The sequence below is a fragment of the Ruegeria sp. CDSC025 genome (assembly GCF_059610805.1).
In genome coordinates this window covers 1-56529 of sequence record NZ_JBXWOJ010000009.1, presented here as the reverse complement: position 1 = coordinate 56529, position 56529 = coordinate 1, and the positions used below count along the sequence as shown (strand labels likewise).

General features: G+C 54.9%; 57 protein-coding genes, 1 tRNA gene and 1 pseudogene (1 of these 59 only partly in view). 34 read left to right on the top strand and 25 right to left on the bottom strand.

The annotated features are described in order from the left end of the window. Nucleotides 1-261 carry the 3' end of an NAD(P)/FAD-dependent oxidoreductase gene (locus tag AC2FH8_RS13710; RefSeq protein ID WP_281995523.1) on the top strand. 831 nt of this gene lie to the left of the window's left edge, so only the last 261 of its 1092 coding nucleotides appear in the window; the start codon falls outside the window, past its left edge; the stop codon is at nt 259-261. Between the two features lie 79 nt (nt 262-340). Here AC2FH8_RS13710 and AC2FH8_RS13705 read toward each other — a convergent pair whose 3' ends face one another. The 4 genes from AC2FH8_RS13705 to AC2FH8_RS13690 form a co-directional block, all read right to left on the bottom strand. Further along, the gene (locus tag AC2FH8_RS13705) at nt 341-694 is read right to left on the bottom strand and encodes a c-type cytochrome (protein WP_425472001.1); all 354 of its coding nucleotides are present in this window, start codon (nt 692-694) and stop codon (nt 341-343) included. 92 nt (nt 695-786) lie between these two features. Further along, nucleotides 787-1659 carry a CopD family protein gene (locus AC2FH8_RS13700; RefSeq protein WP_496690000.1) on the bottom strand — a complete coding sequence of 291 codons (873 nt, stop codon included), beginning with the start codon at nt 1657-1659 and terminating at the stop codon, nt 787-789. Beyond that, the gene (locus AC2FH8_RS13695) at nt 1656-1997 is read right to left on the bottom strand and encodes a copper resistance CopC family protein (RefSeq protein WP_282027709.1); all 342 of its coding nucleotides are present in this window, start codon (nt 1995-1997) and stop codon (nt 1656-1658) included. The genes AC2FH8_RS13700 and AC2FH8_RS13695 overlap by 4 nt, the downstream gene beginning before the upstream one ends. A gap of 10 nt (nt 1998-2007) precedes the next feature. Next, nucleotides 2008-2439 carry a c-type cytochrome gene (locus AC2FH8_RS13690; RefSeq protein ID WP_142637844.1) on the bottom strand — a complete coding sequence of 144 codons (432 nt, stop codon included), beginning with the start codon at nt 2437-2439 and terminating at the stop codon, nt 2008-2010. Between the two features lie 862 nt (nt 2440-3301). Between AC2FH8_RS13690 and AC2FH8_RS13685 the strand changes: the two genes are divergently transcribed. After that, nucleotides 3302-3697 carry a hypothetical protein gene (locus AC2FH8_RS13685; protein ID WP_142637846.1) on the top strand — a complete coding sequence of 132 codons (396 nt, stop codon included), beginning with the start codon at nt 3302-3304 and terminating at the stop codon, nt 3695-3697. A 103-nt stretch (nt 3698-3800) separates the two neighbouring features. On the opposite strand, the gene AC2FH8_RS13680 is transcribed toward AC2FH8_RS13685, so the two are convergent. Both AC2FH8_RS13680 and AC2FH8_RS13675 read right to left on the bottom strand, forming a co-directional pair. Then, nucleotides 3801-4748: a DMT family transporter gene (locus tag AC2FH8_RS13680; RefSeq protein ID WP_496689999.1), complete on the bottom strand. Its 948-nt coding sequence runs from the start codon at nt 4746-4748 to the stop codon at nt 3801-3803. A gap of 160 nt (nt 4749-4908) precedes the next feature. After that, nucleotides 4909-5165 (bottom strand): annotated as a pseudogene (locus tag AC2FH8_RS13675) (site-specific integrase); the annotation flags it as partial. 143 nt (nt 5166-5308) lie between these two features. On the opposite strand from AC2FH8_RS13675, the gene ehuR reads away from it, so the two are divergent. The 14 genes from ehuR (at nt 5309) to AC2FH8_RS13605 (ending at nt 19333) form a co-directional block, all read left to right on the top strand. Next, complete coding sequence (ehuR, locus tag AC2FH8_RS13670; protein ID WP_496689998.1) at nt 5309-6703, top strand: MocR-like ectoine utilization transcription factor EhuR; 1395 nt, start codon at nt 5309-5311, stop codon at nt 6701-6703. 95 nt (nt 6704-6798) lie between these two features. Then, entirely contained in the window at nt 6799-7818 is a 1020-nt protein-coding gene (gene dctP, locus AC2FH8_RS13665) for a TRAP transporter substrate-binding protein DctP (RefSeq protein ID WP_271950046.1), read from the top strand. A gap of 138 nt (nt 7819-7956) precedes the next feature. After that, nucleotides 7957-8529, top strand: a complete 573-nt coding sequence (locus tag AC2FH8_RS13660) for a TRAP transporter small permease (RefSeq protein ID WP_496689997.1) — start codon at nt 7957-7959, stop codon at nt 8527-8529. A gap of 2 nt (nt 8530-8531) precedes the next feature. Beyond that, nucleotides 8532-9818 carry a TRAP transporter large permease gene (locus tag AC2FH8_RS13655; protein WP_281995528.1) on the top strand — a complete coding sequence of 429 codons (1287 nt, stop codon included), beginning with the start codon at nt 8532-8534 and terminating at the stop codon, nt 9816-9818. A 12-nt stretch (nt 9819-9830) separates the two neighbouring features. Beyond that, nucleotides 9831-10268 carry a universal stress protein gene (locus tag AC2FH8_RS13650; RefSeq protein WP_496689996.1) on the top strand — a complete coding sequence of 146 codons (438 nt, stop codon included), beginning with the start codon at nt 9831-9833 and terminating at the stop codon, nt 10266-10268. An 8-nt stretch (nt 10269-10276) separates the two neighbouring features. Further along, nucleotides 10277-11041 (top strand): ectoine utilization protein EutA, encoded by a 765-nt coding sequence (eutA, locus tag AC2FH8_RS13645; RefSeq protein ID WP_281995530.1) that lies wholly within the window; start codon nt 10277-10279, stop codon nt 11039-11041. 20 nt (nt 11042-11061) lie between these two features. Beyond that, complete coding sequence (gene eutB, locus AC2FH8_RS13640; RefSeq protein ID WP_496689995.1) at nt 11062-12051, top strand: hydroxyectoine utilization dehydratase EutB; 990 nt, start codon at nt 11062-11064, stop codon at nt 12049-12051. 1 nt (nt 12052) lies between these two features. Continuing rightward, a complete protein-coding gene (eutC, locus tag AC2FH8_RS13635) occupies nt 12053-13045 on the top strand; it encodes an ectoine utilization protein EutC (RefSeq protein ID WP_496689994.1) in 993 nt (330 codons plus the stop codon). 15 nt (nt 13046-13060) lie between these two features. Continuing rightward, complete coding sequence (gene doeA / locus AC2FH8_RS13630) at nt 13061-14248, top strand: ectoine hydrolase DoeA (protein WP_496689993.1); 1188 nt, start codon at nt 13061-13063, stop codon at nt 14246-14248. Between the two features lie 3 nt (nt 14249-14251). After that, entirely contained in the window at nt 14252-15244 is a 993-nt protein-coding gene (gene doeB / locus AC2FH8_RS13625; RefSeq protein WP_496689992.1) for a N(2)-acetyl-L-2,4-diaminobutanoate deacetylase DoeB, read from the top strand. Between the two features lie 23 nt (nt 15245-15267). Beyond that, nucleotides 15268-15750: an Lrp/AsnC family transcriptional regulator gene (locus AC2FH8_RS13620; RefSeq protein ID WP_142637871.1), complete on the top strand. Its 483-nt coding sequence runs from the start codon at nt 15268-15270 to the stop codon at nt 15748-15750. A 112-nt stretch (nt 15751-15862) separates the two neighbouring features. Beyond that, nucleotides 15863-17338 carry an NAD-dependent succinate-semialdehyde dehydrogenase gene (locus tag AC2FH8_RS13615; RefSeq protein ID WP_496689991.1) on the top strand — a complete coding sequence of 492 codons (1476 nt, stop codon included), beginning with the start codon at nt 15863-15865 and terminating at the stop codon, nt 17336-17338. An 11-nt stretch (nt 17339-17349) separates the two neighbouring features. Beyond that, a complete protein-coding gene (locus AC2FH8_RS13610; RefSeq protein ID WP_496689990.1) occupies nt 17350-18723 on the top strand; it encodes an aspartate aminotransferase family protein in 1374 nt (457 codons plus the stop codon). 184 nt (nt 18724-18907) lie between these two features. Further along, nucleotides 18908-19333 (top strand): hypothetical protein, encoded by a 426-nt coding sequence (locus AC2FH8_RS13605; protein WP_496689989.1) that lies wholly within the window; start codon nt 18908-18910, stop codon nt 19331-19333. Between the two features lie 120 nt (nt 19334-19453). Here the strand turns inward: AC2FH8_RS13605 and AC2FH8_RS13600 are convergent, their stop codons facing one another. The 7 genes from AC2FH8_RS13600 to AC2FH8_RS13570 all read right to left on the bottom strand — a co-directional run bounded on the left by AC2FH8_RS13600 (nt 19454) and on the right by AC2FH8_RS13570 (nt 26207). After that, nucleotides 19454-19822, bottom strand: coding sequence for a c-type cytochrome (locus AC2FH8_RS13600; protein ID WP_496689988.1), 369 nt, complete (start codon nt 19820-19822; stop codon nt 19454-19456). Nucleotides 19823-19899: 77 nt separating this feature from the next. Further along, the gene (locus tag AC2FH8_RS13595; protein ID WP_496689987.1) at nt 19900-20772 is read right to left on the bottom strand and encodes a CopD family protein; all 873 of its coding nucleotides are present in this window, start codon (nt 20770-20772) and stop codon (nt 19900-19902) included. Next, on the bottom strand, nt 20769-21110 hold the full coding sequence (locus tag AC2FH8_RS13590; RefSeq protein WP_496689986.1) for a copper resistance CopC family protein: 342 nt from the start codon (nt 21108-21110) through the stop codon (nt 20769-20771). Before AC2FH8_RS13590 ends, AC2FH8_RS13595 begins: the two co-directional genes overlap by 4 nt. A gap of 10 nt (nt 21111-21120) precedes the next feature. Then, a complete protein-coding gene (locus AC2FH8_RS13585) occupies nt 21121-21552 on the bottom strand; it encodes a c-type cytochrome (protein WP_496689985.1) in 432 nt (143 codons plus the stop codon). A 2175-nt stretch (nt 21553-23727) separates the two neighbouring features. Beyond that, complete coding sequence (locus tag AC2FH8_RS13580; RefSeq protein WP_496689984.1) at nt 23728-24504, bottom strand: nuclease-related domain-containing protein; 777 nt, start codon at nt 24502-24504, stop codon at nt 23728-23730. A 234-nt stretch (nt 24505-24738) separates the two neighbouring features. Next, complete coding sequence (locus tag AC2FH8_RS13575) at nt 24739-25296, bottom strand: recombinase family protein (RefSeq protein ID WP_170787098.1); 558 nt, start codon at nt 25294-25296, stop codon at nt 24739-24741. 149 nt (nt 25297-25445) lie between these two features. Beyond that, on the bottom strand, nt 25446-26207 hold the full coding sequence (locus AC2FH8_RS13570) for a hypothetical protein (protein WP_496689983.1): 762 nt from the start codon (nt 26205-26207) through the stop codon (nt 25446-25448). 277 nt (nt 26208-26484) lie between these two features. Here AC2FH8_RS13570 and AC2FH8_RS13565 point away from each other — a divergent pair, with 277 nt between their 5' ends. Continuing rightward, nucleotides 26485-27558, top strand: coding sequence for a hypothetical protein (locus AC2FH8_RS13565; protein WP_281973133.1), 1074 nt, complete (start codon nt 26485-26487; stop codon nt 27556-27558). Between the two features lie 75 nt (nt 27559-27633). Here AC2FH8_RS13565 and AC2FH8_RS13560 read toward each other — a convergent pair whose 3' ends face one another. The 3 genes from AC2FH8_RS13560 to AC2FH8_RS13550 form a co-directional block, all read right to left on the bottom strand. Continuing rightward, nucleotides 27634-29160, bottom strand: coding sequence for a site-specific integrase (locus AC2FH8_RS13560; protein ID WP_496689982.1), 1527 nt, complete (start codon nt 29158-29160; stop codon nt 27634-27636). A gap of 282 nt (nt 29161-29442) precedes the next feature. Next, nucleotides 29443-29518, bottom strand: a tRNA-Ala gene (locus AC2FH8_RS13555). Between the two features lie 141 nt (nt 29519-29659). Further along, nucleotides 29660-29986, bottom strand: coding sequence for a TIGR02300 family protein (locus AC2FH8_RS13550; protein WP_271950067.1), 327 nt, complete (start codon nt 29984-29986; stop codon nt 29660-29662). A 100-nt stretch (nt 29987-30086) separates the two neighbouring features. On the opposite strand from AC2FH8_RS13550, the gene AC2FH8_RS13545 reads away from it, so the two are divergent. From AC2FH8_RS13545 to AC2FH8_RS13535, 3 genes are all read left to right on the top strand, one after another. After that, nucleotides 30087-30782, top strand: a complete 696-nt coding sequence (locus AC2FH8_RS13545; RefSeq protein WP_496689981.1) for a M48 family metallopeptidase — start codon at nt 30087-30089, stop codon at nt 30780-30782. 30 nt (nt 30783-30812) lie between these two features. After that, on the top strand, nt 30813-31460 hold the full coding sequence (locus AC2FH8_RS13540; RefSeq protein ID WP_271950069.1) for a GntR family transcriptional regulator: 648 nt from the start codon (nt 30813-30815) through the stop codon (nt 31458-31460). A gap of 111 nt (nt 31461-31571) precedes the next feature. After that, nucleotides 31572-32702, top strand: coding sequence for a lytic murein transglycosylase (locus AC2FH8_RS13535; protein ID WP_496689980.1), 1131 nt, complete (start codon nt 31572-31574; stop codon nt 32700-32702). A 3-nt stretch (nt 32703-32705) separates the two neighbouring features. Here the strand turns inward: AC2FH8_RS13535 and AC2FH8_RS13530 are convergent, their stop codons facing one another. Together AC2FH8_RS13530 and AC2FH8_RS13525 are read right to left on the bottom strand one after the other, a co-directional pair. Beyond that, nucleotides 32706-33668 (bottom strand): acetyl-CoA carboxylase carboxyltransferase subunit alpha, encoded by a 963-nt coding sequence (locus tag AC2FH8_RS13530; RefSeq protein ID WP_142637885.1) that lies wholly within the window; start codon nt 33666-33668, stop codon nt 32706-32708. A gap of 146 nt (nt 33669-33814) precedes the next feature. After that, a complete protein-coding gene (locus AC2FH8_RS13525) occupies nt 33815-34411 on the bottom strand; it encodes a LysE family translocator (RefSeq protein ID WP_281995537.1) in 597 nt (198 codons plus the stop codon). Nucleotides 34412-34484: 73 nt separating this feature from the next. Here AC2FH8_RS13525 and AC2FH8_RS13520 point away from each other — a divergent pair, with 73 nt between their 5' ends. Both AC2FH8_RS13520 and AC2FH8_RS13515 read left to right on the top strand, forming a co-directional pair. Continuing rightward, entirely contained in the window at nt 34485-34937 is a 453-nt protein-coding gene (locus AC2FH8_RS13520; RefSeq protein ID WP_281973130.1) for an Lrp/AsnC family transcriptional regulator, read from the top strand. Nucleotides 34938-35054: 117 nt separating this feature from the next. Continuing rightward, the gene (locus AC2FH8_RS13515; RefSeq protein ID WP_142637891.1) at nt 35055-35633 is read left to right on the top strand and encodes a PA14 domain-containing protein; all 579 of its coding nucleotides are present in this window, start codon (nt 35055-35057) and stop codon (nt 35631-35633) included. A 33-nt stretch (nt 35634-35666) separates the two neighbouring features. Here the strand turns inward: AC2FH8_RS13515 and AC2FH8_RS13510 are convergent, their stop codons facing one another. Further along, nucleotides 35667-36629: an L-malyl-CoA/beta-methylmalyl-CoA lyase gene (locus AC2FH8_RS13510; protein WP_282027703.1), complete on the bottom strand. Its 963-nt coding sequence runs from the start codon at nt 36627-36629 to the stop codon at nt 35667-35669. Between the two features lie 295 nt (nt 36630-36924). On the opposite strand from AC2FH8_RS13510, the gene dgcN reads away from it, so the two are divergent. The 4 genes from dgcN (at nt 36925) to AC2FH8_RS13490 (ending at nt 41082) form a co-directional block, all read left to right on the top strand. Further along, a complete protein-coding gene (dgcN, locus tag AC2FH8_RS13505) occupies nt 36925-37926 on the top strand; it encodes an N-acetyltransferase DgcN (protein ID WP_271950080.1) in 1002 nt (333 codons plus the stop codon). 70 nt (nt 37927-37996) lie between these two features. After that, nucleotides 37997-38962, top strand: a complete 966-nt coding sequence (gene dgcA, locus AC2FH8_RS13500; protein WP_496689979.1) for an N-acetyl-D-Glu racemase DgcA — start codon at nt 37997-37999, stop codon at nt 38960-38962. A gap of 10 nt (nt 38963-38972) precedes the next feature. Beyond that, entirely contained in the window at nt 38973-39833 is an 861-nt protein-coding gene (locus AC2FH8_RS13495; RefSeq protein ID WP_496689978.1) for a D-amino-acid transaminase, read from the top strand. 502 nt (nt 39834-40335) lie between these two features. Continuing rightward, nucleotides 40336-41082, top strand: coding sequence for a class I SAM-dependent methyltransferase (locus AC2FH8_RS13490; RefSeq protein ID WP_281995540.1), 747 nt, complete (start codon nt 40336-40338; stop codon nt 41080-41082). 131 nt (nt 41083-41213) lie between these two features. Here AC2FH8_RS13490 and rplT read toward each other — a convergent pair whose 3' ends face one another. From rplT to AC2FH8_RS13470, 4 genes are all read right to left on the bottom strand, one after another. Further along, nucleotides 41214-41579: a 50S ribosomal protein L20 gene (rplT, locus tag AC2FH8_RS13485; RefSeq protein ID WP_142637903.1), complete on the bottom strand. Its 366-nt coding sequence runs from the start codon at nt 41577-41579 to the stop codon at nt 41214-41216. A gap of 14 nt (nt 41580-41593) precedes the next feature. Then, nucleotides 41594-41794, bottom strand: coding sequence for a 50S ribosomal protein L35 (gene rpmI, locus AC2FH8_RS13480; RefSeq protein ID WP_010443552.1), 201 nt, complete (start codon nt 41792-41794; stop codon nt 41594-41596). A 180-nt stretch (nt 41795-41974) separates the two neighbouring features. Continuing rightward, complete coding sequence (locus tag AC2FH8_RS13475) at nt 41975-43522, bottom strand: alanine/glycine:cation symporter family protein (RefSeq protein ID WP_271950089.1); 1548 nt, start codon at nt 43520-43522, stop codon at nt 41975-41977. Between the two features lie 13 nt (nt 43523-43535). Continuing rightward, entirely contained in the window at nt 43536-43973 is a 438-nt protein-coding gene (locus AC2FH8_RS13470; protein WP_142637907.1) for a universal stress protein, read from the bottom strand. Between the two features lie 188 nt (nt 43974-44161). On the opposite strand from AC2FH8_RS13470, the gene AC2FH8_RS13465 reads away from it, so the two are divergent. After that, on the top strand, nt 44162-44635 hold the full coding sequence (locus AC2FH8_RS13465) for an Lrp/AsnC family transcriptional regulator (protein ID WP_271950091.1): 474 nt from the start codon (nt 44162-44164) through the stop codon (nt 44633-44635). On the opposite strand, the gene pyk is transcribed toward AC2FH8_RS13465, so the two are convergent. Then, nucleotides 44636-46081 carry a pyruvate kinase gene (gene pyk, locus AC2FH8_RS13460; protein ID WP_142637911.1) on the bottom strand — a complete coding sequence of 482 codons (1446 nt, stop codon included), beginning with the start codon at nt 46079-46081 and terminating at the stop codon, nt 44636-44638. A gap of 133 nt (nt 46082-46214) precedes the next feature. Between pyk and AC2FH8_RS13455 the strand changes: the two genes are divergently transcribed. From AC2FH8_RS13455 to AC2FH8_RS13425, 7 genes are all read left to right on the top strand, one after another. Continuing rightward, the gene (locus AC2FH8_RS13455) at nt 46215-46952 is read left to right on the top strand and encodes an N-formylglutamate amidohydrolase (RefSeq protein ID WP_496689977.1); all 738 of its coding nucleotides are present in this window, start codon (nt 46215-46217) and stop codon (nt 46950-46952) included. Nucleotides 46953-47029: 77 nt separating this feature from the next. Continuing rightward, nucleotides 47030-47269, top strand: a complete 240-nt coding sequence (locus tag AC2FH8_RS13450; RefSeq protein ID WP_496689976.1) for a DUF6868 family protein — start codon at nt 47030-47032, stop codon at nt 47267-47269. An 88-nt stretch (nt 47270-47357) separates the two neighbouring features. After that, a complete protein-coding gene (locus tag AC2FH8_RS13445) occupies nt 47358-47672 on the top strand; it encodes a DUF1244 domain-containing protein (RefSeq protein WP_142637917.1) in 315 nt (104 codons plus the stop codon). A 286-nt stretch (nt 47673-47958) separates the two neighbouring features. After that, nucleotides 47959-49125 (top strand): beta-aspartyl-peptidase, encoded by a 1167-nt coding sequence (gene iadA, locus AC2FH8_RS13440; RefSeq protein WP_496689975.1) that lies wholly within the window; start codon nt 47959-47961, stop codon nt 49123-49125. 55 nt (nt 49126-49180) lie between these two features. Beyond that, nucleotides 49181-50068, top strand: coding sequence for a cyanophycinase (locus AC2FH8_RS13435; RefSeq protein WP_142637921.1), 888 nt, complete (start codon nt 49181-49183; stop codon nt 50066-50068). Between the two features lie 22 nt (nt 50069-50090). Continuing rightward, on the top strand, nt 50091-52886 hold the full coding sequence (gene cphA, locus AC2FH8_RS13430; RefSeq protein WP_496689974.1) for a cyanophycin synthetase: 2796 nt from the start codon (nt 50091-50093) through the stop codon (nt 52884-52886). 14 nt (nt 52887-52900) lie between these two features. Continuing rightward, nucleotides 52901-54637 carry a Mur ligase family protein gene (locus AC2FH8_RS13425; RefSeq protein ID WP_496689973.1) on the top strand — a complete coding sequence of 579 codons (1737 nt, stop codon included), beginning with the start codon at nt 52901-52903 and terminating at the stop codon, nt 54635-54637. A 302-nt stretch (nt 54638-54939) separates the two neighbouring features. Here the strand turns inward: AC2FH8_RS13425 and AC2FH8_RS13420 are convergent, their stop codons facing one another. Continuing rightward, nucleotides 54940-55908, bottom strand: a complete 969-nt coding sequence (locus AC2FH8_RS13420; protein ID WP_496689972.1) for an NAD(P)-dependent oxidoreductase — start codon at nt 55906-55908, stop codon at nt 54940-54942. Nucleotides 55909-56529 lie beyond the last annotated feature (621 nt).

Genomic DNA, 56529 nt, shown 5'->3' with positions numbered 1-56529 from the left:
ATGACAATCGTAGCAACGGCACGGCAGAATCCGTGGCTGATCAAAACGCTTAAGAAAGTAATCGAGGGCGCACCCGTTGAAAGTCAGAAACCCTACGCGCCCTGGAAAAAAGCACCCATTCTGGTGCCCCTTGGGCCGGTCATCGGCAGCAGCTGGCTTTTTGTGACAGTGGGTGACTGGATCACACGCAAGATAAAGGGGAAAGATATTTTCATTCCCAAATATCGAAAGGCTTTTGGGATTTCGAGCTCCGGAAAATAGTTCCCCCTGAACATTGCGATTTGCCAACGTTCAGGCATCCCACACAGATGATGTCTCTGACATTCGTGTTGGCCTGCCTCTAGTCGTGTGCGAGGTTGCGACTGGCTTGTGCCTGCTGAATATCTTTCGGCCATGTGGAACGGATATAAGCCAGAACATCCCATATGCCGTCATCAGTCAAAGTGCCTTCGAAACCCGGCATGCCACTGTTGAAATTCTTGACGCCGCGTGCGGCCAGTGTCTTTGCACCGCCGAATTTGGTGTAGTCAAACAAAAGCAGGCTATCATGGTGCCATGTGTGCCCGGTCACGTCATGTGGTGGCGCAGGCATCACACCGTCTTCACCCGGTGTTTGCCAGTTGGGTTGGCCTTCCAGGTTAACGCCGTGGCACGCGGCGCATTGATCTACGTAGAGCCTCTGTCCATTCGCCACGTCTCTGTCTGTAAACGTATGATCCGCGGCAACGCTGGAATAAACGCTGCATAGGACCAATATAAATAAGTGCCTGGTCATCTCCACCCACCTCAATTCGGAAGCGTCAGAACGGTTGTTAGTGTCGCCGTAGTTGTCAGCACCGCCAGAACGATCAGCGCCTCAACTTCGATGGAACGGGCGAGGTGCTGCGCCGCCTTGGTATCTCCGTCTAGCATTGCCGGAACAAATCGAAGCTTGTTCGCGGCGGCTAGGATCAATAGCAGCCCTACAAATAGTACTTTGAGCAACAGGGCCTGCCCATAACCAGTGGAGATGAGCGCTCGGAGATCACCAACAAGCAACCAAGCCATCCAGAAACCTGCGACGATCAATGCGGGTACCATTAGTGCCGCAGCTTGGCCAAACCTATGCCCAAGTGCAGCAGCGTCTGCAATTTGCTCAGGTTGAAGAGCCATACTCCGCAGCGGGCTGAAGATGCCTACCCAGAAAGCTACACAGATCAGGTGTGCTAGTAACAAGAGTTGGGTACCAAAATTCTCTAGATCCGATAGGTGCCCGATCTGTGCAAAGGACCACAGAGCCATCGTGCCACCCACAAGTGCGATCCCTAAACCAAAGCGCGGAACAGACAATCCGACAAGGATCATTGCTGCGCCTATCACTCGAAGAACAAATACATCGCCTACGGAAGTCTGCCAGAGTAATCCAAGCATTTCGAGGTCGACCAGCCCATCCGCTCCGCCTGTCAGGAGGGCACCACTAAGCATGAATCCCAGTGCCGTCGCGATGAGGGCAAGCCACGCCAAGGCCATGGATTGGCGTTTCATCGCCAGGCTTATCGGTGTGACCAAGCTGGAATAAAGACACTTAACGATCACAAGGCCAGTGGCCCCCGCAAAGCCGATATAGAGTGCTAGCTTTGCGAGGATTGCAGCAATTCCCCAGATGTCTGGCATGTTCATTTCACAGTAAAGGTAAACGCGCCCTGCATCGCATGACCGTCCTCACCTAAACCGCGCCACTCGATGACATAGGTGCCCGCGCCATTGCCTGGCAGTGGAATTTTGAACTTCTGAGCAAATCTTGCCTGGTCGCCCAAATCCAGTCGTACTGCCCCGTGTTCTTCGTGTGCCATCTCTATCCGGGTCAGCCGGATGTCTTTCGAGAAATTGAGGCCAACTTCAGCAGGCACAGTCGTTACTGTGGTTCCGTCTGCAGGTGTTGTTTCTGTGACCTTGGAATGCGCCAGCGCAAAATTGGGGAGCGCAGCCAAGAGTATAAGCATTACAATCTTCTTCATGGGGCTATCCTCAATTTATTCCGTTGGCGCGCTGTATTTCACGAATGTAGGCGATCACCATAGCGACGTCACCTCGCGTCAAGCCGTCGACGGGTGGCATGTCTCCAAACTGCCAATGGTGACTTCTTACACCCTGTGAAACCGCCCTCTGAAACGCTTCATCAGCGTGGTGACTAGGTTCGTATATCTTGTGGATCAGTGGCGGTCCTGCGCCGTCAATTCCGACCGCATTGACACCGTGGCAAGTGGCACAGGAGGCATCAAAGACCCGCTGGCCGATTGCTGCATTGCCCTCAATAGGCGGCATCTGAATTGCGACTAGGCCGTCTCTTGAAACTGTCGCCTGGGGGCTGGCTTCTTCGATTGGGTCTGAACGAAAAACTATGAAAGCGGCAACAGCCGAGACGACGCAAGCGCCGATTAACACGTGACTTTTCTTCATGGGTTGAACCTGACTTTGTAGAAGCTGGAAGTGCTGCGGCACATCGCAAACAGCCGCAAGGGCCGGTCACTTAGGCGCGCGCGGATTTTGGCAGCTTCAAAGGTCAGGGGGTCTGTAGGGGCTATCTGGTTCAGTCAACTTGGATTGGAATCCAATCTGGAACTCTCGGTCAAGCTGATATTGATTCCACACGACTTGGCTGTTCTGCGAGATCAGTACGACGGCTTGGCAAAGCGAAGGGTTACACTCTCCGGTTCCGGCATTATCCGTGTCGTGATGGCTGCTTTGGGCCGAGATGTCAGGGATGCTTTTCACCGCGGCGGAGTGTCCCGCCGATTGCATATGGTCCCCGCAGTGAAGCCCGACGCAGGCATGAGACTCGCCACCAAATCCGGCCAGAATGACCAGAAGACTCGTCAATAGCGCAAATGTGTATCGTCGGATGACCATGATTCCGGACGCTAATGCAGCGGAACACACAAGACAACGCCTGCAGCTTCATTATGCCCCACGCCGTTCTAAAGGAAATTACGACGCTGATTTTCGTGATGGGGCATTCCCCGCTCTTGTCCGGCGCGCGATTCTCATCAAATGCAGAGAGTCCGGGTCTATTTTGATTTCTATCAGTCGGGCCTAGCAACTGATTAGCGGCCAAACGGCAACACAGGTCGCAACATTGTCAACGCGCAGAATCTCACTGGAACCAGCCAAGTTCCAGCCGTGCGGTGCCAATAATTTGGGGCAACGTAGTGGTCTGAGGGTGCTGGTGTTTCTGCTTCTTTGACCCGCGTTCAGACGCGCTTATTGAGAACTTTGAACCAAAGATATATTTTGACCGGATTGCGAACGAAAAGGAAAGTTCATGATCAGAACTACTGCACTGGCGCTCCTAGCGCTCCTTTCGGCTACCTCGGCATTCGCAACTGTTGGGCTGTATTGCGAGGCCCCTGATGGATCAGGCGCTGTATTTGATGTCGGATTGGGAACTGTCCCTGGTCTCGCAGTCGTAAGCGCGACCATTCACGCAGACGGCAAACACTGGAGCCTTACTGAAGTCGATGGTGCGATACCAATCATCGTGGCACAGGGGGCCGATGTCGATATGCGTACTGTAATCGACTTCGCCGATCCCGAATACAGTCGGATCGTTGCCTCTGTTCGATTGATAACCGCTGTCGAAGGAGACGAATCCGTCACTGTAGGCACGCTCACGATTCCGGAAATCGGTGCCTTCCCGCTGGTTTGCGAAGGGCCGTAGCCGGCCGATGTTGTGCAATGTACCGGGGCTAACTCGGCGGAAGCGGTCATCCCAAATTCTGCTTTGCTCAAATGTCTGAAATGGGCCGCGAGAGAGAGTAGTTTTAGATTGGGGGTGCTGCACGTACTGTGACCAAATGTCTGGCTACGACTCTTTCGCGATGAATCATGTAAAGCCCTGCACTGATGATGATTGCAATACCAAGTAGGCTAAGCGTGTTCGGGAAGTCATTGAAGACAAGATAGCCGAACAGGGTCGCAACTGGCAGCTCAAAGTACTGCAAAGGCGCCAATGTGGCCGAAGGCGCGAACGAAAGCGCATAGGTCATCATCATGTGGCTCACCGTTGCAAAAAAACCAGCTCCCAAAAGCCACAACAAAGCGATGTCTGTCGGCCAAACAGGATCGAACAGCTCCGAACCAGAGCCTTGCGCAAATATTAAGATTGGAATGGAAAACAGGCTGGCAATCAGGCCAGTGTGGAATTGCAGAGCCACGGGATGCATCCGACGCGACAATCCTCGCGTCACAAGAATGTAGAAAGCGAAAGCAACTGCCGTACCAAGCGGAATTATTGCAACCGCGCCGAAGGCCGCGAAACTGGGCTGGATGACGAACATTACCCCAACAAACCCGACAAGAGCTGCCCCGACACGACGCGGACCTACGTCTTCACCAAAGTAAAACTTACCAACCAACAAGACAATGAACGGGGCCACAAACACGATCGCCAACGCATCGGCGAGTGGCATCACACGGATGGCAGCAATGAAGCAAAAAGTTGCGAACAGCAAAAGTAATGAGCGGAATGCGAGTACGATCAATTTGCCTCGCGCTACATGCAACGACAGCCCCATTATCCAGACGAACGGGGCCATCAACACGCACTGCACTACAAACCGAGCAGCCGTAATCTGCCCAACTGGTACGCTAGCCGATGCGAGTTTTGCAGCTACGTCCAGCAAAGGAGCGGTGAGGCAAAATCCAAGCATCAGTGCAACTCCTGCAAGGATGCGATCCGTAGATTGAGGTATGGAATCAGCCGAGGACATCTCATCTTGTAGAAACGTCGCTAAACGCGTGTCTGTTCTCTATGCGACGCGGAGCAAAAATCCCTCAACTTGCGAGTTGGGGGTGGGTTAGAATTTGCGCTAGCAACGAACAGCAGGTTCGATGAGATGCGCAGCAGCAGATGGCCGGTTCAAAATTGGTCTACAAGCTCTTGATCTCGATTGCTGCTGCGATGGCAAAGGCGTCTTCAAGCTCGACGCTCAGATGCCGAACCGTGCTTACCATCTTTGCATGACCCAAGAGCAACTGAACCGCCCGAAGATTTCCTGTCTTTTCTTGTCGAACTGCGTGACTTTGGTTCGGCGCATTGAGGGCGTTCCGTAGGCGCTGGCCCCAAAGCCAATGGGCTTCATCCAGTCCCGGACAATCCGCGCAAACTGGCGTGTTGAGATGTGCAGGAAAACCAAGTGATAGATCCGCGGTCACAGCAACTACTTTCTTCCCAAGGGAGACACATACAAAAAGCTGTAATTCCGACCCCTGTGAAGCTCTTTGTGATTGATCTGCTTGTTCGCGAATTCGAATTGGTTACTATTGTCGCATGACAAATTGGAAACCATCCCGAGATACGCTGAGTTCACCGCTGCATACGAGCCTTGCCACGATGATTGCAGGCGCGATTGAAGACGGCAGTTTGTCACCGGGACAGAAATTACCAACACACCGGAAACTGGCCGATGACCTGAGGTTGAGCGTTAATACCGTCAGCAAAGCTTACGACATTCTGCGTCGCCAAAACCTGATAGATGGTCAGATTGGGCGTGGCAGCTATGTTGTCGACACTGACAAAACCGACGGACAGCCATTCAAGTTAGAGTCAGAACCTCGAAACTTGTTCGACATGTCGATTTCGCGCCCCTTGTTTAATGGCCTGCATGTTGAGGCGATGCAATCAACGCTGAGGACTTTGCATGCCGGGCTCGACCCGGCAATATATCTTTCTACACGCCCGAATGTAGGCCACGAAACTCACCGAAAAACGGGAGTCAAATGGCTTTCACATTGCGGCCTTGAGACAAATGCAGATTCGGTCCTCATGACGAATGGGGTAACGCATGGAATGTCGGCAGCAATGTCTGCGATATTGCGTCCTGGCGATGTCATTCTGTCAGATATGGTCACGCATCACCTCTTGGTTTCGAGTGTCGCATATTTCGGATACCGACATGTTGGCCTTGAAACTGATGAGCACGGAATCCTGCCCGATGCATTGGAAAGGGCGTGCGTTGATAAGTCCCCTAAGGTATTGTATTTATTACCATCTCTTGCCAACCCTAATGTACACATGATGCCAGAGGAACGTCGGCGCCAAATTGCTGCAATCGCCCGCAAACATAGGCTGCATATTATTGAAAACGATGCGTTTGGTCCGGTCGCAGCGGATCGCCAGCCGCCTGTTTCGATGTTCGCACCAGAACTGTCGGTCTACCTGACGACGTTCACCAAATGCACGGTCAGCGGGTTGCGTGCGGGTTATGCCGTTGCTCCGGACCATTTGCTTCCTGCATTGACAGCGAGACTGATCGTATTTGGTTGGATGGCAACGCCGCTGATCTGCGAACTTGCCTCACGCTGGGTGGAAGATGGCACAGCACAAGCGCTGGCGGATTGGCAGCGCGCGGAAATTGTCAAGCGGTATCATATAGCAACGCAAGAGCTTGCTGGTTTTAAATGGACGGGCCATCCGGCCAGTTTGCATCTTTGGTTGCAGCTCCCTCCAGATTGGGATTCCAACAGTTTTGTCGCCCATGCCCGTGAACTAAATGTTGCGGTGTCCCCCGAAAGCCCATTCCTTTCTCCCAAGGCTACCGCAACAAATGCAGTGCGCATTTCGGTGGGAAGCATTCGCGAAATCGAACGTTTTCGCCAAGCTCTGAAGCTTCTGGCCGGTTTACTTTTGCGCCCACGCGAGCCTTTGCCGCAATTCGCTTATTAGAATGTAGCGCAACAATATAATAATTGACTCGCAGTACAATCTTCGGGATGTGGTGGAACATCACTAACAAAGAAGGTGATATCTGGGAGGATATGATGACCAAGACTGCACGTTTTGCCCTGCGCGTCTGCGCACCCCTTGCTGCTGCATTACTAACCTCAACTGCCGCTTATGCGGACAATTGGCGCTATGCGATGGAAGAGGGGCTGACAGATCCGCAAGGCCTGTACGCCACCAAGTTCAAAGAGGAAATCGAAGCCAACTCGGATCACACAGTCCAGATTTATCCTGTGGGTACGCTTGGTGAATCGGCCGACGCCATGGAGCAGGCCCAGGCTGGATTGCTGCAGTTCATTGATCAATCTCCAGGTTTCACCGGTGCGTTGATCCCAGAAGCCGAAGCCTTTCTGGTGCCATATATCCAGCCGACGGACCCTCAAGTCGTGCGCAAGTTTTTCAAAGAAGGCGTCGCTGTAAACGAGATGTTCCACGACATCTATCGTGAACAGGGACTGGAATTGTTGTCGGTGTTCCCGGAAGGTGAAATGGTGGTCACTACAATGGAGGAATTTCGGACACCTGCCGATTTGGAAGGTATGAAAATTCGGACCATGACCTCACCATTGCTTTTGGAGACTTACACGGCCTTTGGCGCTTCTCCGATTGCCATGCCTTGGGGCGAGCTGATCGGCGGACTGAAAACTAAAATGGTTGACGGGCAAGAAAACCCGGCAATTTGGATCGAGGCCTATGATCTGGATAACCTGACTAATGTGATGACCTATACGGGACATGGTCAGTACACGACTGCTGTGATGGCAAATGCCGAGTTTTACGACGCGCTAAGCGATGCGGACAAAGAACTTGTTCAGAATGCGTCGCAAGTCGCACTCGATTATATTCTTGATGTTGCCGTCGAACTGGATGCAACCGGTCTGGCAAAAATTCAGGAGAGCAATCCGGGCTACACAATAAACCGGCTAACCGAGGAAGAGCGTGCACCCTTTAAAGAACGTGCAAAAGCGGTCGAAGCAGCCTTTGTCGAAAGAGCGGGCGAACGTGGCGCTGCCATCCTCGAGCAAATGAAGAAGGATCTAGCGGCTGCGCAGCAGTAGCGCTTTGCCACAGGCATCCATCACGTTTGCGATGTGTTCATCTGAAAAATCGGTGCAGGCCCAGAACCATAGTTCGGGCCTGCAATTTGGAAATAGTAAACCGGCGATCAGCCTATGTTGCGAATGTTCGGGGGGAATATGAGCGAAACGACGAAGAAAAAGTCGGGCCTTGCCGGAATTGTTGATGGCATTGACAAGGGGATCGCTGCGCTTGAGCGGGTGATCATGGCCACAGGCGTCATTCTGATGGCAGTCAACACCATCGCAAATGTCATCAGCCGGTTTGTTTTCAACCACTCCATTATATTCGCCGAAGAGTTGAACAGTATATTCATATTGTTGGTGACATTTGCTGGTATCGGCTACGCCGCGCGCCATGGTCGGCATATCCGCATGTCCGCCATCTCAGACGCGTTACCCGAACGGGTCAGAAAAATCTTGATGGTTGTAGTCACGGGAGTCACCGCTGTACTGTTGCTGCTCTTGGCGTGGTACGCTGTGCAATACATCATCAGCATGTACGCCAAGGGGCGGGTCTATCCTGCCCTCGGATTCCCTGTTTATCTCAGCTACCTCTGGGTGCCGATTGGGCTGTTTGTGACCGGGGTTCAATACGCGCTCACTTTCATCAAAAATCTTCAGGAACCTGAAATCTACCTGTCAACTGACCTGCGAGAAGCAGATGCGCGGGAACTGGAAGTGGAGCTTTAACCATGGCACTCTTAATGTTTTCCGCAATGGTTGTCCTGCTGCTTATGGGTTTCCCGATGATGGTACCCCTCATTGCCGGCGCGTTCATCGGCGTGATCGAGTTGTTTGGCACAATCGACAAAACTGAGTTTATGATTCAGCAAATGTTGGGTGGTATCCGGCCCTCTTCATTGATCGCCGTGCCTATGTTCATTCTGGCAGCGGATATCATGACACGTGGCCAGTCCTCAGGGCGGCTGATTGATATGGTCATGGCCTTTGTTCGCCATGTTCGAGGGGGGTTGGCCGTCAGTACAGCTGCGGCTTGCGCATTGTTCGGTGCCGTGTCCGGGTCCACCCAAGCCACGGTCGTTGCGGTGGGAACGCCACTCAGGCCACGAATGCTGAAAGGTGGCTACAAGGATTCTTTCATTTTGGCCCTGATCGTCAACTCAAGTGACATCGCGTTCTTGATCCCGCCCAGTATTGGGATGATCATCTACGGTGTAGTTGCCAAGGCCTCCATCCCTGAACTGTTCATCGCGGGCATCGGGCCCGGATTGTTAATCCTGTTCATGTTCTCGGTCTACAGTATGATCTACGCCAAAATAAATGACGTCCCCACTGAACCGGCCGCCACATGGTGCGAACGCGCGGCAGCGGTGAAACGGGCCTTGTGGCCGCTGGGTTTCCCGGTTCTGATCATCGGCGGCATCTTCTTCGGCGTTTTCAGCCCGACCGAAGCCGCAGCAATCAGCGTGGCCTATGCGGTGTTGCTGGAAGTCTTCATTTTCAAAACAATGAAAATCACCGGCCTATACCAGGTCGCCCTGTCAACGGGCATGGTAACGGCGGTAGTTTTTATTTTGGTGGGGGCAGGTGCTGCCTTTGCCTGGGTTCTGTCATTCGCGCAGATACCGCAACAGATTTTGGGCGCTCTTGGCATTGATGAAATGGGGCAGATCGGCGTCCTGTTCACAATCGCGATTGCGTTCTTCATCGGCTGTATGTTCGTGGATCCCATCGTGGTCATCTTGATCTTTGTTCCGATCTTTGCGCCCGTGGTCGAGAAAACCGGGCTGGACCCAATTCTGGTCGGCACTTTGATCACATTGCAGGCCGCCATCGGCTCGGCCACCCCGCCGTTCGGATGCGATATCTTCACGGCGGTTGCGGTGTTCAAACGTCCCTATCTGGAAGTAATCAGAGGAACGCCGCCTTTCGTGATCATGCTTTTGAGTGTCTCGGTCTTGATGATCTTCTTCCCGCAGGTGGCACTGTTTTTGCGCGACATCGCATTTAACAAATAAAAGGAGCGACAAATGTTCAAATCAATACTCGCTGCTTTTGACGGGTCTGAAGGATCAGAGGCCGCCCTTCGCAAAGCCGCTGAATTGGCTAAGTTGTGTGATGCGGAAATGTTGGTACTGACGCTTTACCGTCATCATTCGATACTGGAAGGATCGATGTATGTCATCGATGCAGAAAAGCCCGATGATATTGACGGGATCATGCGCGATCACGCAAAGATAACTGCTGAACGCGGCGCGTCCATTGCGCGCGAGGCGGGGTGCGAGAACATCCGGGCCTTTGTCAAAGGCGGGCCAACGGCGCGGACTATCGTCAGCTTTTCCAAAGAACATGAGAATGACCTGATCGTCATGGGCAGCCGGGGATTGGGATCGATTGAGGGCTATTTGCTGGGCAGCGTCTCTCACAAGGTGACCAGCCTTGCGCAATGCCCAGTTCTGGTGGTGTGAGGATGGCAATGGCTTTGGATATACAATCTTCGACTTCGTCTGTGGCTCTCGCCCTGGATGCTCGCCCTGTCACACATCGTATCGGGCTGGTCACGCTGGCCACGGATCATACGACGGAAACTGACTTCGCACGCATTCTGCAAGGGCATGATGTGGGCGTATATGTAAACCGGATCGGGTTTGAAAACCCAACCACACATGAAAGCCTTTTGAAGACAGGGCCGCTGCTGACCGATGCCGCAGCAGAGATTCTGCCTGGCGAGGCGCTAGATGTATTGGTCTATGGATGCACGGCAGCTTCGGTAGTTTTGGGGAACGACAGAGTGGCCGAGCACATGAACAGCGCAAAGCCGGGCACGCCTTGCGTCACACCCAGCTCGGCAGCCTTTGATGCATTTGAGGCTTTGGGGGTAAAAAAAGTAAGCGTTCTTACGCCCTATACGCAGGATGTGACGGATTCTCTGGTCACCTATTTCTCGCAACACGGCCTCGACGTGGTGAACGCTGTTTGCTTTGGATTGTCCGATGATCGCGACATGGCGCGCGTCTCAATGGACAGCATTATCGAAGGTGGTGTTGCTGCGTGCGATCCCGATGCTGATGCGCTTTTTATTTCCTGTACGGCGGTGCGTGCCGCCCCATGTGTCGCACAATTGGAGGCCCGGCTTGGCAAACCGGTTGTTACCTCCAATCAGGCGATGGTTTGGCGCTGCATGAGGCATCTTGGGATTACTTCGAATTATCCCGCGGGCGGTATGTTGTTCAGTAAATAGGAAGAAAGTCAGAACAAGAGATGAGCTCTGAAATCACACTTCAGGATAGTTTTGCTGCGCGCGCGCGGATCGCACAGTCGATCCGGGTTACACCGACGATGTCTTCAGACGTGCTGAGCAAAACCACGGGCAGTGATATTCGCCTCAAGCTGGAGCAAGGCCAGATCACCGGTAGTTTCAAGCTGCGCGGGGCATCCAATGCTGTGTTGTCACTTAGCGATGCGCAGCGCGCCAAAGGTGTGGTAGGTGTATCGACGGGCAATCACGGGCGCGGTTTGGCCTATGCGGCAAAGCAGGCCGGGGTGCGGTGTATCATCTGCATGTCCGAGCTGGTTCCACAAAACAAAGTGGATGGGATCAAGGCGCAGGGCGCAGAGGTGCGCATTGTCGGGCGTTCTCAGGATGACGCACAGGTAGAAGTTGACAGGCTGGTCGCCGATGGGATGGTCATGCTTCCCCCGTTTGATCATCGCGATATCATTGCCGGGCAAAGCACCGTTGCACTGGAAATGCTGGAACAATCCCCGGATCTTGAAACGGTTCTAGTGCCGCTGTCGGGCGGCGGGCTGATTTCCGGCGTCGGGATGGTGATGAAGGCGGTTAATCCGCAGGTCCGCGTTATCGGAATTTCGATGGAGCGCGGGGCGGCTATGTATGAAAGCCAGAAGGCGGGGAAACCGGTTCTGGTCGAAGAACTGTCGACACTGGCCGACTCGCTGGGCGGTGGGGTTGGATTGGACAACCAGCACACTTTTGCCATGACTCGTGCCTTTGTTGATGATCTGATTCTTGTGACCGAGACCGAGATCGCTGCTGCCATCCGCCACGCCTATTGGCAGGAACGTCAGATCATTGAAGGGTCCGGCAGTGTCGGCATTGCCGCGCTTCTGGCGGGAAAAATCAAAGACCCAGGTCGGTGCGTCGCGCTGATCTCGGGGCGAAACATCGACATGCAGCTGCATCACCGGATCATTTCCGGCGAAGATGTAGATGTAACGGCGGAGGGCTAAAATGGCGCAGATTAAAATTCTGACAGAAACCGAATTGCGCGATCTGGTGCCACTGGATATGGACGCGGTGGACTGCATCGAACAGGGCTTTACGACGCTCGCCGGGGGCAAGGTTATCATGCCGCCGATCATGACACTGATGGTCCCCGATCATAATGGCGAGGTATGTGTAAAGTCTGCTTATGTCCCCGGCATAGACAGCTTTGCCATGAAGATGAGTCCCGGCTTTTTCGATAATCCCAAGCTGGGCCTGCCCAGCACATCAGGCTTGATGGTGCTATTCTCAAGCACCACTGGCGTTCTGGAAGCTTTGCTTCTGGATAATGGTTATCTCACGGATGTGCGCACCGCCGCTGCGGGAGCGGTGTCTGCGCGCCACCTTGCGCGCGCGGATGCGACACGCGCGTGTATCATCGGTGCTGGTGTGCAGGCGAAGCTACAACTCAAGGCGCTGACCCTTGTGCGCGGCATCGAAAGCGCTGTGATCTGGGCGCGGGATGCGGCCAAGGCCGAAACATTGGCTTCCAGCCTTCGCGAAGAACTTGGGGTCGACGTCGCGGCCAGCACTGATAGGGCGGGTGCCGTGTCCTCGGCAGATATCATCGTCACGACAACCCCTTCGGACATTCCGCTGATCAAAGCGGACTGGCTGCAACCGGGGCAGCTTGTCATTGCGATGGGTTCGGATCAGGAACACAAGGTCGAGCTTGACCCGGGTTGTCTTGCCAAGGCAACGCTCTATGTGCCCGACAGCCAAGCCCAATGCGCCCTCAAAGGCGAGCTGCGCAGCGCCATTGCGGTGGGCATTTTCCCGGCTGATGGCAGGTTTGCTGAACTGGGTGATATCACCTCCGACAAGGCGCCGGGGCGACAATCCGACAGTGACACCATTATTGCTGACCTGACAGGTACGGGTGTCCAGGATACCGCCATTGCCACGCTTGCTCGCCAGCGCGCGGAAAACTCAGGCAAAGGCACCACGTTTTCAAGCTAACAACGGATTAACTTTATGCCAGAACCAAAACTCCACTTCTCACGCGATGAGTTCAGCCAGCGCATTGCAAAAACCCGCGCCGCCATGGCCGAACGTGGGCTTGACCTTCTGATCGTGACGGACCCTTCGAACATGAACTGGTTGACCGGCTATGACGGTTGGTCTTTTTACGTGCATCAATGCGTAGTGCTGAGTCTCACTGGCGAGCCGGTCTGGTACGGCCGTGGACAAGATGCCAATGGCGCGCTTCGCACCTGCTTTATGGATCCCGCCAATATCATCGGTTACCCGGACCATTATGTACAATCCACCGAACGTCACCCGATGGACTACCTGTCGGCACAGCTGGCCGATCGTAAGCTGGATAAGGGCCATATCGGCGTTGAGATGGACAACTACTGGTTCACAGCTGCGGCCTTTGCCGCGCTACAGCACCACATGCCAAATGCCAAATTTTCCGATGCGACTGCGTTGGTCAACTGGCAGCGCGCGGTAAAATCTGAAACCGAGCTGGAATACATGCGCCAAGCAGGCCGCATTGTGGGCCGTATGCATGAACGTATCTTTGAAAAGGTCGAGCCGGGCATCCGCAAATGCGATCTGGTGGCGGAAATCTATGATGCGGCCTTACGCTATGACGCACAGATCGGTGCGGGCGGAGACTATCCCGCGCTGGTGCCACTTTTGCCCTCAGGCGCGGATGCCTCAGCCCCGCATTTGACATGGGACGATCAGCCAATGAAATCCGGCGAAGGCACGTTTTTCGAGATCGCAGGTGTCGTCAAACGCTACCACTGCCCGCTGTCGCGCACGGTCTTCCTTGGAAAGCCCACGCAAACATTCCTCGACGCTGAAAAGGCTGTGCTTGAGGGCATGGAGGCCGGGCTGGAGGCTGCAAAAGAGGGCAACCTCTGCGAGGATGTCGCCATTGCCTTCTTCAGCGTGCTAAAGAAATACGGGATCACCAAAGATAACCGCACCGGTTACCCGATCGGTGTCAGCTACCCGCCTGACTGGGGCGAGCGGACCTTCTCGCTTCGCCCTGGCGACAAGACGGTTCTGCAGGAGAACATGACCCTGCACTTCATGACCGGCCTCTGGATGGAGGATTGGGGTTTTGAGATTACTGAAAGCATCCGCATCACCAGAACCGGCCATGAGTGCCTGGCCAACGTGCCCCGCAAAATGGTTGTGAAGGACTGAGTAATGACACCCAACCCAATTTCCCCGACGATCCCGCTGGATAGCGATGGTATCCACCACGGTTTCCTACGGCTGCCTTACAGCCGGGATGACAGTGCATGGGGGTCAATTATGATCCCGCTAACGGTTATCAAAAACGGAGATGGGCCTACGGCTTTGCTGACCGGCGCCAACCATGGCGATGAATATGAAGGGCCCGTGGCGTTGCAAGAACTGACGGTTACGCTAAAGCCCGAGGACATCACCGGACGCGTGATCATCGTGCCTGCCTTCAATTATCCCGCTTTTCGCGCCGGGTTACGCACGTCCCCCATCGACAAAGGCAATATGAACCGTGCCTTTCCGGGCCGGCCAGATGGCACCCCAACCGAAAAGATTGCCGACTATTTCCAGCGCGTTCTTTTGCCAATGGCCGATATTGCGGTGGATTTTCACTCGGGCGGAAAAACGCTGGATTTCGTGCCCTTCGCGGCGGCCCATATCCTTGAAGATAAAGCCAATGAAACGGCCTGTTTCGCCGCGATGGCCGCCTTTAACGCCCCCTATTCGGTGCAGCTATTGGAGATCGACAATGTCGGAATGTACGACACCGCGGTCGAAGATATGGGTAAGGTTCTGGTTTCAACAGAATTGGGCGGTGGTGGCTCTGCCACAGCCAAGTCGATTGCTGTTGCAAAAAAGGGCCTGCGCAATGTGCTAATCCATGCAGGAATTCTGAAGGGTGAGATGCAGATTGATCCAACCGTGCGCCTGGATATGCCCGATGGTAACTGCTTCGTGTTCTCGGAAAACGATGGCCTCTACGAGCCGATGGTTGACCTTGGTGAACAGGTCAGCCAAGGCGATGTTGTGGCCCGCGTTTGGCCGGTTGATCGCACCGGGATTGCCCCGATTGAATACCGCGCCAAAGTTACGGGCCTTTTGATCAGTCGCCACTTTCCCGGTCTCATCAAGGCGGGCGATTGCGCGGCGGTGATCGGGTTGAAAGTTGGATAACTCTATTCCCCGGAGGTGAGACCATGCGGCTCGACGCCCGCGATCTGGATATTCTACGGGTGCTTTCAACCGACGGGCGCATCACAAAAACGGCTTTGGCCGACCGCGTTGGCCTGTCGCCCACCCCCTGCTGGGAGCGGCTGAAAAAGTTGGAAAAAGCCGGGTTGATCAAGCGATATAGAGCCGAGATCAACCTGCGCAAACTTGGGCCACATGTAACTGTTTTTGTTGCGGCCGAACTGTCCGATCATACCGCTGCCAGCTTTCAGGCTTTTGAGGCCGCAATGCAACGCTATGAAGAAGTGTTGGCCTGCTGGGCGCTTGGCGGAGGATTTGATTACATCCTGCAAATCGTGACGCGCGATATCGATGCCTATCAACGCCTGATTGATGAAATGCTCAATGCTGACATAGGTCTGGAAAAATATTTTACCTATATTGTCACCAAACCAGTGAAGGGGCAGGGCGTTCCGCCGATTTCCCTCATTGCTGGATGGCAGGAGTAACCCTCTGCCTGAGAGATGGTTGACAGCAGAATACTCTGCTTTGGACCCGAAATTTGGTCTCATCCTTTGCCTGTAATGCCCGACATTGTCGGGCATCGAGGGAGAGGTATCCATGAAAGAAACTGCACTTTCTGCGCGCGATGATATTGCTGACAAATCTTTGGCGCGTAGTTTTTCCTATGTGAATGGTAAATGGTGTGCAGCTTCGTCGGGTTACACCATCCGCGTCACCGATCCGGCAACTGGCGATGTTATCGGTGAGGCCGCCAGCCTTTCGGCAGAGGAATCCTCTGCCGCCGTGGATGCGGCACAGGCCGCCTTTCCGACCTGGTCGGGCCTCTTGCCACAAGACCGATCCGCCATTCTGCGCCGTTGGTTCGACCTGATGCTGCACCACAAAGAAGATCTGGCACGGATCATGGTACTGGAACAGGGCAAGCCCCTGTCCGAGGCGCGCGGTGAAATTGATTATGCCGCGTCTTTTGTAGAATTCTACGCCGAAGAGGCCAAGCGACCCAATGTTGAAGGCGTCACCAGCCATCTGCCCGATGCCGAGGTCGAGGTTTGGCTAGAGCCGGTTGGGGTGGTGGCAATGATCACACCGTGGAATTTCCCTGCTGCCATGCTGACCCGCAAAGCAGCAGCAGCCATGGCAGTGGGATGTACGGTTGTGGCTCACCCCTCAGGTGAAACCCCGTTTTCGGCCCTCGCGTTGGCTGAACTGGCGGAAAAGGCGGGTATTCCGGCGGGCGTGTTCAACGTGGTCACCGGCCAGGCCTCTACCGTGGTCGAACCTTGGACGAAAGACACCCGTGTTCGGGCACTCTCGTTCACAGGCTCCACCGAAATCGGACGATTACTTTACCGTCAGTCCGCCGACACAGTGAAAAAACTTGTAATGGAACTAGGCGGGCATGCACCGGTGATTGTGTTCAAAGGGGCCGATCTTGAAATTGCGGTTTCTGAAGCGATCAAGGCCAAATTCGCCACATCCGGGCAGGACTGTCTTGGCGCCAATCGGATATTTGTGGAGCGCTCAATTTACGACGCATTCTGCTCGCAGTTTACCGAAGCGACCCGCAGGCTGTCCCTTGGCATCGGTATGGACGACCCCGACATCGGCCCTCTGATGAATGAAAAGGCGGTTCAAAAGCAGGAAGAACATGTCGCCGATGCGCTGGCCAAGGGGGCCAAACTGGCGTGCGGAGGTGCAAGGGATCCTCTCGGCCCGCTGTTTTATCAGCCCACGGTTCTGACCGACGTGCCCGCCGATGCCGTGCTTATGTCAGAGGAAACATTTGGCCCTGTGGCGGCCATTGCGCCCTTTGATACCGAAGAAGAGGTGATCGCCCGGGCCAATGACACCGAATACGGTCTGGTTGCGTATCTGCACAGCCATGACCCACGCCGTATTTACCGCGTATCTCGTGAATTGCAATTTGGCATGGTGGCGGTGAATCGCACCAAGGTCACCGGCGCGCCGATCCCCTTTGGCGGCACCAAACAATCCGGTCTGGGCCGTGAAGGGGCAAGGCGGGGAATGGAAGAGTTTACCGAAATCAAATATGTCTGCCGCGACTGGGCATGAGGAGTGAAAAGATGCTGAAGAACGATCAACTTGACCAATGGGACCGCGAGAACTTTTTCCATCCCTCCACTCATCTGGCCCAGCACGCGCGGGGCGAAACAGCGACCCGTGTGATCAAAACCGCAAGCGGGGTCCATATCGAAGACCGTGATGGTACCAAATTGCTGGACGCCTTTGCAGGACTTTATTGCGTGAATGTGGGCTATGGCCGTCAGGAAATTGCCGAAGCGATTGCGGATCAAGCCCGCGAGTTGGCCTATTATCATTCCTACGTAGGCCACGGCACAGAAGCCTCCATCACCCTGTCCAAGATGATCCTTGATCGCGCGCCTTCGAACATGTCCAAGGTCTATTTCGGCCTGGGCGGTTCAGATGCAAATGAGACCAACGTCAAATTAATATGGTATTACAACAATATCCTGGGCCGCCCCGAAAAGAAAAAGATCATCTCGCGCTGGCGAGGGTATCATGGCTCGGGCCTTGTCACCGGGTCGCTGACTGGGCTGGAACTATTCCACAAAAAGTTCGATCTGCCGCTCACGCAGGTGGTTCATACCGAAGCGCCCTATTATTTCCGCCGCGATAATCTGGACCAAAGCGAAGCCGAATTCGTCGCGCATTGCGTTACTGAACTGGAGGCGCTGATTGAACGTGAAGGCGCTGATACAATCGCCGCGTTTATTGGCGAGCCGGTGCTGGGAACCGGTGGTATCGTGCCCCCGCCCGAAGGCTACTGGGCCGCCATCCAGGCCGTATTGCGCAAGCATGATATCCTGTTGGTTGCCGATGAAGTTGTGACCGGGTTTGGCCGCCTGGGCAGCATGTTCGGGTCGGAGCATTACGGCTTGGAATCCGATATCATCACCATCGCCAAAGGCCTCACCTCGGCCTACGCGCCGCTGTCAGGTTCGATTGTTTCTGAAAAAGTGTGGAAGGTGCTGGAGCAGGGCACGGATGAAAACGGCGCCATCGGCCACGGCTGGACCTATTCGGCACACCCGATCGGGGCGGCGGCCGGTGTGGCAAACCTCAAACTGATTGATGATCTGAACCTGATCGAAAACGCAGGCAAAGTCGGCGCTTATCTGAAGCAGTCGATGAGGGATGCACTGTCAGCACACGCCAATGTCGGCGATGTGCGCGGCGAAGGAATGTTGTGCGCGGTCGAGTTCGTGAAGGATAAAGATAGCCGCACCTTCTTTGACTCCGCGGACAAGATCGGCCCGCAAGTCTCAGCCGCTCTTTTGGCACAGGATAAGGTCATCGCACGCGCTATGCCGCAAGGCGACATCTTGGGCTTCGCGCCACCGTTTTGCCTGAGTCGTGAAGAAGCTGATACCGTCGTCGCCGCAACTCTGCGCGCGGTTACAGCAGTATTAGGCTAGGGGATGTCTGTCTCGCCCACCCTTGGCTGAGTGGATAGTGGTCGACATTACCGCATCAAACTCCGGGGTGGGCACAGCACTCGATTGAGACCGCTTTGATTTGGCAATATTGCCTGGATCAGGCCGCAATTCCAAGATTCCTTACTATACGGCCCAATCCGGTCAAAGCGGCCAAGATTGAAACTTGAAACAAGCACACGTCACAATTGTCGCAATGTGCTACAGACCAGATATTATCAATCATGGGTGGAGCGGCGGAAAAGTCCGCAACGTGTGGGTTGTCATTCCTGTAGCCAGACAGACGATGAAGCAGGAAGAGCTCAAGCGGAAGTTGGAAGGTTTCGAAGTTCCGCATAGGAATTTTGAAGAGATGTTCGAACCGGTCGCCGAAATTCTGTCAAAATCTTGGAAAGTATGGAAAAAAAGCGACTATAGGGGCAAGAGGGCTCTGCTTAGAATGCTGTTTGTTCAGGAGGCAAGTTACTCTCCCAAAACAGGTCTTCGAACCGGTGAATTGTCGTTTCCATTCAAAGTCTTAAGTGACACAAGTTCTCTGAATGAAGTTTTGGTGGAGCCTAGGGGAAACGCCGCCGAACGCCTAATGCACTGATAGTAAACACTATTGTAGTGTGTTGGTTTGTAGTGTGTCTCACCCTAGTGTCACACTTTGAAGTGCGCAACCTGCTACGTCGAACTGTGCATGCCCAAACCTACACCGGACTACTGCCTTCTACTGGTGCGGCAGGTTGCGGCTGGCCTGCATTTGCTGAACATCGTCGGGCCAAGTGGAGCGTATGTAGGCCAGCACGTCCCATATACCTTCGTCAGTCAGGATGCCCTCAAAACCGGGCATGCCACTGTTGAAGTCTTTAATGCCACGTGCTGCCAATGCGCCCGCCCCACCTAGCTTGGTGTACTCGAACAGTAGCTGGCTATCATGGTGCCATGTGTGCCCTGTCACGTCATGTGGTGGAGCAGGCAACACTCCGTCGTCGTCGGGTGTCTGCCAGTTGGGTTGGCCTTCCAGATTACCTCCATGGCATGAGGCACAGTGCTCTGCATAGAGTTCCTGCCCATTCGCGAGGTCTCTATCTAACAACTCATGGTCTGCAGCGATGCTGGTACCAATGCAGCATATAGCAAGTGCGGAAAGGTGTTTTTTCATCTCTGCCTACCTTAACTCGGAAGCGTTAGTACGCTCGTGAGTGTGGCTGTTGTCGCCAAAACCACTAATACGACTATTGCCTCAACCTCGATAGATCGGGCGAGGTGTCGCGCTGCTTTAGCATCTCCGCTTTGCATGGACGGAACAAATCGGAGCTTGTTCGCTGCGGCGAGGGTCAACAACAGCCCCACCAGCAACACTTTGAACAACAGTGCCTGCCCGTAGCCAGTGAACAAGAGCCCTTGGAGGTTGCCCACAAGTAGCCAAGCCATCCATAGGCCAACAACGATCAAGGCCGGTACAACCAATGCGGCAGTTTGCCCAAACCTATGACCTAGTTCAGCAGCATCTGTGAGGTGTTCAGGAATGAGAGCCATACTCCGTAGCGGGCTAAAGATGCCCACCCAGAAGGCTACACAAAGCAGGTGCAACAGGAGTAAGAGTTGGACGCCAACACTCTCGAGTTCGGGTACGTGCCCGATCTGTGCAAAGGACCACAAAGCCACTGTGCCACCCAACAGTGCGATCCATTGACCAAAGCGAGGAACAGACAGCCCCACAAGGATCATCACTGCGCCGATAAGGCGGTAGACAAGGGCGTCGCCCACGGATGTCTGCCAAAGCAGACCAAGTATCTCTGGATCGACCATGCCATCAACTCCGCCTGTTAAGGCGGCTCCACGAAGCATGAAACCAACAACCGTTGCGGCGAGAGCGAGCCACGCTAAGGCCCTAGCTTGGCGCTTTAACCCGAGGTTTATCGGTGCGACAAAGCCGGAATAGAGGCAACTAACAATTACAAGCCCGGTGGACCCCGCAAAGCCGATGTAGAGCCCCAGCTTTGCGAGGATCGTGGCAATACCCCAAATGTCTGGCATGCTCATTCCACGGTAAAGGAAAACTCGCCCTGCATCGCATGGCCGTCTTCACCTAAACCCCGCCATTCGATGACATAGGTGCCCGTTCCATTGCTCGGCAGTGGGATCGTGAACTCTTGACCAAAACTTGTCTGGTCGCCCAAATCTAGGCTTACTGCCGAGTGTTCTTCATGGGCCATCTCTATCCGTGTCAGCCGGATGTCCTTAGAGAAGTTGAGGCCAATTTCAGCGGGCACAGTAGTTATTGTGGCTCCGTCGGCAGGGGTTGTTTCTTCGACCTTGGAATGCGCCAGTACGCCGCTGGGAAGGGCAGCCATGAGTGCGAGCATTATGATCTTTTTCATGGTTCTGTCCTCAATTTATCCCGTTGGCACGTTGAATTTCACGAATGTACGCGATCACCATGGCAACGTCACCTCGCGTCAGACCTTCCACTGGCGGCATGTCTCCAAACTGCCAATGGTGGCTTCTTACACCTTGTGAAACCGCCCGCTGAAAGGCTTCATCGGCGTGGTGGCTGGGTTCGTATATTTTGTGGATCAGAGGCGGTCCTGCGCCTTCTACACCAACCGCATTGACGCCGTGGCAGGAGGCGCAGGAGACCTCAAAGACACGCTTGCCGATTGCGGCATTCCCCTCTATGGGCGGCATCTGAATAGCGACCATAGCATCGCCTTCAAGTGGTTCCAGTGGTGCAGCCTCTTCGATTGAACCGGGTCGAAGAGTTTTGAAAGCGGCGACGGCAGCGACGGTGCATACGCCGACTAATAAGTATCTTTTTTTCATGGACTGGTCCTGACATTTTGGAAGCTAGTAGTGCTGCGAAACATCGCGAACAGCCGCACGTGCTTGTCGCTTACGTCCGCAAGGATTTACGCTGCTTCAAAGGTCAGGGGGCCTATACAGGCTATCTGGTTCATTCAGCTTGGCTTGGGCTCTAACCTGGAACTCTGGGTCAATATCACGTTGACCCTGTGCGGCTTCAGCGTTCTGGTGGAGCAATACAACTGCTTGGCAGATAAAGGGATTGCACTCTTCGGTTCTAGAACTCTCCGGGGCATGGTGGTTGCTTGAGGTCGAGATATCGCTGACGTTGTTCGCCGCGCCAGCGTGTTCAGCCGATTGGATGTGGTCTTCACAGTGAAGGCCGATGCAGTCGTTTGATAGTGCATGTGCAATGTTGCCAAAACCAGTCAGAATAACCAGAAAGCCGATTAGTAGCACAAGTGAGTATCGACGGATGAGCATGGTTCAGGACGCTACTGCAGGTGAATGAGTATGGCAACGCCAGCACCTCTGGATTTTAGGATCACAACCAAATTTTGGTTTGGGTTGTCTTTGAAGCCGTCCTTCCTTCGAAGCCAGAAATAGGAGAAGGACCATAATACCGACCCTTTGACTGCGGAGATGTGGGCGATATTGAAGTTGAGCTTTGACCTGCGTCAAAGCATTTTTTGCCGAGTTATCGGTAGTCTGGTTCGCATATGTATGAGAGCCATCGCATAATAATCTCTCGAAGAACGGTGACGTTTTTAGCCGTACTAATAGCTGTCGCCGCATGCACGGGCGGGCATCACCATGGTGATTGGCATCGCCGGGGCGCTGAAGGTTGCTATGGACCTCACCATGATGTTGTTAGCGAGGTTCATTGTGAGGCATTTGAGTGAGCGTGTCGCTAGTGAGCATTTTAGGCTAGCCTAATCTGATTGGTCCATTTTACTTGTTAGCTCGCGACAGGCTTCTGGTTCTTATAGGCGATGGTTTCAAGTGCTGGTCCGCTGTGCCCTAGTGAATTGATAATAAACACTATTGTAGTGTTTTGTTTTATAGTGTGTCTCAATCAAGTGTCACACTTAGAAGTGCATAATCCTCGGCATCTAATTGACTATGACCTGAACGCAGGACTTCTTTACTGTCTTGTTTACATGCGGCACGGTGCTCATTGATAGGTATATTGATATGGAGCAACGCGCATGAAACGGACTGCGACTGCCTTGGGTTTTATGCTTGCTACCACGTCACTAGCAAATGCAGACGAGGGTAAATACCAAACCCTCATGTTGTCCGGTATCTTGTTGGTTCAAACCAATACGGAAACTGGTCAAATGCGAATGTGTCGGGTGGACCCTAAGCTAGTGGTCTCTGCAGATCCAGTGGAGTTGTCTGCACCTGAGTGTGGGCAATGGAGTTCACCAGATAAGGAGGAGCAGTAATAGTGGAGACAATTGTTGCTATTGTGGCAAGCGCCCTTGCACTGGCTTTTGTGATTTGGCTCTGGATAATCGTGCCTATGAATATGGCGCAGAACCGAAACCGGTCTGGTCTGATCTGGGTGCTCATCTCCATCGTAGGGTCACCGTTGTTAGCAATTCTTCTATTGTATGCTTTGGGTGATGCGCCATCTGCATAAGAGGCCCAGCGTTCAAAACAGACCGTTCTCTGTTGGTTGTAGTTTGAGACTAGGCAAAGTTGATACTGTAGTTCTTAGCCATGGTTAGTGGCGCCTGTAGGCAAGCAAACCGAATGACTTTGAAAATGGATAGATTGTCTGAATGTTCAAACTGAATTCACTATAGTTTTAGTCACTAGTGCTGACAAAGGACCGGCCATCGAAGTACTTTGCACTGTGCATCAGTTAATTGATTTATGCGATATTGCGATAGACAATTTTTTGGACATACTACCGGCCATAGTATGATATTAAGTATTTGTTTATTATAATATTTCTATTGGATCAATCACTAGGTAGTGGTTTGTTTGTTTAGTCCAGAAGATCAATCATCATAATATCAATAATATATATAATGTATATACCATAACTAAGAGGTATTGATACGCATCTGGTGATAATCCAGCGGGGCAGACAGATCACGCTTTTTGTAATCTGTCCGGCCGGTTACTTGCTCAATTGAGGGAGGGCTTAAGCTGAACCGAAAAACGGACAGCATTTTCTCCAACCTTCTAAGTAGCCTTTCGTGTTCCCCGGCACTTGGGAAATTCCACGCACCCAAAGAAAGCACTACCCGATTTCCTGTTAGTGCGTTTGACCATATTAGCGCCGCATCTCGGACAAGATGTTCGGCCTATTCGCCCATTAGGCCTGCCTGTCGAGCTTTTTACTTTGGAAGCAGCCATCCTCTCCAGGTTTTGCAGGTGTTCTTTCTTGGTCTCCCTGCTGTTTTCCAAGGCTATGTTGCGTAGTTTCGCTACGTACGCGGTCACTTGTACGTCCGAGAGTGCAATCCTCTTCTCGACTGCAATTAGCCTTCCGAGGTCTTGCAGTCCCCAAGCGACGCTTTCTGGCATCGCCGTTTTTGGTCGGGCCGAGCCTGTAAACACCACAAAGTTGTGTAAAAGACTTTCCTCAATACCCAAGATGACTTGGACGGCCTTCACGTGGGCATAGTTCTGCCGAAGCGGATTTTGAAAACTGCGGCGCTTGCCGCCTTTTAGCACTTGGGTCCAACTACGTTGGTCGGGACTGCCAAAAATCCAACCGGACATGTTCTTTGTCTCAATAACAAAGATGCCATAGCGAGAGATCAGGAGATGGTCGATCTGAGTAGTGCCACCGGCTACGGGAAGCGTTAAATCGGACAAGACCTGATAGTCTTCTTCATTCAATACTGATGTGAGTGCTGAATGCACCCGACGTTCACCTCTGGCGCCTTTTCTTTCAGGTGTATTGTAACTTGCTTCAAGTGCCCAAAAAGCGGATTTCAACAGGAATTTTAGCATAACAATTCAAACCATTCCTTTGTTGAAGTTGATCTAACGCTGCACTGCTGCGCACCAGGCTCAGAATTTGAATGGACATTTTGTTACTTGGGTTTTTTGAAGTGCGACCGCTTGTTAGCAGGCGCCAAAAGGTTGTTAGATTATGACAAATCTGGTGCACGCAAAGTGCAAAGAAGATAGATTGTTTTGAGCAATGCGCACCAAACAAGAGCCTCTATACATCTCGAAGAAAAGCTATTGTCGAGCACTAAGTATCCGATACACGGACGCCCGACCTATACCCAGCCTACGAGAGATTTCCGTAGCGCCGATCCCTTCACTCGCAAGAGCAATCACATCACCCGACTTTGCCTTTGCCGTAGGTTTGCGACCCTTGTACTTACCTGCAGCCTTTGCCTTAGCAATTCCTTCCCGCTGACGTTCCAGCATAATCTCCCGCTCAAACTCGGCAACGCTTCCCAATAGATTTAACATCAGCTTGCCTTGAGCAGTTGAGGTGTCGAGGTTCAATCCCAAAACTGTTAGATGCGCCCCAACGCCCTCAAGTTGACTGCGGATTTCCATTAGGTGGGCCATAGAGCGTGCAAGACGGTCCAGTTTGGTGACTACTAGGTGATCGCCCTCACGGATGAAATTCAGCGCCTCTGTGAGCTTCTCACGCGCTCTGACATCCACTGAGGATACCTGTTCGGTAAATACCTTCTCGCACCCAGCTCGTTCCAGTTCCCGTAGTTGAGCATCAAGTCCAGCCGTCTGATCCAAAGTGGAAGTCCTAGCATAGCCAACAAGCATAATCTTATCCGTCTCTCAAAGTCTTAGATATTGAGATACATATTGTCTCAAAATGCAAAGTCAATACCTGTGAGACACACTTTGCCTGTGTGCCAGTTGTGTCGCTGGGGCAGGGTCCAGTGAGGCAGTCGCTGTTGTGTAGTTCGCCTTCAATCCACACTTTCTGTGAAATACTCCGACACCAACATTTCTTTGGCGTCATTGAGTTCATGTAGGCCGATCATTACTTCCTCGCCCCGTTCGCGTAGCCCACAGGCAATTACGAGCGCGGCAATGAAGCCGTACTCCACACATGCATAAAGCGATCTGTTGTACTCGAACGTCCCTAGAGAGTGGAGAGCAACAAGCCCGACTTCGATTTTACCGTCCTCGCGTTCTTTATCTATCCGCAGATGCGGTAGAACAGATTTGGGATTTGGATGGGCACCGAAGTCGATGGATGCTTGGTAAGCGCCACTAATTAACTGCTGCGTACCGACTGAAACTCCGTCTTGTGCCTCAATGAGCTTTGCAGCATCAGTAACCGCCGACGTAAAGGCTCTTCTGCAGGCGCGGCCTGCCTCTTCACTTTTGTGTCGATTGAGCCAGATCGTCTCTTTATCACTATCGTGACCAACCATATAGGAATAACAAGCGGCTTCTAGTGACGTCCTCAGTAGTGGCAGTGTAGCTGCTGCATGTCCTGATAGGGCCATTCGGGTTGCGCTAAAAAGTAGCATACGTGCCTGCATTGCGAGGATGCCTTGCGTAGCACCCATCTTAGGGCTCTCTTTAAGAAGCTGTTCAGAGAAGAAACTGTCACAAAGCTCTACGCCTTGAATTAAGGTAGAGTACTCATTGAGCGCCTCCTTGTTGGTCAGGTCTGCCGCAGCAAGGTATTTCCGTAGTTCAGATGTTGAACCGTCTTTCATGATGACGCGCCTCTTGGATCGTTCTTAGACAGAGAACGCACAAATCGGAGAAGTTATCTGCATTGTAAATATGCGATCGAAACCGAGGGGGTATGGGGGAAGGACGCCCTCAGATACCTATAGATAGGGGCACGAAAAAATATGCTGGGAAATTCTGTTGGAATGTCGTGCAGCTAAATCTTTGTGAGACAAGAGTTGAATATCACCGAAAAATTCCCGAAAGATTAGCCAGATCATTCCAATAAATTCATTGGCATCAGAAGAGGTTATTTAAAGAATGGAAGTAGCAGAAGTGTTCGAACTGGCTCGTTGGTATGACGAGGAAGGTCCAAATCTGAGCGAACAATACAAAAAGCTCAGAACTGTCCTCAATCACAATGCGTCACAGAACCAGAAGCAACCAGTTCGAGAACCGTTGGAGGAGCTGATATTGGCCCTCAAGTCGATGCCAATGACGGAGCTTAACTTCCAGCAGGTTGCACATCTCGACGACATGGGTGTTGCGCCATATCTCGGGAACAGAGGTGCTGAGTTCGTTGAGCGTGTTGTAACGCAGTCGAGCTATGATCCTGCAACTTCGGCTTCTGAAATCGGTCAAGCGTTGACAAGCGTTAACAATGCTATCCAAACGCTCAGTTCGCTCGTAGCCGAGTTGAAAAACAATGGCTTTAAACCGGATGTTTTAACGGATGATTTGAACGGCGACATGGCTTCGGCGCGTATCCAGTTTAAGCAGGACGCTTCAATCGGAGATATCGCGGATATGAAGAAATGGTCCAACGACTGGAACGATATCGCAAGAGGTATTGGTCACTTGGTTGGACAGACACCACATGACTTGAAGGTCGTGGGAGCGACAAATGGGTCCATAGTTGTTTGCGTGACGGGTAGCATGATGCTCATTTCAGCGTTTGCATTCATGTCGAAGAAGGTTTCTGGGATCGTTCTCGATGTCCTGCGGGTTCAAAACGCGATCGAAGATTTAAGGCATAAGCGCATTTCGAACGAGACGATTGAAAAGTCTATGAGAGACGATCTAAAGAAACGGGAGGGCGATCTGGTAAAGGACATAATTAAGGGCCTGAAGGAGCGCGCTGAAGACGCCTATGAGCCAGAACACGATGCGCACCTCGAAACGGCTGTTAAAAAATACGTCGCCTTTAGCAAGAAAGGCGGGGAGATGGACTACTTGCAGCCACCCGAACCGGAATTGCATGAAGATGACCAAGAAGGCGAACCAGAGGAACATCAGGACCTGCTCGTAAACGAGTTGCGAGAATTGGTCTCCGAGATAAGATCTATAAAGGCCGAGACATTGCTTCTGGCAGACATCTCGGGAGGTGACGAGTAGCGTGTCTTCTGTTTCGATAAGCAGTCATGCTTCATAACTTAGTTGTCGGACGGCAGGCCAGTTTGTGACCTCATGCTACGGATAGCCTTTGACGTGTTCAAAGGACATTTTATTGTACGTGACCTTGCGCATTGCCTCATACAATACCGGCAAAGGAACGTTGCCGTCGCCATAGCGCCCCGCCATACCGGGCAGCGCATGACCCAAGAGGATGTCATTGATGTCAGGTTGTACACCAGCATGACGGCAAGCATCTTTGAAGTTATGGCGGAAAGAGTGGAAAGAGGTCTTGGCCGTCTTCGCGCCAATTCTGTCGATGTAGCGGTTAAAGTCTTTGCTGGCCTGATCTGAGTAGTAGCCTGTAGCCCCCAGATTTAGTTCAGGGAATATCCGCTCGTGGCCTGCCTGTCGCTGAGACTGTACAAAGCGGAGGAAGCCTAGCCGGACTAACTCGGGGTGTATGGGAACAAGCCTGCTTTTGCCGAACTTGACGCGCTGGTCTTCGTCGCCCTCTTGGACCCGAATTAGGGGTATGCCCTCTTCTTGGTCGATGTCTTCAACGCTCAACTGGCACAACTCGTTCAGACGTGCGCCTGTCCATGGGCCGAGCAGCGGAAGCCAATGCCAACTGGTATCGCTTAGGTCTGTATCTCCCGGCACTGTGCGGAACCGCCTCGATTTGCACCCTGTGTACAGGGGGCTGTTGAAGATGATCTGCAGTTGCTCTTTGCTGAACGGGTCTTGTTGGTTTCTGGCGTTGTTGTTGTCAGCTATCTTCATCGGTCCAAAGATGTCTACGACCTCTTCGTCCAACTGTTTGTCCGCCCACTTCCATATCCCTTGCAGCCTTCCCAAGGCCTTGTTGACTGTACTTACGGATAGCGTTTGCAGACCGTGGTCTTTAGCTGCTCGTATTGCTTCTCTAGGTGTTAGGCCTATCGTTTGCGGTAGTTTATTCCTGTTGCTTGGAAGCTCAATCAGGACATTCTTAAAGTCGCGTGCGTCTGTTTTCTTGTAGTCTAGTACCGGACGGTCGCCTTGCAATTCTATGAATAGGTCTGTCCAAGCCTGATAGTCGTTCAGCAGCTTGACTGACCATTGACCTGTCTGTTCCGCCTCAGCTTTTCTCTCGGCAAACAGGACGGACAGGAGCGGGCTGGAAGGCGCGTCTGTGGACTTCTTCGCAACTTTAGCTGGGACAGTGTCGGAACTAGGCTGACCGCTCTCTGGGGCGTTCACAGGCGCGCTGGGCTGCGTGCCAAAATCGTATTTCTCAAAAGTCTTATCGTGTTCCAGTAAAGCATTGGCCAGTGCCAACTGAGCTTTCTTAATTTCACCTAAAATCAGAAAAGCGTCTTCGCGCGTCTTGGGCTGCTCAACCCCCGCGCCGTTACAAAACTTATCAAGTTCTGAGCGGGCGTAGTCTCTGCCAAGCAGGTCCCAGTAGTCTTCATTACCCGCTTCATGGTGGCGGATGGTGTCGGCGATGCGTTCCTTCTCTAGCTCGGAATAGGGGCCGAGTTCATCCCTACGTGCCTTTGCCTTCATTAGTACTTCCGTGAAGTGCTCACGCACCTTTGTGCGCAGTTCGCCGTGGTTCATGCCCGATGCTTCTATGTGCTTTGTTATTGTGTCGCCGCACACTGCAAGACGCCGTGCCAGAGTTCCAGCCTCTTTAGGGCATCTCGTACGCAATGACACCCGAAGGGTCTTACGTGTGGTGTTTGGTCTGTTGTGGGGTTTTGGCCTTGTGTCGGGTAGTGGCCAACGAAAGTAGTAGATGCCATGTCGGGACAGTGAGAGATACGCATGCAGCTTCATTTTGTGTCACACCTGTGTGTCACACCGCTCTAATGCGTACTATCATGTTGAACTGTTAGGATTTGGTGGAGCCTAGGGGAGTCGAACCCCTGACCTCTTGCATGCCATGCAAGCGCTCTCCCAACTGAGCTAAGGCCCCATACAGGTACTGCAGAAGCAGTGGGCGGACGTTTATGAGACAGTGGCGCTAAGCGCAAGTCCAAAAACAGGCGTCGCCGTTAAAATTTTGCAACCAGATTGCAAATGGCGCGAGGCGGCGCGAGGCCGCCTCTGACCGTGATCAGCTATCGTCCTCTGCTGGAATGTCAGTGATGTCGTCCAGCGGAACTTCATCACTGCTGTCATCATCGTCATCCAGCAGATCATCATCCAGATCGACTTCGACATCGTCGTCGTCATCCAGAACCAGTTCTTCCTCAGGCGCGTTTTCGCGCGCCTTGGCCGATGCGGCATCTTCTGCATCTGCTGCGATCATCCGGCTTTTACCGGTTTCGAGTTCCACGATCTCGCCGGTATAAGGGCTAACGATCGGGTCTTTGTTCAGGTCATAAAACCGTTTACCGGTGGTCGGGCAAACGCGCTTTACACCCCATTCTTCCTTGGGCATGTCCAATCCCCTTGATATCAGGTGAGTCGTATCGACGATTCAGGTCAGGTGCCACAAGCAGCGGGCACTGTCAAAGCCTTTGAGCAGGAGAAACAGACCTATGGGAGATCACGCACTGCCAGGATCGCCTCCGGTGCCGCTGACATTGCGCAAATCGGCGCGGGCACGGCGGATCAGTCTGCGTATATCCCAGTTGGACGGGCGTGTTACACTGACCTATCCAAATGGCGTTTCTGAATCCGATGCGTTGAACTTTGCCCGCCAAAAAGAAAGCTGGATTCGGCAGCACCTGAGTGATCGGCCAGACCCCTCGGTGGTTCAATTTGGGCAGCATATTCCTGTTGAGGGCACCCAACGGCGCATTGTCCGGGCAACGGGCCGACGCGTTCTGTTGCAGGCGGATCAGATTTCAGTACCTGAAGGCGCTGAAGCGCGACGTTTGGCGCGCTTTTTGAAAGAACTGGCACGCGACCGGCTGACCGGCGCATGTGATGACTACGCAGCGATGTTGGGTAGGGCTTATGCCAGCATCTCTATTCGGGATACCCGATCGCGCTGGGGATCATGCAGTTCTGAGGGTGGATTGATGTTTTCCTGGCGGCTGATTCTCGCTCCACCAGACGTCCTGCATTATGTTGCCGCACATGAGGTGGCGCATCTGGCCGAGATGAACCATTCCCCAGCCTTTTGGGCCCAGGTCGAGCGGTTATTCGGAGATTACAAAGAACAGCGGCGCTGGCTGCGCGACAACGGGGCGCAGTTGCATCAGTTCAGATTTGACGCGCCTGCGAGTTGACCTGTGCGGTGTTTGTGATCACATAGAGACATGTTGAACACACGCCCCTCGGAAACGCAGACCGCAACGCATGACCGGGTGTACCGGGCCCTGCGATCCCGCATCATGCATGGCGACATCGCCCCCGGTCAGGCACTGACCTTAAGGGGAATTGGGAAAGAGTTTGGTGTCTCGATGACTCCGGCCCGCGAGGCGGTGCGTCGGCTTGCGGCTGAAGGGGCGCTGTTTCTGTCGTCCTCGGGCCGCGTCTCGACGCCCGAGCTGACCAATGACCGGATCGAAGAGCTTGCTGCGCTGCGGGCCTTGCTTGAGGTCGAGCTGGCCAGCCGGGCATTGCCCCGTGCGCATATTGCCCTGATTGACCGATTGCAGAGCATCAACATGACGGTGGCCGAGATGGTCACCAAACGTGATGCCGTTGGATATATTCGCACCAATCTGGAGTTTCACCGAACTCTGTATCTGCGGGCGCAGGCCCCGGCGATGCTGGCGATTGCCGAAACCGTATGGTTGCAGCTTGGGCCGACGATGCGCGCGCTTTATGGGCGGCTGCGGCGAACGGAACCACCGCATCACCACAAGCTGATAATTGCGGCGCTAAAGGCCGGGGATGAGCCGGGTCTGCGCCTTGCGGTTCGCTCGGATGTTACACAGGGCCTGCGGATGCTGGTCAGCTAAGCGGCTTGTTGCCGAAGCTGCCGAAATCGCCCGATTCGGTATCGCCGTTCTGGCCCCGGCGATTTCTCTGCGCTAGGCTGTGAGAAATCACAATAAGAGCAGTTTTCAACCATGATTGATCGACGGTTATTTTCCCTTGGGCTGGGCTCCGGCTTGTTGGTTGCCTGTACGGACAGCGTGCCTTCTTCTTCGGCGCCGGCCGCGCGCATGCAACCGGTTCGGAACGCGGGCTGGGACGCCTGGGTGGCGGGCTTCAAAAGCCGCGCGGCCGCACAGGGGATTTCGCAAAGCACAATTAACCGCGCCTTCCAGGGCGCCGGATATCTGCCCGGAGTGATCGAGCGGGACCGAAATCAGGTCGAGTTCAAGAGGTCGCTTGAAGACTACCTGGCGATTGCAACCTCAGATGAACGGATCGCGACCGGCAAGCAAATGCTGGTGCGTCATGCGGGAACGCTGTCTCAGATCGAGGCGCAGTACGGCGTGGACAAAGAAGTTGTCGTGGCAATTTGGGGGCTTGAAAGCCGTTATGGTGCGCGACGTGGGGATGTGCCTGTTGTATCGGCCCTGTCGACGCTGGCCTATGACGGTCGGCGCGGGCAGTTCTTTGAGAGCCAACTGATGGCAGCGATGAAGATTCTGCAGAACGGCGACACGACGCCCGCCAACATGACAGGTAGCTGGGCCGGTGCCATGGGGCACACGCAGTTCATTCCGACCTCTTATCTGGCCTATGCGGTGGATTTCACCGGCGATGGACGGCGCGATATCTGGTCCGACGACCCAACGGATTCGCTGGCATCAACGGCGGCTTATCTGGCGCGTTCCGGTTGGGTGCGTGGGCAGCCCTGGGGCGGTGAGGCCGGGACGGTATCCGGTACGCCGGTTGCTGTGCTGCAACCCCAGGTGCCAGGGCCCCGCATTGCCGTGTTCCGCAATTTTCAGGTGATCAAACGGTATAATAACTCGGACAGCTATGCGATCGGGGTAGGGCATCTATCAGACCGAATTGCCGGAGGGGCGCCGTTCCAGGCCTCGTTCGGCCCGGATGAGACTGGGCTGACACTTGAGAACCGCAAAGAGTTGCAGCGCCGTTTGACATCCGCGGGCTACGATACGCAAGGGGCGGATGGTGTCATCGGGAATAACACGACATCCGCGATTTCTGCGTACCAGCGGGCCAATGGGCTGCCCGCGACCGGAGAGCCCTCAGTTGCGCTGCTGAGGCAGTTGGGGGGCTGAGGGTTACGCAGCCAGCCCTTTTGAGCCGATGTCGAGGAATTTTTGACGACGATCTCTGATCAGGGCGGCGGAATCCTTGCCGTCCAGATCCTTGAGCATCGCCGTAATCGCATCCCGCACGGAGTCCACGGTCGCAGCGCGATCGCGATGTGCGCCGCCCTTGGGTTCCGAAATGATCCGGTCGCAAACGCCCAGCTTGTGCAGGTCTTGCGCAGTCAGCCGCAACGCTTCGGCTGCTTCGCGCATTTTCTCTGAATCTTTCCAAAGGATCGAGGCGCAGCCTTCGGGTGAAATGACCGAATAGACCGAATGCTCCAGCATCGCGACACGGTTTGCCGTTGCAAAAGCCACCGCACCGCCTGATCCACCTTCGCCGATGATGACCGAGACCAACGGGACGCCGATCTTCAGGCACATTTCGGTCGAGCGGGCAATCGCCTCGGACTGGCCGCGCTCTTCGGCGCCTTTGCCGGGATAGGCGCCAGCCGTGTCGATCAAGGTGATAACCGGCAGTCCAAAGCGTCCTGCCATTTCCATCAGTCGGACAGCCTTGCGATACCCTTCGGGGCGAGCCATGCCGAAATTGCGTTCGATGCGCGATTTGGTGTCGCTGCCCTTTTCGTGGCCGATCACCATAACGGGTTGATCGTTGAACCGCGCCAGACCGCCGATCACGGCCAGGTCGTCAGCAAAATTCCGATCGCCTGCCAGAGGTGTGAATTCGGTGAACAGATCTTCCACGTAGTCTTTGCAATGGGGACGTCCAGGGTGACGAGCGACCTGACATTTTCTCCATGGCGTCAGATCGGCATAGAGTTCGTCCAACAGCTTTTCAGCCTTGGCATCCAGAGCGGCGGCCTCTGCGGCCACATCCATCTCTTCATTGGCGCGCGCCAGTGCACGCAGTTCCTCGGCCTTTCCTTCGATCTCGGCCAAAGGTTTTTCGAATTCCAGATACTGGGTCATGACGCCTCTCAACGCGGAAGTTCCCTGCTATATGGCCTGACGTTGCCCCGGATGCAACTCAGCAAGATTTAAAGGGTTGGTAGGGGTGCCCGTATTCACCCTCAAAAGGGCCTTGATGACCGGTCATTGCCAGCCTGCGAACGTTCTCAAACGGGCCAAAGCACAGGGTAGAGCGACGCGACCAGCAGCCCCGCCATCACCCAGTTGAACAGCATCAGTCGGTGGGGGTTCGTGAGAATCCGCGCCATCTGCTGCCCGAGTACCGTCCATGTGCTGACCGAGGGCAAATTGATTGCGCCGAAAACAATCGCGACAATGACGATGGCGTTCAGGGAGCGATCGGGGGTGTATACGGTTGTTGCTGTCAGGGCCATGGCCCAGGCTTTTGGATTGACCCATTGGAATGCTGCGGCCTGTAAAAACGTCATCGGTGTCCCCGCAGGTGCGCCCGCTTCGGCTGGGGCCGAATGCGCGATTTTCCATGCCAGATACAGCAGATAGGCCACCGACGCCGCTTTCAACACGGTATAGCTGATCGGATAGGCATCAAACACCTGCACCAGCCCCGTTCCGACCAGAAGGACCATGACTGTAAAGCCCAACCCGATTCCGAACATATGTGGGATTGTGCGTCGAAACCCGAAATTCGCGCCCGAGGCCATCAGCATCAGGTTATTGGGTCCCGGCGTGATCGACGAGACGAAGGCAAAGGTGACGAGGGCAAAAAGCAATTCAGGGTTCATAGCGCAGATAATTGATGGAATCCGCACAAATGAAATTGCGTTTGCGCTGGTTATTGCGGTAATTCTGCAATTAATGATCAAGTTGGATGATATAAATCGCCATATATTGCGTGAGCTGACACGTGATGGGCGGATAAGCAACCTTGAATTGGCCGATCGGGTCGGGCTGTCAGCCTCGGCCTGTTTGCGCCGTGTTCAGGAATTAGAGCGCGCGGGCGTGATCTCGGGCTATCGTGCTGTATTGAACCCACCTGCGCTGGGCATCGGCTTTGTCGCCTATATCGGCGTTGGGCTGGGCGAACATACAAAGGCCGCTCAGGAAGGGTTCGAGCGTGCTTTGCAGCGCGCGCCTGAAGTGGTGGAGTGCCATAACATCACCGGCACGATCGAATACCTGTTGCGCGTGGAATGTGCAGATCTGTCGTCTTACAAAACTTTTCACACCGAAGTTCTGGGGACTTTGCCCCATGTCACGTCGATCACGTCCTATGTCGTCATGGGCTCGCCCAAGGATATGCGGGCCTGACATTGGAAAGATGATTCTGTACCGACTTGCCGGAGTTGGATTCACGTTTTACTGTCTTGCCAAAGAATTGACCAAAAATGGGGACAACCCCAACCGGTCGTATTCAGGGAGAAGACGATGAAACTTGTTCGGACCGGAGCACTGGTCGCAACTTTGGTGATGATTGCGGGTGCATCTTTTGCAGCTCCGTTAAAACTGCAACCTGCCAACCCACAGCCTAGCCCCAAGGCGGGATTGAATGTGAATTACTTTGGCACTGGCAATCAACACAAGAAGATCCGAGATCTGAGCCATGCAAAAAGCATGCTGTCTAAAGCGCAGCCCGGACAACCGTTGCGGGGCTTGGATTACAGGGACACCAGTAAGGGTCAGGACGTCATGACGTTTGACGGCGCTTACAATGTCGCCGCCGAAATTACGGGGTACATGCGGTTCGACTCTGCTGGAATCTACGAGTTGGAAACGTGGTCAAATGACGGGATAGAGGCATTCGTCGGAGGCCAGAACATTGGACAAGTCTCGGGCATTCAGGGCTGCGAGGCCAATCAGCGGACCGAAGTCGATGTGCCCAAAGCCGGGTGGTACGCGCTCAAGATCATCTATTTCCAGAAGCTCGGAACATCCTGTCTGATGATGAAATCTGGTAAAAAGGGCGAAAGGTTCACCTGGACACCCAATGATGTCTTCGGACGGTAAGAAAAAGGCGCCCGGTGAGGCGCCTTTCTACTATTAGCTATTGGCAGCGATCAATTCGGCCTGGGCCACGATCACCTCGGCCTGTTTGATCGAGGCGATATCCACCAGACGCCCCTTGTAGACCGTCGCACCTTCGCCATTGGCCTTGGCCTGCTCCATTGCGGCCAAGATCTCGCTGGCCTCTGACACGGCTTCATCGGACGGAGTAAAGACCTGGTTGGCCAGTGCGATCTGCTTGGGGTGGATTGCCCATTTGCCGACCATGCCCAAAGTGGCAGAACGTTTGGCCTGCGCGATAAAGCCTTCGTCATCGCTGAAATCGCCGAACGGTCCATCCACCGGCAGCACGCCATGGGTGCGGCAGGCGGCAACGATGGCGGCCTGCGCCCAGTGCCACGGGTCGGACCAGTGTTTTTCACCTTCGCGCAGCATGTAATAATTTTCCTGCGTGCCGCCGATGCCAGTTGTCTGCATGCCCATCGAGGCCGCAAAGTCGGCGGCCCCAAGGCTCATGGCTTGCATCCGGGGGGACGAGGCGGCGATTTCTTCGACATGGGCGAGGCCAGCTGCGGATTCGATGATGACCTCAAAGCTGATTGGTTTGGTACGGCCTTTTGCGCGTTCGATGGCGGTGACCAACGCGTCCACCGCATAGACATCCGCCGCACAACCGACCTTGGGGATCATGATCTGGTCCAGTCGATCTCCGGCCTGCTCCATCACATCTACGACATCGCGGTACCAGTAAGGCGTATCCAGTCCGTTGATTCGTACGGACATGTATTTGGAGCCCCAATCAAGGGTGCTCAGCGCCTCGATGACATTGGCACGTGCTGTATCCTTGTCAGATGGTGCAACCGAATCCTCAAGGTCAAGATTGATCACATCCGCCGCAGAGGCCGCCATCTTGGGGAACAGCTTGGTGTTCGACCCGGGGCCAAACAACTGACAACGGTTGGGGCGCGCGGGGGCGGCGGGTTGAATGCGAAAGCTCATCTGGACCTCGTGCAGGAAAGGAAATTGCGATTTTGTTGTCTTATGAGGTATTAAATTGCGCAGGTCTCCGCAAGCATGTTTGTGCATCTGCGGCAATGCAGTCGCAGCATTCGCCGCAATGCGCCGTGTCTCTGGTGATTAAAGTTTAATCGCTTTAAAAACTTGAAAGAATTTTGCGCAAGCTGAGATATTTGCGCGAAATTTTCCTGCGGGATCCAGCGATGCTGGGCGAAATCGAGAAACACTCGCCTTGCCCGTCCCATAGCCTGCGCCAGAATCAAAGGAGTGCACCGCAATGATCGAGACACCGTATCTGTTGTTTTTGGGCGATGCGCCCGACCAGCTGGCGGCCAAGGTTGCCGTTGGAATCAAGGACTGGCGTCCGGAAAACGCCGTGGGTCAATACCGGATGGAGGGCTGTAAAGCCGATCTGGGCCTGACCGACATGTCCCTGGCTAAGGCCAAAGAGGCCGGGGCCAAGACTTTGGTCATTGGCGTGGCCAATCGTGGCGGTGTGATCAGTCAGGAATGGAAAAAGGTGCTGGTCATGGCATTGGAGGAAGGTTTCGACCTGGCCTCGGGCCTGCACAACCTTTTGTGTGATGAACCCGATCTAGTCGCAGTCGCCGAAGCAACAGGCCGCAAGCTGCATGATGTGCGGGTTCCGTCGGTCGACTATCCAATCGCCAACGGCATCAAACGTAAAGGTAAGCGCTGTCTTGCCGTGGGCACCGATTGTTCGGTTGGCAAGATGTACACCGCGATGGCCATGGATGCCGAGATGCGCAAGCGTGGCATGAAGTCGACCTTCCGAGCTACTGGCCAGACTGGCATTCTGATCACCGGTGACGGTGTACCGCTGGACGCGGTGATCGCAGATTTCATGGCGGGATCGGTCGAATGGCTGACACCCGACAATGATGACGACCACTGGGATTTGATCGAAGGGCAAGGGTCACTGTTTCATGTGTCATATTCCGGCGTGACAATGGCGTTGATCCATGGCGGTCAACCGGACGCGTTGATCCTGTCCCATGAACCCACCCGCGAGCATATGCGCGGTCTGCCGACCTATAGTTTGCCATCTTTGCAGGCTCTGCGGGACACGGCGCTGGCGCTGGCCAAGGTTGCCAATCCTGAGTGTCAGGTCATCGGTGTTTCGGTCAACACGCAGCATATGAGTGAAGCAGACGCATCCGCCTATCTGGCACAGGTCGAAGCCGACATGGGGCTGCCCGCGACGGACCCGTTCCGTTTTGGTGCAGGCAAGCTGGTCGACGCGCTGGCAGCAGTATAAAGCGGTCTGGTCCCGCCGGCCCGGATCTAAATTGGAAAATCCGGGCGGCTCTGCCAGGAAAAGGTATGTTATGCAAATTGACGTCTCTCGCGATGTATTCAGGCTGGCTCAGGTCTTTACAATTTCGCGTGGGTCACGGACCGAGGCCAAGGTTCTGACCGTACGCATTTCTGACGGCCAGTATCAGGGCTGGGGCGAATGTGTGCCCTATGCGCGTTATGGTGAAACACTGGATTCGGTCGAGGCTGAAATTGCCGGATTGCCCGACAGTTTCGACCGAGTGCAACTGATGGACTTATTGCCTGCGGGCGCTGCACGGAATGCCGTAGATTGTGCGCTGTGGGATCTTGAGGCCAAGCGTGCCGGTAAACGCGTCTGGAATCTGGCTGGGCTGCCTCAGCCGGGCCCCGAAATCACGGCCTATACATTGTCATTGGACACCGCCGAGGCGATGCAGGCGCAGGCGGCTGCGAATGCACATCGCCCGCTTTTAAAGATCAAACTGGGCACGCCGGATGACATGCCCCGACTTGAAGCCGTTCGCGCAGGCGCACCGGATGCGACAATCATCGTGGACGCAAATGAAGGTTGGTCCGCCGCCGTTTACACCGATCTTGCGCCACATCTTGTGCGCCTGGGTGTGGCCTTGGTCGAGCAACCTCTGCCCGCCGGTGACGATGACGCGCTGATCGGGATGGAGCGCCCGGTTCCCGTATGCGCCGACGAATCCTGCCATGATCGTGCCAGCCTGCCCAAACTGAAGGGCAAATATGATGTGATCAACATCAAGCTCGACAAGACCGGAGGTCTGACCGAAGCGCTGGAGCTGCGCAAAGCGGCGATTGCTGAAGGCTATGACATCATGGTCGGCTGTATGGTCGGCAGCTCTTTGGCGATGGCCCCTGCGACATTGCTGGCGCAGGGTGCGATGGTAACGGACCTTGACGGACCACTTCTGTTGGCCGAAGACCGCGACAACCCGCTGACTTTTGATGATGCCGGAGTGTACCCGCCATTGGCGGCGCTCTGGGGCTAAGGAGATTGACATGACCCGCACCGTTTATGTGAATGGCGACTACCTGCCCGAAACCGAAGCCACAGTGTCGATCTTTGATCGTGGCTTCCTGATGGCCGATGCCGTGTATGAGGTGACCAGCGTTCTGGACGGCAAGCTGATCGACTTCGAAGGCCACGCGGTCCGCCTCAAGCGCTCGCTGGACGAATTACAGATGGCTGAACCCTGCGCGAAGGACGAGCTGCTGGAGATCCACCGCAAGCTGGTTGAGTTGAACGGCATTGAAGAGGGGCTGGTCTATCTTCAGGTCACGCGCGGCAGCGACGGCGACCGGGATTTTGCATTTCCTGCGACTGATACCAAACCCACACTGGTTTTGTTCACCCAAAACAAGCCGGGTCTGGCAGACAGCCCTGCTGCCCGGAAAGGTGCCAAGGTCATCTCGATCGAGGATATCCGTTGGGGCCGGCGTGACATCAAGACGACACAGCTGCTCTATCCCTCGCTGGGCAAGATGATGGCCAAGGCCGCGGGCTGTGATGATGCCTGGATGGTCGAAGGCGGCTATGTGACCGAGGGCACCAGCAACAACGCGTATTTTGTCAAAGGCAACAAGATTGTCACCCGGCCGTTGTCGAGCGACATCCTGCACGGCATCACCCGCAAGGCCGTTCTGCGAATGGCAGCCGAAGCGCAGATGGTTGTCGAAGAACGCCTGTTCACTATCGACGAGGCCAAGGAGGCTGATGAGGCGTTCACCACCTCGGCCAGTGCTTTTGTCATGCCTGTGGTTGAAATTGACGGCACAGCGCTGGGCGACGGCACGCCGGGACCCATAGCCAAACGTCTGCGCGAGATTTATCTGGACGAAAGCCGCAAGGCAGCACTCTAAAGAAATCCCATGCTGGGCGTTTGTGTGGCATGGGGTGGTCGCAACGAATTTGACAACATTTGGTGCCGCGTGCAGGTCTTGGTCGGGATGAACGGCGCAAGAGGGTGCGGCACCAAAATCTCTGAGCGCGAACAGAACACGATAGTTGGTGATCCTGCATCCTGACAGGCCGCTATGAGAATAGGCATATCCAGCCTGACAAGCGGTATTGGTATGGCCGAAACCAGGCGGCATATTACGGGCTGAGTTGCGGTTTTCAGGAGCCAACTTCACAAATGATGATGGCGAAGCCCCTACGTGTTGCTGGTGTAGCTAGGGGGCAGAGGGCCGGAGATGCCCCGTCACACGACCAATGGGCCTCAATGGCCGCTATTGGTGCCGATGAAAATGTTGGTCTATCATGTCCTCCTGTGGTCCATTTCAAATGAGTTAACTTATGGCCGATCCATACTCTGACCTCGGCGCGCAAGACACCGCCCTTCAAGAGCGGATCGCAACAGCAATGGAAGTGCGCTGTTTAGAGCCTGCGCAGATTGCAATTCGCAAAGCCTACATGGAAAACCTGAGTCTCCCCAAAGGTGCACGGGCGCTGGAGCTTGGTTCAGGAACAGGACACGTTACCCGAGATTTGTTGGAGCTTGCAGGAGCCGCAACGGCCCATGGAATTGAACCCTCGCCCGTCATGGTCGCTCGGGCCCAGAAGAGCTTTGGGGATGATGATCGACTTAGCTTCGATATCGGGGATGCCAAAAACACAGGTTTTGAAAGCGAGACCTTTGACCTTGTGTTAATGCACACGTTGTTGTGCCACGTCCCTGGACCTGAAGACGTTGTCCAAGAGGCCTTCCGCCTTTTGAAGCCCGGAAGTGTACTGGCAATTTGTGATGGCGACTACAGTACCGCAACTGCGCAGATCGCGGACTTTGATCCGCTCGATCAACTCATCAAATTCATGATCAATCAAAATGTCACTAATCTTTGGATAATGCGTCAGATTTCAGGCATCCTGGTCGATGCCGGATTTCAACTTGGGGCCCGGAAAGGTCATGGATATGTGGCAGAAGGGGAAGCGACCTATTTTCTCACCGTAATTGAACGCGGAGCGGACCGCATGGTGGAAGAGGGTCTGTTATTTTCCGAAACTGCAGAGGCTTTGAAATCAGAAGCGAAACGCAGAGTATCTGCCAAGATGTTTTTTGGCTTTATGTCCTATGTGAGCCAAATCGCAAATAAACCCAAGATCGTTTGACCGTTCTCAGTAATCGGGCAGACAGACATTGCACAGCATCCGGCCTTCTTGGTTCAAAGCGGACCCTACCAGTAACAAAAAAGGCCGCCCCAAACGGAACGGCCCTTTATTCACTGTCTCTTTACAGAGGATCAGGCGGTCAGAGCAGCCTGAGCCTGGGCGACGATCGCGCCGAACGCTTCCGGTTCGTGCACGGCCAGATCGGCCAGAACTTTACGGTCCACTTCAATACCGGCCAGGTTCAGGCCGTTGATGAAGCGGGAATATGTCAGGGCTTCGTCATGCGAACGTACAGCAGCGTTGATACGCTGGATCCACAGCGCGCGGAAGTTACGCTTGCGGTTCTTACGGTCGCGGGTTGCATATTGGTTGGCCTTGTCTACGGCCTGACGGGCAACCTTGAAGGTGCTTTTGCGGCGGCCATAGTAACCTTTGGCGGCCTTGATAACCTTCTTGTGACGGGCGTGAGTTACGGTTCCACCTTTAACGCGGGACATGTCTTAATCTCCTCTTATCGATCGTAGGGCATATAGCCCTTGACGATTTTGGCGTCGGGGGCGGACAGGGTGGTGTTGCCACGAGCATCGCGGATGAATTTCTTGGTCCGCTTGATCATGCCGTGACGTTTGCCGGCCTGGCCAGCAAGGACCTTACCGGTCGCAGTCACCTTAAAGCGCTTTTTGGCGCTCGACTTTGTCTTCATCTTAGGCATTTCCGTCTCCTTTCGGGGTTCGGTTCGAAACGCGACTCGGCATGCCATCTCGGCCGGTCACGCGATCAGAAGCGCCGTTTACGCAAGTTCGACCATACTGGCAAGGGGGTTTTGGCTGAATCTGCAATTTTAGCAGCCCAGTCAGGCACCGGGGCGACGCAGGCCGCCCCGGTGGTCTATTTAGTGACCGTATTTGCGGATCTCACCGCTTTTCAGTCTTTCACTATACGATGCCAGTTCCTGACGAACGATCTTCATCAGGAAGTAGAGCGCAAAGACGTTCACAACCGCCATCGCAAAGATCGCCGCATCCGAGAAGTCGATAACCGGGCCGAGGTTGGCCGCAGCACCGATCACCACGAAGACGCAGAAGATGATCTTGAACACCAGCTCTTTGGTGTGCCCCTCACCGAACAGATAGGTCCAGGCCTTCAGGCCATAGTAGGACCAGCTGATCATAGTCGAGAAAGCAAACAGGATCACCGCAATCGCCAGAACATAGGGGAACCAGCTGAACGCGCTGCCAAAGGCGGCAGAGGTCAGGCTGACGCCCGAGTTGCCGTCAACGGTCGCAATAGCGCTTCCTGCTTCGTTCAACATATAGTTGCCGGTCTCGGGGTCGATGATCAGCTGCTGTGTGATGATGATCACCAGCGCGGTCATGGTACAGATCACGACCGTATCGATGAACGGCTCAAGCAGCGAAACAAAGCCTTCTGTGATCGGCTCCTTTGTGCGCACCGCCGAGTGGGCAATCGCAGCAGACCCAACGCCGGCCTCGTTCGAGAACGCGGCCCGTTTGAAGCCCTGGATTAGAGCACCGACCATTCCGCCGGCCACACCAAGACCGGTAAACGCACCGGCAAAGATCTGACCAAAGGCCCAACCGATCATATCCGCATTCATGACGATGATGACCAGAGCCGCCGCGACATACATCACGCCCATAAAGGGCACAACTTTTTCAGTCACTCGCGCGATGGATTTAAGTCCACCGACGATCACCATGAACACGACAACCGCAAAGACCACACCGGTGATCCAACCCGGGTAATTCCCGACGATGCCTGCAATCTGCTGATGCGCCTGATTGGCCTGAAACATGTTGCCCCCGCCCAGCGCTCCAAGAATACAGAAGATCGAGAACACAACCGCCAGGATCTTACCTCCGGGCAGGCCAAGCTCGTCAAAACCCTTGGACATATAGTACATCGGGCCGCCCGAGACGCTGCCGTCTTCGTATTCGTTGCGATACTTTACGCCAAGTGTACATTCGGTGAATTTTGACGCCATGCCCAGAAGACCAGCCAGGATCATCCAGAAGGTCGCCCCGGGGCCACCAATGCCAACAGCAACGGCAACGCCTGCGATATTGCCAAGCCCGACCGTGCCCGACAGGGCAGTGGCCAATGCCTGAAAGTGGCTAACCTCACCAGCATCGTTGGGATCGGAATAGTCGCCTTTGACCAGACTTATCGCGTGGCCGAAAAAGCGCATCTGCACAAAAGCAAAGTACAGAGTAAAGACCGACGCCGCGATAACCAACCACATCACGATCCAGGGAAATCCTGTCCCGGGAATTGGTGCGAATATGAAGCTAACGAATGGCCCAGTGATATCAGCAAAAGCCTGATTGATCTTTTCGTCCAACCCGGGCGCCTCTTGCGCGGCGACGGGGCTGGCCATCAGGGTGGCGGCTGCCAATCCCAGTTGAGATAGTGTTTTCATTCCTGTGCCTCCCTCAATTCACGACCGTGACCGGTACATCGGCATGCATTACAAGGTTTTGCGTTGAGCTGCCGAAGATACGCTTTTTGAGGCCATCCGCGGACGAGCGTCCAACGACAATCTGTACGGCCTTGCTGTCTACCGTGATGGCATTCAGCGTTTCAGCCACATCTCCGTGGCGCACCACTCCGGTCGCGGCGAAACCCGCGGCCTTCAGGGCGTCGACGGCGGGTGCCACCACCCGTGTCGTTGCTAGTTCAATCTCCTCCTCACGCCGCATGTGCCGCTTTGCGTTTTCTTCAGGTGTCTGAAAAGTGTAGGGCGACCATTCAATGACATATGCAACCAGAAGCTCGCATGAACCAATTCTTTCAGCCAAATCTTTGGCGAAGGCGATGGCACGTTCTCCGGATTCTGTCCCGTCCAGTCCTATGACAATTTTTGTTGTCATCTCGTTCCTCCATTTATTGTTCATTTGACCGGGGCCCGTGCCCCCGGCAGGGCAGCCGGAACTTGGAGCATTTATTGTAGACTGCCCTCAAGTCAGTATCAGGAAAAATCACTAGGAAATGGTATTATTTTTGGTCTATTCTCAGTAAATTATCCCATTATGCGCCAAAATTACAGGGAATTTACCTAATGGACAGAGAATTGGACAAGATCGATCAACGCATCCTGCAGGAATTGGAAGCCAATGGCCGCCTGCCAATCGTCGAGCTTGCCATGCGGGTAAACCTGACCAACACCCCGTGCTCAGAGCGTGTAAAACGACTGGAAAGAACCGGCTATATCACCGGATACAGCGCCGTTCTGGACAAGGAGCGGTTGGGTCTCGGGCATATGACGGTTGTGCAGGTTTCCCTGGCTGCAACGTCTGAGAACTCATTGGATAAATTCAACGATGCCGTGCGCGATGTCACCGAAATCGAAAGCTGCCTGATGGTGGCGGGGTCGTTTGATTATCTGTTAACCGTTCGCACACGCGACATCGCCCATTTCCGCCAGACCCTGGGGGAAAAGATCAATAAGCTTCCGGGCATTCACCAGACCAGTTCCTTTACCGTGATGGAAATCGTCAAGGAACCGGTCGGGCAGAATGTCATACCCGCCTGATCAGCCAGGATCCGTGTTATAGATCAGCCTTTCGTCGCAAGGCGCGATCCGCAGGATATTGGTCGTGCCGGGCACGTTGAACGGAACACCAGCGGTGACAACGATCTGATCCGTGTCAGTTGCAAATCCACCAGAACGAGCAGCACGGGCGGCGCTCACGACCGCCCCTTTGAAACGCTCAAGCTCGGGCGTCATTACGCAATGGCAGCCCCAGCTCAGGCATAACCGACGAGCTGTTCCCTTTGCTGGGGTCATTGCAATGATCGGAACTCCGGGGCGTTCGCGCGCGGTCAACAGCGCAGTTGTGCCGCTTTGAGTGAAACAACAGATGGCCTTGATATCCGTTTTCTCGGCAATTTCGCGAGCGGCGGCGACGATACCATCGGCCACGGTTGTTCCCTTTGCCGTGCGCGATGCTGCGATAATCTGATCATAAGTGGGGTCGGCTTCGACCTCGATGGCGACCTTGTTCATGGTCTGCACGGCCTCGATCGGATATGAGCCAGCGGCAGATTCCGCACTCAGCATGATGGCATCCGTGCCTTCGTAGATTGCGGTTGCCACATCTGAAACCTCGGCGCGCGTGGGCATCGGGCTTTCGATCATGCTTTCCAGCATCTGTGTGGCCACAATCACCGGCTTGGCGGCGCTACGGCACCGGCGGACCAGACGTTTCTGGATCGGGGGCACCGCGGAAACCGGCAGCTCCACGCCCAGATCTCCGCGCGCAACCATAATGCCGTCAGAGGCATCGAGGATGTCGTCAAACGCTTCAACCGCAGCAGGCTTTTCAATCTTGGACAGGATCGAGGCGCGCCCATCGGCCAGTGCCCGAGCCTCAAAAACATCCTTGGCCCGCTGAACGAAACTCAGCGCCAACCAATCCACACCCAGCTGGCAGACGAATTCCAGATCACCACGATCCTTGGCGGACAACGCGGCCAAGGGCAGCACGACATCCGGCACGTTCACGCCCTTTCGGTTCGAAATTGTCCCGCCGACCTCGACGGTACAATTCGCATGATCCTGGCCGCAATCCTGTACGATCAGGCGAATTTTGCCATCATTGACCAAGAGGCGCGCACCGGGTTCCAGCGCAGCAAAAATCTCGGGATGGGGCAGGCATACGCGGCCTGCGTCGCCCGGGGCCGGATCCAGATCCAACCGAAACACGGCACCCTCGATCAGCTCTTCCGCATCATTGGCAAATACGCCGACACGCAGCTTTGGCCCCTGCAGATCTGCAAGAATGGCGATAGGGCTGTCCAGATCCTTTTCGACCTGACGGATGATCCGGTGCCGCTCGCGGATTTCGTCATGGCTGCCATGGCTCATGTTCAGGCGAAATACGTCGGCTCCGGCTTCGTGCAATGCGCGAATGGTGTCATAGTCATTGGACGCCGGCCCCAGCGTCGCCACGATTTTCACATTTCTCAGGCGTCGCATTGAACTTGTTCTCCTCAAATCATGTCCTGAATTTGCGCGAATGTTACCGCAAACATCGACTCTGCCCGCTTATTGCGCAATTCCCTTTCCGAAGCAACTGTCCTAAACCTGCCGGAAACAACATGACAGGCTTATGACGTATTCTCCGTTTTTTATCCATGGCGCGGATCGCCCTTCCCGCTGGCTGATCACATGTGACCACGCGACCAATACTGTTCCACCGGGAATCAATGGTGGGGATCTTGGCTTGCCGCGTGAGGATATGGAGCGCCACATTGCCTATGACGTGGGCGCCTATGAAGTATCGAAACATCTGGGTGAAATTCTGAACGCGCCTGTGATCGCGGCGAATTTCTCGCGCCTTGTGATCGATCCGAACCGAGGCGAGGACGACCCGACTCTTGTGATGAAACTGTATGATGGGTCAATCATTCCCGGCAACCGTAACGCCGATGCGGATGAGCGCGAGCGGCGTCTGAACATGTGTTACCGCCCTTACCATAGGGCATTGGCTGAGCTGGCCGCACTGCCCCATGCGGTGATCGTGTCGATGCATTCCTTCACCCGGCAGTTGCGTGGACGCGAACCGCGTCCCTGGCATGTCGGTGTGCTGCACACTCCGGATGAGCGTTTTTCGCGCCCACTGATCCACCTGTTGCAGGCTGAAAAGGACCTATGTGTTGGCGTCAATGAACCCTATACTGGCGTTCTGCCGGGCGATGCGATCGACAAGCATTGCACTGCCTTTGGCCGCCCTAATGCGTTAATCGAACTGCGCAATGACCTGATCGCCGACCACGCGGGGCAGCGCGCATGGGCCGAACGTCTGGGAATTGTCCTGGAAGACGCCCTTTCGCAAAGCGAATTGTGACTTTTGGTGGCTGAGAGCCTGCGCACCATTGAGCGACCACGCCCGAAACCCCATATATCAGGCGAAAGGAGGCGATCATGACGCAAGAGCTTTTGACATCTGTTTTCGGCTGGATGGCGGTGATCAACCTTGCTGTGTTACTATTTTCGACCCTGATGGTCGTGCTGATGCAGGATTGGGCGGCTGGCATCCATAGTCGGATGTTCCAAATGGACCGCGCGGATGTGAAACGTGCGTATTTCAGGTATCTGGCCAATTACAAAATTCTGGTGCTTATCTTTTTCATCGTGCCCTGGCTGGCGTTGAAACTGGCCTAGCGCACTGAGGTGTTGCTGATGATTGAAACGGCCCGCTTTGGTTGTTAGGTCATCTTGAACATATTGGGCAAGCATCCGGAGCGAGAACATGGACCAGAAAACTGAAACCGAACTTCAGGCCGCCGCATTCCGCAGGTTGCAGCAGCACCTGATGGAAGACAGGACCGATGTTCAGAACATCGACATGATGAACCTGGCCGGATTTTGCCGCAACTGCCTGTCGCGCTGGTATCAGGAAGCGGCCAATGAACAGGGCATTGAGATGGACAAGGACGAAGCCCGCCAGATCTTTTACGGGATGACCATGAGCGAATGGAAAGCCAAGTATCAGACCGAAGCCAGTCCTGAAAAGCAGGCGGCTTTTGAAGTCTCATTCGAAGAAAATGTCGGCAAAAAGAGCTGAACGTGAAAATAGAAAGGCCCACCATTCCGGCGGGCCTTTTCTCAGTGAGGCGGCTGTCAACAAAGGTTTCACGGCGTCCGCTACATTCGCTTCTTACAGTTGTTCCGATCCGAAAGCGACGGGCGCGGCGAATTGCGCAAATGCCCGACTTTACCTCAGCGCTCCTAAGATTTTGCCTTTAAGGCCTGCGCCCGACATTTACGCTTTCTCCGAATTAAGGGATGGTTCTTCTGCTGACTTTCAGTGCAAGAAAGGATGTCTTTGCTCTTACTGACGGGTATGAAACGTGTTGAAACTGATCAAGAATGCGCGGCTCTATACGCCTGAGCCTGTTGGTTTAGGCCATATTCTCACCGCGGGTGAACGCATTATTTACCTCGGTAGCACTCAACCCGAACTGCCGGATCCGCTTCAGGCTGAAGTCGTTGACGTCGAAGGTGCATCGGTTGTTCCGGGTTTGATCGACGGACATGCGCATATCACGGGTGGTGGCGGTGAAACCGGGCCAGCCAGCCGGGTGCCGCCGATGGTCCTGTCCTCGTTCACCCGTGCCGGGGTCACCTCGGTTGTCGGGGTATTGGGTACGGACGATCTGACCCGCAACACGCAGACGTTGGTGCAGCAGGCCTATGGGCTGCGGGAGGAGGGGCTTTCGGCTTGGTGTCACACTGGTGGCTATCACGTCCCTCTGACCACCCTGACCGGTTCCGCCCGGGGTGATATAGTATTCCTTGATCCGGTTATCGGCGTCGGCGAACTGGCGATCAGTGATCACCGGTCAAGCCAACCGACAATGGACGAGTTTCTGCGGATCGCAAGTGAGGCGCATGTCGCGGGCCTGATGACCGGCAAGGCAGGGATCGTGCATTGCCATATGGGCGACGGCGACAGGGGCCTTTCGATGTTGGAACAGGCAATCGAGACCTGCGAAATCCCCGCACGCGTCTTCAACCCGACCCATGTCAATCGCAACAAACCCCTCTTTGAACAGGCTGTCGCGTTGGCGCGGCACGGATGTTACATCGACGCGACCGCATTCCCCTGCGAACACATCGAGCCGGGCATTTCAGCCGCCGAGGCCTATATCCAATTCCGCGATCAAGGTGGCCGCGCGGACCGGTTCACCATCAGCTCTGACGGGGGTGGCTGCCTGCCGGCCTTTGACCGTGAGGGCAATCTGACACGGTTTGGTGTGGGGTTGTCCGACACTCTGCCTGAAACACTGCGCGACCTGACCGATAAAGGAATGCCCCTGTCTGATGCGCTGGCCCCGCTAACGTCAAATGTCGCCGATCTGCTCAAGCTGCACCGAAAAGGCCGTTTGAACGTAGGTATGGACGCCGATCTGGTGGTTCTTGACGAAAACACCGCTGTGCGGCATGTGATGGCCCGGGGGGAATGGCATGTCCGCGATGGCCAGATAGCCCGGCGCGGCATGTATGAACAGATTTGAACGTCCGCGCGGTCCCCGGTGGCTGCCCGCTATAGCTCCGGAAGGTAGTTAAGATATGTGCCCTGCACCCATTGATGCAGAGACCCCGCGCGGGTTCATCATCCCGATCGGCGGTGGCGAAGACCGCGTCAAGGAAATGCAGATTCACCGCAAATTCGTGGAGCTGTCCGGCGGCGGCGATGCCGATATTGTCGTGATCCCGACAGCCTCGATGCTGGAAGAAACAGGGCCGGATTATAACCGCATTTTCTCTGAGCTTGGAGCGGGTCAGGTTGAGTTCCTGCCCATCTCGCGTCGCGCCGATTGCGACAATCCCGACTATGCCGAGATGTTGGACCGCGCCACCGGGATATTCATGACCGGCGGGAACCAGCTGCGCTTGTCGGCGATTCTGGGTGGCACGCTTGTTGCTCAGAAAATCCGGCGCCGGAATGCGGCGGGGATACCGATTGCGGGAACCTCAGCCGGGGCGTCGGTCATGTCCGAGCATATGGTTGCAGGCGGCAGCAGCAATTCCGCCCCAGCCGAAGGCAATATCACTCTGGCCCCGGGCATGGGTTTGACCAATGCAGTCATCATTGACCAGCATTTCACGCAGCGTAACCGCCTGGGGCGCCTGTTAACCGCCTCATCTTTCAACCCTTTCCTGATCGGGTTGGGCGTTGACGAAGACACGGCGGCCTTCATTGGGCCCGATAACGTCCTTGAGGTAGTGGGCAGCGGAACGGTCACTGTGGTGGATGCCAGCCATCTGACGCATTCATCGATGTGGGATGCCCGCCGCGGAGAGGCGTTGAGCCTTCTGGGACTTCGGCTTGACGTTCTGGGCGAAGGGTGCCGTTATGATCTGACGGCTCGCCAGGCGTTTCCGCCGGATGAGCATATGGCGTTCTGTACATTGCCGGACCTGTCCGGGGACGAGGGCGCCGGCGGGGGAAAATAAAAACTAACCAACAGGGTGCCTCATGAAAATAATTTCGACCAACGTCTTTGTCGGCCCGAATGTTTGGGCAAGTTTTCCGGTTATTCGCCACGTTATCGATCTGGGTATTCTGGAAGAATGGCCTTCGGCAAAAATTGGTTCGGAATTTATCGACGCTCTGGTCGCGGCACTTCCCGGTTTGGCAGAACATGGCTGTTCCTATCGCGAACCCGGCGGGTTCATCCGCCGCCTGCGCGAAGATGAGGGCACATGGCTGGGTCATGTGCTGGAACATTGCGCTATCGAGGTTCAAAACGTAGCCGGTACGGATGTGACTTTTGGCCGAACGCGCGGCACTGGCGAACCCGGCCAGTACAACATGGTCTATGAATACCGCCAGCGCGATGTCGGACTGGATGCGGGCAAGCTGGCGATGCGTCTGCTAATGCATCTGTTGCCACACTCCCTCAAGGACCAGGTGGATTACGATTTTGATCCGGATTTCAACTGGGATGATGAGTTACGCAGCTTTGTGCTGCGGGCGCAGCGCAAAGAATTTGGCCCCTCGACCGGCTCGTTGGTCAAGGCGGCACAAGAGCGGGACATTCCGTGGATCAGGCTGAACTCTGGCTCGCTGGTGCAGTTCGGACACGGGAAGTATCAGAAACGCATCCAGGCTACCATCACTTCTGAGACCAAACATATCTCGGTCGAGATTTCCTGCGACAAGGAAGATACCCACAATCTGCTGAACGATCTGGGCCTGCCGGTACCACAGCAGCGCATGGTCTATTCGGCACGCGAGGCGGCAAAAGCAGCTGGGCGTATCGGGTTTCCTGTCGTCGTCAAGCCGCTTGACGCCAATCATGGACGCGGTGTTTCGATCAATCTGAATTCGGAGTCCGAGGTCGAGGCCGGTTTTGCCGAAGCCAAGGAACATTCTCGCAGCAGGGCCATTCTGGTGGAAAGCTTCATCACCGGTTTTGACCACCGAATGTTGGTTGTGAACAACAAACTGGTTGCGGTGGCCAAGCGTGTCCCCGGACATGTCGTTGGAGACGGCACACACACGATTGCCGAACTGGTTGACATCGTGAACCAGGATCCACGCCGTGGCATCGGGCACGAGAAAGTGCTGACAATGCTGGAAATCGACAATCAGGCCAAACGCTTGATGGAGAATGCGCGCGTGACCGAAGAAACCGTGCTGCCGGAAGGCGAGATATTCTATCTCCGTTCAACGGCAAATCTTTCGACGGGGGGGACAGCGATTGATCTGACGGATGTGGTGCATCCTGACAATCGTGACATGGCCGAACGCGCCATAATGGCGGTTGGATTGGATGTGGGAGGTGTGGATTTTCTGATCGACGACATCACCAAATCCTACAAGGATATTGGCGGAGCTATCGTCGAGGTGAACGCCGCCCCGGGCTTTCGGATGCACGTGGCGCCGTCCGAAGGTCAGCCCCGCGACGTGGCGGGCAGGGTGATCGACATGTTGTTCCCAGCCACCGAAGAAACCCGCATCCCGATTGCGGCGATCACAGGCACCAACGGCAAGACGACGACCTCGCGGATGCTGGGGCATATTATGAAAACCAGCAGCAAGACCGTTGGCATGACCTCGACCGATGGCGTCTATGTGGACGGTAAACTAAGCGTCAAGGGCGACATGACGGGACCGAAATCCGCACAGATCGTCCTGCGTGATCCGGCGGTCGATTTTGCGGTGATGGAAACCGCACGCGGCGGGCTTGTGCGGTCCGGTCTGGGCTATCAGCGGTCGAACGTGGCGGCGTGTCTGAATGTCTCGGCCGATCATCTGGGTCTCGGCGGCATAAACACGGTCGAGGAGCTGGCCGTTGTCAAGCGCGTGGTGGTTGAAAGCGCTGTGGATACTGCAGTGCTGAATGCCGATGACATCAACTGTCTGAAAATGGCCGACTACGCTCAAGCGGATCAGATTTTCTATGTCACGACCAATCCAGCGCACAGTCTGGTCAAGGAACATATCAAGGCCGGCGGCAAGGCTATCGTGCTTGAAAAAGGCATGAATGGTGACATGCTGACCATCTATGACAACGGGCTTCATATCCCGGTTCTGTGGTCGCATCTGATCCCCGCGACGTTGGAAGGCAAGGCAATTTTCAACGTCCAGAATGCGATGTTCGCCGCCGCGATGGCCTATAGTTTCGGCGTGGACCTAGATAATATCCGTCATGGGCTGCGCACCTTCGACACCAGCTATTTTCAGGCACCTGGACGGATGAATGTCTATGACGAACATCCCTTCAAGGTGATCCTCGATTATGGCCATAACCCCGCCGCGCTGAAAGCGATGGCGGCGCTGGCCGATCAGTTAGAGATCAAGGGCCGCAGGCTGTGCGTGGTAGCGATGCCTGGCGACCGGCGCGACGAAGATATTGTCGATGGGGCCGCCGCCCTGGCCGGACATTTTGATCATTTCATCTGCAAGGCAGATGACCGCCGTCGCGGACGCGGGCATGACGAGGTGCCGCAGATGATGCGTCAAACCCTGATCGACAACGGCGTGGATGCCGCAGCCATCACGGTCATCCCCGACGAGGTTGAAGCGGTCAGTGCCGCGTTGGTGCAGGCCGGACAGGGCGATCTGTTGGTGATCTTTGGTGATGACACAACGCGCTGCTGGAAACAGATCATCTATTTCAATTCTGATGGCGAAGAACCCGAGGTCGCACCTGTGGCAGCCCCCGCCGAAACCTCGTTCGAAGATATGTTCGAAGGCGACCAGAACCTGATCCGGGATGAGCGTGGCGTGCGTCTGGCCCGTGAAATCAGCGAAGACGCGGATTGAGCGGAGGCACCGGAATGGACCGGATCGAAGAGCTTGAGACCGCGCTGACAATAGAAAGCGCGACCGTTGACCATATTCAGGTGGATGACGCCCGGCGTCTGACCGGGCCGGGCCTGCTATGGAACCGACCGGGCGCGGTGATGGATGTTTTCTTCACTGATATCGACGCGACGCAGATCACCGACTTGTGGGAGAAGCATGCGCGCCGGGTTCTGGACGCATTGGGCTGGCAGGGACAGGGTCTGATCCACCGTACCTTTACGGGCGGCGTCAATCTGGCGATCTCGACACCGATGGATCAGCTCTATTCCGGGATATTCGCAGCGCAAACCGCCTGGCATTTCTGTGCTGCAGAACTGCTGGCATCCGAGCCCGGAGATTTCGATCAGATGGTTGCGGATGTCAAAGGCGTCATGGAAATGGAAGCCAATCCTGCGCTGATCGCCTTGATCGCAGCGGCTGAGGCGCATGGCGTGGATATCCTTTGCGATGATGACGAGGTGTCGATCGGGCATGGCACAGGCAGTCAGACTTGGCCTGTTGATGGGCTGCCCACCCCGGGTGAGGTGGACTGGTCTGCGCTGCATGATATCCCGGTCGCGTTCATCACTGGAACCAACGGCAAGACCACTACGACCCGGCTGCTTGAGGCTATCGCGCGCGCTTCGGGCAAGGTCGCCGGGCTAACCTCGACCGAGTTTGTCCGCGTGGGCGATGATATACTGGACCGTGGCGATTACTCGGGCCCCGGCGGCGGGCGGATGTTGCTGCGCGATAAAAGGCTGGAGGTTGCCTGCCTTGAAGTCGCCCGTGGGGGCATCCTGCGCCGGGGTCTGCCGACCCGCGCTGCCACGGCGGCGGCTGTCACCAATGTGGCCAACGACCATCTGGGCCAATACGGGGTCAACACGGTGCCGGAACTGGCCCAGGCCAAATTTGCCGTACATCGAACATTGGCCGAAGGGGGCGTGCTGGTCCTGAATGCCGATGATGACTTTGTCCGTGCCGAGGCGGAGAGTACCTCGGCGAATATCTGGTGGTTTTCGCTGGACGCGCAGAACGACCTGATCCGCCAGGCGCGCGATGCAGACAGGTGCTGCGCCTATGTGCGGCAGGGTGATATCGTGTTTTTCGACGGTGCGGCGGAACAGGTGGTGATTGCAGTTTCCGATGTTCCCCTGACCATGGGCGGCGCTGCGAAATACAATATCCTGAACGCGCTAGCGGCCTTGTGCCTGGCTTTGGCGCTGGACTTGCCCGTTCAGGCGGCTCGGGATGGATTGGCCGGGTTCAAACCAGACGCCAAGGATAATCCAGGCCGTTGCAACGAGTTCCGATACAACGGGGCACGGGTCTTTGTGGATTTTGCACATAACCCGCATTCGATTTCCGCCGTTTGCGATGCGCTGTCGAGCTTGCCAGCAAAACGGCGTTTCATCATGCTCAGCCATGCGGGGGACAGATCGGATCAGGATATCCGGGACGTAACCGCGACAGCGCTGAATTTCCAACCCGACGTGGTCGTCGCAACCGAGCTGGAAGGATATCTAAGAGGCCGCGATTCGGGGGAAATTTCTGATCTGATCGAAAGGACTGCGTTGGAACATGGGTATGGTGCAGAACAAATACTCAGAGCCGCTTCGCCCACACAAGCCGCATCAATGATACTTGAAAAGCTACAACCGGATGATATCGCTTTGTTGCTGGTTCTGTCCGATCGTGACGCTGTTCTCGCTATGCTCGACGGGTAAGAACAGAGGCGCGTGTCGGGATCACAGAGAGGGCGTGTTAGGAAATGAGTTTTTGGGCGGTCGGCAGTCCACATCCGACGCCCTCACCCAGTGTCAATACGGCCCTGTCGGACCTTCGTCCCTATCGTATATCCGCCTCATCCTCGGATTTTTTGTTTTGCGCATTGCATCATACCGTCCCGCAATTCGAGGCCGAGTAAGCTGGTGCGACGCCGTTCAAAGGGCATTGAGCCTCTGAGCATTGGCCGTCGGGGCAGGTATGATACCTGCCCTCAACTTGCTCGTGGCTGCCGAAACGGGCTCTAGCTGCCGGCAGAGACGCGCGACGAACCCTGCGGGATCACCTCGTATCCAGGCTCTTCTGGTTCGTCATCCGCCATTTCCGCAGGGAAGCCGGGGGCAAGGATGGAAAGACCGGTGGCGTCCTCTAACCGGCGGATAATGTTGGGCGATAGCTCGCGATCGCCATAGCGTGCAATGCCGTCGTCAAAAATCTGGCAAATCAAGGGTGAGACTTCCAGCGGCACATTGTTTCGTTCGGCAATACTCTGGAACAGGCCCACATCTTTTTTCACCAGATCCATGGTGAATGAGATATCGCGCGAACCGTTCAGGATTACCTGGCTTTCGGTAACATGGGAAAAGCTGTTACCGGACGAAATTTTGATCGCCTCGTAGGCTGTGTTCAGGTCCATACCTGCAGCCTTCGCCGTCACCAACGCTTCGGCATTGGCGACCAGATGGACGGTGGCCAGATAATTTGTAAGTACCTTGAGCATCGAGGCGCTGCCAAGCTCACCGGTATGCAGGATACGTCGTCCCATGGTCTTCAGCAACGGCAGAACTCGCTCGAACGTTGAGCGGTCACAGCCCGCAAAGATCGAGATATTACCAGTGTCGGCGCGGTGGCAACCGCCAGATACCGGGCAATCGACTGCGGCACCACCGGCGGCGATGACGATACCGCCAAGGCGTTCGGCTTCAGCTTGATCAGTGGTAGACATCTCCAGCCAGATCTTGCCTTCTTTCACCTCTGGCAGCATCTCCTGCATGACAGCGTCCGAGGCGGCAGGCGAGGGTAGGCAGGTGATGACGACATCGCAATCACGCATCAGTGTTGCGGCATTTTCCGCCAACTTGGCACCCTTGGCCGCCGCCGCTTCCATCAAGTCGCGGTTTAGATCAAGAACCGTCAGGTCGATTCCGTTCCGCAAAAGGCTGCCTGAAAGCTTTCCGCCGACATTACCAAGTCCAATGAACCCTACTTTCATCTTCTATTCCTTCCGAGTGTACGAAAAATCCAAACAAACAGATCCGCTAGGTGAGCGGTCGATAAGCGATTCCCGAGAACAAGGTGCCACCGACCCCTTTGTCTGATGAACGACGTTGGAACCTGCAATAACGCCAGGACCGGCCGCGTTTGCCACAAAGTCGAAGCCAAGCGCCGGATTGGCCACGAATGCGGCAATCCTGACTTTCGTCGATGAGACGTCTGGTTTGATCAAGTCCAGATTTCCTGTTCGGATTTGAGACAATTCAAAAACTTGTATCGCGACCTGAGCTGCAAGTGAAAATGATAAAACAGGCTATCTACCACAAAAACTATTTGTCGCTAGATTAGATCAAACCCAATACCCATAGTTGGTTATGCAGCTTCGAGGCTGCGGCCCGGCATTTGAACGTTTCGCATATCGATGTCGACCTGTTCAAAGCTTGGCTGCGTGGACAGTTAGCCACGGCTTAGGTTCTGGACCTATTAATTTGGTTGCCGTCATCCCGCCTGCGTGATTCATACCCGTGAGTTTCAGGGGTATAACATGAGCAATCTATTCTGGTTGACTGACGAGCAGATGGCGCGGCTTCAGCCTTACTTTCCAAAGAGCCATGGTAAG

Excerpts from the sequence above, each read along its gene's own strand:
- AC2FH8_RS13700 (WP_496690000.1), bottom strand. The coding sequence starts at position 1,659 with ATGAACATGCCAGACATCTGGGGAATTGCTGCAATCCTCGCAAAGCTA.
- doeB (WP_496689992.1), top strand. The coding sequence starts at position 14,252 with ATGACACCCAACCCAATTTCCCCGACGATCCCGCTGGATAGCGATGGT.
- AC2FH8_RS13690 (WP_142637844.1), bottom strand. The coding sequence starts at position 2,439 with ATGAAGAAAAGTCACGTGTTAATCGGCGCTTGCGTCGTCTCGGCTGTT.
- AC2FH8_RS13545 (WP_496689981.1), top strand. The coding sequence starts at position 30,087 with ATGGGAGATCACGCACTGCCAGGATCGCCTCCGGTGCCGCTGACATTG.
- pyk (WP_142637911.1), bottom strand. The coding sequence starts at position 46,081 with ATGCGACGCCTGAGAAATGTGAAAATCGTGGCGACGCTGGGGCCGGCG.
- AC2FH8_RS13620 (WP_142637871.1), top strand. The coding sequence starts at position 15,268 with ATGCGGCTCGACGCCCGCGATCTGGATATTCTACGGGTGCTTTCAACC.
- eutB (WP_496689995.1), top strand. The coding sequence starts at position 11,062 with ATGAGCTCTGAAATCACACTTCAGGATAGTTTTGCTGCGCGCGCGCGG.
- AC2FH8_RS13650 (WP_496689996.1), top strand. The coding sequence starts at position 9,831 with ATGTTCAAATCAATACTCGCTGCTTTTGACGGGTCTGAAGGATCAGAG.
- AC2FH8_RS13455 (WP_496689977.1), top strand. The coding sequence starts at position 46,215 with ATGACGTATTCTCCGTTTTTTATCCATGGCGCGGATCGCCCTTCCCGC.
- AC2FH8_RS13515 (WP_142637891.1), top strand. The coding sequence starts at position 35,055 with ATGAAACTTGTTCGGACCGGAGCACTGGTCGCAACTTTGGTGATGATT.
- AC2FH8_RS13525 (WP_281995537.1), bottom strand. The coding sequence starts at position 34,411 with ATGAACCCTGAATTGCTTTTTGCCCTCGTCACCTTTGCCTTCGTCTCG.
- AC2FH8_RS13580 (WP_496689984.1), bottom strand. The coding sequence starts at position 24,504 with ATGCTAAAATTCCTGTTGAAATCCGCTTTTTGGGCACTTGAAGCAAGT.
- AC2FH8_RS13595 (WP_496689987.1), bottom strand. The coding sequence starts at position 20,772 with ATGAGCATGCCAGACATTTGGGGTATTGCCACGATCCTCGCAAAGCTG.
- doeA (WP_496689993.1), top strand. The coding sequence starts at position 13,061 with ATGCCAGAACCAAAACTCCACTTCTCACGCGATGAGTTCAGCCAGCGC.
- dctP (WP_271950046.1), top strand. The coding sequence starts at position 6,799 with ATGACCAAGACTGCACGTTTTGCCCTGCGCGTCTGCGCACCCCTTGCT.
- ehuR (WP_496689998.1), top strand. The coding sequence starts at position 5,309 with ATGACAAATTGGAAACCATCCCGAGATACGCTGAGTTCACCGCTGCAT.
- AC2FH8_RS13660 (WP_496689997.1), top strand. The coding sequence starts at position 7,957 with ATGAGCGAAACGACGAAGAAAAAGTCGGGCCTTGCCGGAATTGTTGAT.
- AC2FH8_RS13470 (WP_142637907.1), bottom strand. The coding sequence starts at position 43,973 with ATGACAACAAAAATTGTCATAGGACTGGACGGGACAGAATCCGGAGAA.
- AC2FH8_RS13560 (WP_496689982.1), bottom strand. The coding sequence starts at position 29,160 with ATGAACCACGGCGAACTGCGCACAAAGGTGCGTGAGCACTTCACGGAA.
- AC2FH8_RS13565 (WP_281973133.1), top strand. The coding sequence starts at position 26,485 with ATGGAAGTAGCAGAAGTGTTCGAACTGGCTCGTTGGTATGACGAGGAA.
- cphA (WP_496689974.1), top strand. The coding sequence starts at position 50,091 with ATGAAAATAATTTCGACCAACGTCTTTGTCGGCCCGAATGTTTGGGCA.
- AC2FH8_RS13495 (WP_496689978.1), top strand. The coding sequence starts at position 38,973 with ATGACCCGCACCGTTTATGTGAATGGCGACTACCTGCCCGAAACCGAA.
- AC2FH8_RS13550 (WP_271950067.1), bottom strand. The coding sequence starts at position 29,986 with ATGCCCAAGGAAGAATGGGGTGTAAAGCGCGTTTGCCCGACCACCGGT.
- AC2FH8_RS13420 (WP_496689972.1), bottom strand. The coding sequence starts at position 55,908 with ATGAAAGTAGGGTTCATTGGACTTGGTAATGTCGGCGGAAAGCTTTCA.
- AC2FH8_RS13535 (WP_496689980.1), top strand. The coding sequence starts at position 31,572 with ATGATTGATCGACGGTTATTTTCCCTTGGGCTGGGCTCCGGCTTGTTG.
- AC2FH8_RS13435 (WP_142637921.1), top strand. The coding sequence starts at position 49,181 with ATGTGCCCTGCACCCATTGATGCAGAGACCCCGCGCGGGTTCATCATC.
- rpmI (WP_010443552.1), bottom strand. The coding sequence starts at position 41,794 with ATGCCTAAGATGAAGACAAAGTCGAGCGCCAAAAAGCGCTTTAAGGTG.
- AC2FH8_RS13450 (WP_496689976.1), top strand. The coding sequence starts at position 47,030 with ATGACGCAAGAGCTTTTGACATCTGTTTTCGGCTGGATGGCGGTGATC.
- dgcA (WP_496689979.1), top strand. The coding sequence starts at position 37,997 with ATGCAAATTGACGTCTCTCGCGATGTATTCAGGCTGGCTCAGGTCTTT.
- AC2FH8_RS13445 (WP_142637917.1), top strand. The coding sequence starts at position 47,358 with ATGGACCAGAAAACTGAAACCGAACTTCAGGCCGCCGCATTCCGCAGG.
- AC2FH8_RS13585 (WP_496689985.1), bottom strand. The coding sequence starts at position 21,552 with ATGAAAAAAAGATACTTATTAGTCGGCGTATGCACCGTCGCTGCCGTC.
- AC2FH8_RS13425 (WP_496689973.1), top strand. The coding sequence starts at position 52,901 with ATGGACCGGATCGAAGAGCTTGAGACCGCGCTGACAATAGAAAGCGCG.
- eutA (WP_281995530.1), top strand. The coding sequence starts at position 10,277 with ATGGCTTTGGATATACAATCTTCGACTTCGTCTGTGGCTCTCGCCCTG.
- AC2FH8_RS13695 (WP_282027709.1), bottom strand. The coding sequence starts at position 1,997 with ATGAAGAAGATTGTAATGCTTATACTCTTGGCTGCGCTCCCCAATTTT.
- AC2FH8_RS13530 (WP_142637885.1), bottom strand. The coding sequence starts at position 33,668 with ATGACCCAGTATCTGGAATTCGAAAAACCTTTGGCCGAGATCGAAGGA.
- eutC (WP_496689994.1), top strand. The coding sequence starts at position 12,053 with ATGGCGCAGATTAAAATTCTGACAGAAACCGAATTGCGCGATCTGGTG.
- AC2FH8_RS13475 (WP_271950089.1), bottom strand. The coding sequence starts at position 43,522 with ATGAAAACACTATCTCAACTGGGATTGGCAGCCGCCACCCTGATGGCC.
- AC2FH8_RS13540 (WP_271950069.1), top strand. The coding sequence starts at position 30,813 with ATGTTGAACACACGCCCCTCGGAAACGCAGACCGCAACGCATGACCGG.
- AC2FH8_RS13490 (WP_281995540.1), top strand. The coding sequence starts at position 40,336 with ATGGAAGTGCGCTGTTTAGAGCCTGCGCAGATTGCAATTCGCAAAGCC.
- AC2FH8_RS13610 (WP_496689990.1), top strand. The coding sequence starts at position 17,350 with ATGCTGAAGAACGATCAACTTGACCAATGGGACCGCGAGAACTTTTTC.
- dgcN (WP_271950080.1), top strand. The coding sequence starts at position 36,925 with ATGATCGAGACACCGTATCTGTTGTTTTTGGGCGATGCGCCCGACCAG.
- AC2FH8_RS13680 (WP_496689999.1), bottom strand. The coding sequence starts at position 4,748 with ATGTCCTCGGCTGATTCCATACCTCAATCTACGGATCGCATCCTTGCA.
- AC2FH8_RS13575 (WP_170787098.1), bottom strand. The coding sequence starts at position 25,296 with ATGCTTGTTGGCTATGCTAGGACTTCCACTTTGGATCAGACGGCTGGA.
- rplT (WP_142637903.1), bottom strand. The coding sequence starts at position 41,579 with ATGTCCCGCGTTAAAGGTGGAACCGTAACTCACGCCCGTCACAAGAAG.
- AC2FH8_RS13590 (WP_496689986.1), bottom strand. The coding sequence starts at position 21,110 with ATGAAAAAGATCATAATGCTCGCACTCATGGCTGCCCTTCCCAGCGGC.
- AC2FH8_RS13655 (WP_281995528.1), top strand. The coding sequence starts at position 8,532 with ATGGCACTCTTAATGTTTTCCGCAATGGTTGTCCTGCTGCTTATGGGT.
- AC2FH8_RS13685 (WP_142637846.1), top strand. The coding sequence starts at position 3,302 with ATGATCAGAACTACTGCACTGGCGCTCCTAGCGCTCCTTTCGGCTACC.
- AC2FH8_RS13520 (WP_281973130.1), top strand. The coding sequence starts at position 34,485 with ATGATCAAGTTGGATGATATAAATCGCCATATATTGCGTGAGCTGACA.
- AC2FH8_RS13615 (WP_496689991.1), top strand. The coding sequence starts at position 15,863 with ATGAAAGAAACTGCACTTTCTGCGCGCGATGATATTGCTGACAAATCT.
- AC2FH8_RS13570 (WP_496689983.1), bottom strand. The coding sequence starts at position 26,207 with ATGAAAGACGGTTCAACATCTGAACTACGGAAATACCTTGCTGCGGCA.
- AC2FH8_RS13465 (WP_271950091.1), top strand. The coding sequence starts at position 44,162 with ATGGACAGAGAATTGGACAAGATCGATCAACGCATCCTGCAGGAATTG.
- AC2FH8_RS13510 (WP_282027703.1), bottom strand. The coding sequence starts at position 36,629 with ATGAGCTTTCGCATTCAACCCGCCGCCCCCGCGCGCCCCAACCGTTGT.